Below are 56,419 nucleotides of genomic sequence, written 5' to 3'. Positions count from 1 at the left end.
CATCAGCCCTGGAAAGCGAAGAGGGTGGCCCGGCTGGGAACACGGCGGTTCCCGGTGCCGATGGTACCGGGGCTGTCGTGCTGCTCGTCTGCCCTGGGCCAAAGGGAGTTGATGACCCGTTACCTAGATCAGGGCAGAGGTGGGCAAGGTGACTGGCTCGGGTGAGAGCTGGCTGAGCGATGACCTCGACGACGTGATGGGCGTCGGCCACGGCCTGTGGGTGCCGGGGGTCGACTACGTGGCGGGCTGGCGGGAGGCCCGGAAGGTCGCCGACCGGTTGAACCGGGCGCTTCTGGGCGCGGGCTTCGAGCTGCCGGCTATGCGGGCGGTTGCCTCGACGGGGGAGGACGGACGAGGGCTCGTGCGGCTGGCGGGCTGGCCGGACGCAGTGGATCGGCTCGCCGGACTCCTGGAAGGGCTCGCCGACGGTGGTGGCGGTGCCGCGTGAGAAATGCTTTCGCTGGTGAGCGCGGTACGTGGGCACGTCGTCGGCCGGAGAGACTTTGGGCAGTAGCTGCCATGGGGCGAGTGAACAGGGGGCCTTACGCTGGCCTGGCGAATCGGGCAGGTAGTGGACCTGCCCGCGATTGTGCCCGATGGGCCCCCTGTTCTTCGAGGCTCGCCCCATGGGAGCTGCGTAAAGTCTCGGATGTCGGCGACCCCCAGCCCACCATGCCCTGGCCTGCGACGGCCGGTCGACGCCGCGGATTCTCTGGCTGGCTGCGGCGTGGGGCGTCCGGCGACCGGACGGGACCGGCGGCCACGCCGCACGCCCGGCCGGGGCGGCCGGGCGACCCGGCGCGCCGCAGGCGCGCCCTTGAGGAAGTGAAGGCGGTTTCGACCGATGCCGGTCACTGCTCAGGCGTGGGCGCGTCAGACGGGCTGTTTGTCGGCAGTGATCCGGTAGGCGAGTTCGGCACGGTCTGCGCCGATGCGCAGCTCCTCGAGGATCAAGGGGCGGTCGCCGGTGCCGTGTGTGAGACGGGCCAGGTGCAGGATCGGAGTCGCGTCGGGGAGCTGGAGCACGATGCGTTCGTCGGGCAGCGGCATACGGGCGCGTACCGTCTCGGTCCACGACAGTTTGTGTCCAGCCTGGGTGAGGACCCAGTAGATCGCTGCCGGAGGCTTGCACGGCTCCTTGCCGAGCAGCGGGACAGCCTCGGCGGTTTCGAAAGGGATCAGGATGCGGTGCATGGCGCGCGTCCCGGTGTCGGGGTCGACGAGCAACCGATCACAGCCGAACAATGCTTCTTCCTCATCGAGTTGAAGCAGTCGGCCGGTGTCCTTGGTGGTGTGGGTGCGGTAGGTGCTTGGTTCCTCGGCCTCCTGCCAGACATTGCCATTGGGCATCACGAACTTGCCTTCGACGGTACGGCCGATACGGCGTTCGACAGTGAGGACAGGCTGCCCGCTGGAGCGTACGAAGCTGCCCTTGCCGTGGCGTACATCGATCAGGCCCTCGGCGCGAAGTGCGGCGATCGCGTTGCGGACGGTGGGGCGGGAGACACCGTAGCGGGCCATGAGCTGTGCCTCGGACGGCAGCAGGGAGCCAGGAGCGAACTCGCCCGTGAGAATCGCTTCTCTGATCGCGGCGGCCACCTGCTGATAGAGGGCTCCGGGGCGCTGGATCTCCGACATCGACTTATCTCCGGGTCGTAGGCACGTCGCACGCGCGACATCACTCGTCAGCATAAGTAGTTGCACACTCGCCGCACAGGACTCCATAGTCATAACTCGTAAGGACAAGTGACGTCAGGATGTGTCTGGCGTTCTCGACTGGCCAGGGAGGCCAAAGAAATGCAGTCCATTCCCGTGGACACATCACGGCTGGGCGTACTGCGGTGCGCCATCGCGCCGGAAGTGAAGATCAGCAACCCCGAGACACAGGAGGTGAAGAAGGACCGGGACGGCAACCCGGTCTACACCGTCGCCGTCACCGTGCGGCAGGACCGACGGCGGATCTCCGTCATCGAGATCGCCGTGGCCGGTGAGCCCAAAGGCATCGAGGAAGGACAGATCGTCAAGGTCACCGGGCTGACGGCGTTCGTCTGGTCGATGGGCGAGCGGCACGGCGTCAGCTTCCGCGCCGATGCCATCACCCCCATGCCCGGCCCGACGGCGGCACTCGGCAAGGGCGGTGGCGCCTGATGGGATCGCTCCTGTTCGCCCTTGCACTCGCCGTGCTGGCCTGGGTGCTGGTGGTCGGTGACCTGGTGCGCCGGCACCGTCCGGTCTGGCACTGGTACCTCGTGGGTTACCCGGCCGCCGCGTGCCGGGTGGTGTTCACCTGGCGCAGGGTCGCCCTGCTCAATGACCTCACCGTCTCCCGACACTCGCCGCGCGGGTTGCTCGGGGACCTGGTGGTGAAGGGCGATTCGCTGCGGCCGGTGGCTCCGCGGATCTCCTTTCCGCGCGTCACCCGTATGGGGCTGACCGTGGTCGTGCGCCTGCACGCGGGTCAGACCCCGGCGACGTATCTGAAGGCGGCGGACGCGTTCGTGCACGCGTGGAAGGTGCACGCAGTGCGGGTCACCTCACCGGCACGCGGGCTCGTCCTGCTGACGGTAACGGCCACGGATCCTTTGGAGCGGCCCGGCTTGGCCACGGCCCCGGCCGAGCTCCTCTCCGCGCTGATCGGTGTGCTGGAGTCCGGCGGGGCGTGGGTGATGAACCTGCGGCTTGTGCCGCACTGGCTGATTGCCGGAGCCACCCGCTCGGGCAAGTCCACGTTGCTGGCCCGGCTGATCACCCAGCTTGCTGGGCAGCCGGTGGCCCTGGTCGGCATCGACTGCAAAGGCGGCATGGAGCTGGGCCTGTTCGCAGGACGGCTCAGCGCGCTGGCGACCTGTCGCAGGGAAGCGATCGCCGTGCTCTCCGCGCTGGTAGTCGACATGCAGGACCGGATGAACGCCTGCCGTTCGGCAGGGGTTCGCTCGATCTGGGAGCTTCCCAAGCAGCTACGGCCGGTGCCGGTCGTCGTGATCATCGATGAGATCGCCGAACTGTACCTGTCGGACGGCACCCGCGACAGCAAGGCGGAAGCAGAACAGTGCTCCACGCTGCTGCTGCGGCTGGCCCAGCTCGGGGCAGCGCTGGGGATGCATCTGGTTGTGGCCGGCCAACGCGTCGGCTCCGACCTGGGCCCCGGCGTCACCGCCCTGCGAGCCCAGCTCAGCGGCCGGATCTGCCACCGCGTCAACGACCCCAGCACGGCTGAGATGACCCTGGGCGACCTGAACAAGGACGCCGTGGTCGTCGCCCAGTCGATCACAGCAGAGGAACGCGGCGTGGCCGTGTGCACCGGGCCGGACGGCGGCTGGAGCCGCGCCCGTTCCCACCTCACCCCCACCGAAGAGGCCGTGGCGATCACGAAGAAGTACGCGGCGATCACTCCTGAACTGCCCAGCCTGAACCGTGCCCTTGCGGCGCTGGAAGGGGAGGCCAAGTGATCAAGGAAGGTACGGCATTCACGTTCGCGGTGATCTTCGGGATCATCACCGTCCTCCTCGTCCGCTCCCGCGACGTGCGTGCCTGGGGAAGCAGTCTGCGTCGGCCTTTTCGGCCTCTACCTCGGCCAGACCCCTGTGCTCTTCACCATCCACGGCCTCGTCACCTGGCTGATCAACGGCTTCTCCCACCCCTGACGGAAAGGACACAGCAGCATGCCCATGCCCCGCGTGAGGTGCCCCCACTGCAAGGGCGACGGAGCCCGCCGCACCTGGACCGGACGACAGCGGCGCTGCCGCGTCTGCCGGGGCACCGGAACCATCCGCTGATCCACCCCCACCCGACCACACAACGGAGGTGATTCCCATGACTCACGACGCACCGCCCACCACCCATCCGGCCGCTACGGCGGTCCATTCCGGAAGGTCACCACCATCACCCCGCAGATCACACCGACTGACCGGCGCGCCGCCCTGGACCATGCGGCGCGCCTACGTCAGCTTTCCGAAGCAGACCGCGACGCCATCCGCCTCGCCCGAGATCCCAAGTTCGGCCGTTGGCTGGAGCAGATCACCGCCACCGGCGGTTGCTCCCATCCCATCCATCTCTCCGGTTTCACCACCATCCTGGACGGCACAACCGGCGAAATCCTCCACCACTACGACACCCGCCACGAGCCTGGTGAACGCCTCCTGGTCCGCTGCCGCAACCGGCGCGCGACCGTGTGCCCGGCCTGCTCCCGCCTCCACGCGGGAGACACCTACCACCTCGTCCGCGCCGGCATCCTCGGCGGCAAGAACGTCCCCACCGCCGTCCGCACGCACCCCCGGCTCTTCGTCACCCTCACCGCCCCGTCCTTCGGCCCGGTCCATCGAGCCGGGGAGCTATGTCGTCCCCGCCGCGACGGCGGAACCTGCGAACACGGCCGTCCCCTCGGCTGCGGCGCCGTCCATGCGCCGGACGCTGCAATCGTCGGGCAACCACTCTGCCCCGACTGCTACGACTACGCCGCGCACGTGCTGTGGCACGCACACGCATCCAAGCTGTGGGACCGGTTCGTCATCGACGTGCGGCGGCGCCTCGCCTCCGCTGCTGGCCTCGTACAGTCCCACTTCGCCCGCCACGCCCGGCTGTCCTTCGCCCGCGTCGCCGAGTACCAGAAACGCGCGGCCGTCCACGTGCACGCCGTTGTCCGCCTCGACGGCCCGAACGGACCCGCCGACAAACCCCCGGCCTGGAGCACTCCAGACCAGCTCATCGGTGCCGTGTACGCCTCCGCCCGACGAGTCTTCGTCCGCACCCCTTACAGCCCAGCCGTGGGCGAGCTGACCTTGCGCTGGGGCGCACAGGTCGACGCCCGGCCCCTGCGTACCAACGGCGACGGACCCGACGATGACGCGGTGGCCGCCTACGTGGCCAAGTACATCACCAAGGGAGCGAGCGAGACAGGCGCCGGCCTCGACCACGCCCTATCGGCCTGGGCCGACATCGAGTCGGCACCCGTGAGCGAACACGTCCGCACCCTCATGCGCACCTGCTGGCGCCTTGGCGGACTTCCCGAGTACGCGCCCCTCCGGCTCCGGGACTGGACTCACACCCTCGGCTACCGGGGGCACATCCTCACCAAATCCCGCGCCTACTCGACGACGTACGCAGCACTCCGCGCCGAACGCGTCCATCACGTGGGTCATACCGACATACCCGGCGCAGTCACCGAACGGCACTGGCGCTACGTCGGCTCAGGCCACACCCCCGGCGCCGCACTCATCGCAGCTGGAGTAGCAGAGGACATGGCCCTCAACCGCACAGTGGCGGCCGAATCCCTCCGCGCTGGTGGTGATGCTGCCTGAGCGCGACACGGAGGAAACCGAGCCACACAGACCGAGAGCAGGCGGCAATGCAGGCATGGATTGATCGACAGCTACGTGACTCTCCCCCACTCTCCGACGAACAACTACGGAGTGTGGGGGAGATCCTGGGACTTCAGCTCATTCGGAGGTCCGCCACACGGGCTTGAGCAGGTTCGGATCGAACGTCTTGTTGCCCTTCCCGCCAGGTACGGCGATCACTGCACTCAGTACCTTCTTGATCGCCTCCCGCTTCTGCGTGAGTGTCTTCGACTCCCACGACTTCCTGATGTCCCCCGTGGCCTCCTCGGCTTCCGCCTTCAACGCCTCGTGCGCCCTCTGGTCGGCGCGCAGTTCCTTGATCCGGCGCTCGAGGATGGGGAGGTTGCGGAAGAACGTCTCGTCGTCGATGTCCGTGTCTTCGTCATCGTGCCAGCGGCGTTCAAGCTCCCTACGGCTCTTCAGAGCACGTTCCAGTGCATCAGCCTTGTCCCAGTCGGGTACTTCCTGGGCCTTGGTCGCCGCGTCCCGTTCCAGCTTGGCGATCACCAGTTCCTCGATAACGCTGTCTGTCTTGTCGCCACGCTTGTAGGTCTTGTTGCAGCCACCGTCCACTGTCTTCTTGCACATGTAGGCGTGCTCGTATGTGAGCCAGTCGTTCGCCTTGATCCCGATCATCTTGTTGTTGCAGACAGTGCCGTCCTCCAGGACGCTTCCGCAGCGCAGGATGCCGGTCAGTAGGTACTTGTGGACCAAGCCACCGCGTGGCACTCCAGTCCCGCCGCCCCGTTCCCTGATCTTGGCCGTGACGGCGAACCACTGCTTCGGAGTGATGATGGGCTCCCACTCGCCCACGATCGGCTGGTCGTCGCCATCACGGACAAGCTCCCCCTTGATCTCGCGATACCCGCAGAGCCGTGCGTTCATCAGGATCTGCTTGACGGTCTGGTACTGGAAGGGGTTCCCGCGGCTCGTGACGTATCCGGCCTCCTTCCATTGCCGCGTGATCTCTGAGATGGAAGCGCCGGCGATCACGTCGTGCACGGCCTTCCGGATTGCGTCGGCCTCGTTCTGACGCAGCGTTACCTTGTCGTCCTCCCAGCCGAAGGGGCGCCACGCTGCAACGGACTTCCCACGGATCGCCCGGCTGCGATGACTGTTACGGCTCCTCCGCTGCTTCTTCCTGGTCTCACTGAGGGACATGGCGACTCCCACAAGTCCCTTGATCTCGAACCCTTCGGCATAGAGGTCCTGAATGCCGTTCGAGTCGTGGTAGACGCGCCCCTCATGTGAGGTGAACGCCTTCAGGTATCGCTCCCAGTCGCTTGGGCGCCGGTACAGACGGTCGTCGTTCACGGCCATAACGCCGTGGATCGGGTACCCCTCCGGCGTCACACCTGCCGTCAGGTCGACAAGTAACTGCTCGAAGTCGTCGCGAACGACGTTTTCCTTGCTGGCGCTCTTGTCGTTATCCGTGTAGCGGTAGACGATCAGCCACCCGAACCTCCTAGCGGTCTCCGTCATGTCCCGGTGCTGGTCCTCGACGCCGTGGGCGTCCTTCACCCGGCCGTCAAACGAGATCCGCGCATAGCAGACAACGCACTTCAAGTTGGGATCGGCGGCCAGCATGGCGCGTACCTCCTCGACGGACGGCAGTCCCTCCGGTGCGCCTCGCAGCTTGCTGATCACGTCTTCGCGCTTGCCCACGGCGTTCCTCCTTGGTCCATGTCTGGGCTGCTGGGGCGACCGTAGCGCATATGGTGCTTTTGGTGATGCTCTACTCGATGAAGATCTCCCAGGACATCCGCCGTGAACACGGCCTCAGCACGGCGGAGATCGAGGAGGGCATGGCACAGAAGGCGAAGGAGTTCGCGGCCTCCGGCAACCAGGTGTACCTGCCCTTGGCTGACTGACCTGCGCAAACGAAGCTGACCGACGGCATTCAGGGGAAGCCGTCGGTCAGCTTCCGCTGTTCTCCGCGGTGAGCTTTCGACACCGCTGCGCCCACCGGCACATGGTGCGGCGGGCCGGACAGCTGCCGTGGGGTCAGCCGAGATAGGGCTGCTCGCGGCGCTCCAGGAAGTGGCGGAGCCTGAGTCGCTGCGTGTGGTGCACCGGAAGCCGATCCAGGTCCTCCGGGGAAACGAACCGCAGCTCCGTCGACTCGTCGGAGATCGTCAGTTTCCCGCCGACGATGCGCGCGGTGAAGCAGACGTTGAACTGTCGGCGCACCTCACCGTCCGGGTAGGCGATGATGTGCCTCGGGTCGGTGTACGTGCCGACCAGCCCCGTGATCTCCACGTCCAAGCCGGTCTCTTCCTTGACCTCGCGGACGGCCGCGCCGGGGAGAGAGTCGGTGAGGTCCATGCCCCCGCCGGGGAGGGCCCACAGACCGTTGTCGCGCCGGCGCTGGAGCAGGATGCGTCCCTGTTCGTCGGTGACGACCGCCGAAGCCGCGACAACCATGCTGTTCGGCTCGGGCGCGTTCGGGTCGTCGTAGTACTCGGTCCGTGTCATGGTCACCCCTCGTGCCATACGGGCGTCGCCGTGGACCACACCGCGTCGAAGCTCTCGGCGTAGGTGTCGAACAGGCCGCCGTCGCCGCTGCGCCGAAGATGCCACACGGGGGCCTTGTACGCGTTGACGCCCCCGTGGAAACCAGTCTCCCCGGCCACCTGCCGCGCTCCCATGGACGTCGGAGGGATCGGCTCCTCGGGACCGGCGCGCCGGTGTTCCGTAGAGGGACATCCGCCGTGAACACGGCCTCAGCACGGCGGAGATCGAGGAGGGCATGGCACAGAAGGCGAAGGAGTTCGCGGCCTCCGGCAACAAGGTGTATCTGCCGGTCGTGGACTGAGGTCCCGTCGTGTACGGGACGGGGTGCGCCGGGGCCCTCGGGGTGAGGGTCCTGGTCATTCCGGCTGGTGTTCCGGGCCTCCGAAGTCCGGGCTGGTGAAGTCGGGACGGGAGAAGTCGGGACTGGAGAAGCTCGGGCGGGGGCTGGGGACTCCGTCCTGGGGACTGCTGAAACCGGGGCGGTCATAGCCGAGTTGCGGGATGCGGCCGGACGGCGCCGCCGAGTCGGTACGGGCCGGCTCGGCGGCGCCGGCATCGGCGAGCGCGTCGCGCAGGAACGGCAGGATGCCCCGCTCGAGCAGGGTCTTGTGCCAGGCCTCTCTCGCCTGGGCGAGTTCCTCGGCCAGTTCGCCGTGGGAACCGGGCTCCGGTGAGGGACGGTTGCGCAGTGCGGTGAGCAGCAGTCCGGCGGTGGCCACGAGAATCGCCACCGCGGTGATGGCACCGAACACCCAGCCCGTGGTGATCATGGTCTGGGCGAAGGTCTGCTCCGGGTCGAGCATCTTCAGGATGTACCCGATGAGCAGGAAGAGAACGGCGGCCACTCCGGCCAGGACGGGAGTGAGCACGGTGATGACGGCGCCCACGCCCGCTCCGGTGGACTCGACGACCCCCTCCATGGTGGCGGTCAGTCCGGTTCCGTCCGGCTCGGCGGAGCCGGACCGGCCGGTGGGGGACAGAGACGCCGATGCCGAACGGCGCAGTTCCTCGCGGATTTTGACGTAGTGACGGTATTCGGCCGCCGCGGCGGCCGTGATCAGAGCGGTGGCACCCAGCGCCAGGGCGCGCAGCTGTTCCGGATCGAGCCGTTGTCCGACAGCGGTCAGTTCCGGACGGTACGGGGCGGAGCGCAGCGCCGCGTCGAGGACCCGCTCGTATTCCAGACGGTCCTCATCCAGCAGGTGCTGCGGAACGCTGTTCATGTGCATCCCCCGATGCTCCGTAGGGCTTGGGGCTCGCACAGCGGCGAGCCGTCGGGCAGAAACGGAGGGGAGCCTGCTACGGATAAGCCGATGGTAGAGCCGTGACAGCGCGCGATGACAGGGGGTTTGCACAAATTGGGCGCCGATTCGCGCGGGCGCCCCGGCGAAAGCTGCCGGTGAACAGTCAGTTTTCCAGGGGAAGTTGCTGGACCAGCAGCTTTCCGGCCATGGTCACGCCGCCGTCCATCGCGATGGCGAGTCCGTCGGCGTAGACATGCGGTCCTTCCACGACCGGCCCCGCGCCCTCGTCGTCCTCGGAGCCCACATGACCCAGCAGATAAGGGATGGGGCTGTGGCCGTGAACGATACGGGTGCCGCCGTACGTATGAAGCAGGGAGCGTACGGCGTCGGCGCCGCCCTCGTCGCGGAAGGAGAAGCGCTTGGTGAACTTGCGGAACAGGTCCCAGACCTCGTCCACGTTGTTGCGCGTGAGCGTTTCGCGGACGTTGTCGTTGACCTCCTCGATCGAGGTGCCGTAGTCGAGATAGGCGGTGGTGTCGGAGTGCACGAGCAGATAGCCGTCGACCTCCGTGACCGCGTCCAGGCGGGCCATCCACTGCAGGTGGTGGTCCTGGAGGCGCTCCATGTCGGTCTTCTGGCCGCCGTTGAGCAGCCAGGCCGCCTGGAAGGTGGCGGTGCCCGCACCGGAGTTGACGGGGGTGTCGCCGAACCGCTTGGCGCCGAGCAGCAGCAGCTCGTGGTTGCCCATGAGGGCCTTGCAGTAGCCGCCGGCGGCGGCGGCCTCGGCGGACAGCCGCATCACGAGGTCGATGACACCGACGCCGTCCGGTCCGCGGTCGGTGAAGTCGCCGAGGAACCACAGCCGCGTGGTGCCCGCGCACCAGTGACCGGCGGAGTCGATGAGCCCCTTCTCCTGGAGGGCGGCCACCAGCTGGTCGAGGTAGCCGTGCACGTCACCGACGACATACAGGGGACCCGGGCCGCTGCCGGGCTGTGCGGCGGCCGCGGGGGCGACGCCCACCTGAACCGTGTCTCCCCGGTTGATGACCGGCAGGTCGCGCTCGGTGGGTGTGTACGCGTCGGAGTAGCCTCTCCGGGCCGCCTCGCTGAGAGGCGTGCTGTGGGCGTACGGACCGGTCCCGTGGACGTACGCGGGTACCCGGAAGTCGCGCAGCGTCGCCGTGCGCTCCACCTCGGGTCCCTGACCGGCCCCCTGCGTCATCGACCCCTCCACCATCGCGCCGCACCTGCACCGCTCCGGACTGCCTGGTCGCAGCGGCCTGCGGTGTCGTGGGCCCATCATAGGAATGCGGATCGCGCCATGTGATGACCCAGGGGTGGTGAATCGGAGCAAGACTCCGGTTCACCGCGGCTTTCGCCCTGAATGACCGGCCTGCGATGGTCCCGCAGCCGCTCTGCTCCCGTGCTCCGGCAGGCGTTGCCTGCCGGAACGCTAGTGCCCGTCCGAGGCGCGGGGCGGGCTGATCGTGCGGCGCTGCGGGCGTCGCTGGGACGAGGTGCGCACGATCAGTTCGGTCGGTATGACCTGCTGGACCGGGCGCTCCGACTCGACGCCCTCGATCGCGTCGATGAGGAGCTGGACGACCGCCGTGCCGATCCGGCGCGGCTTCAGGGAGAGCGTGGTGATGGGCGGATCCGTGCTGGCGTACACGGTGGACTCGCTGCAGCACACCAGCAGCAGGTCCTCGGGGACGCGCAGGCCGTAGCGGCGGGCGGCGGCGAGCAGGTCGGTGCCGTTGGGGTCGAACAGCCCGTAGACGGCGTCGGGCCGGTCGGGGCGGGCCAGCAGCCGGTCGGCGGCGACGGCGCCCGCGCACGGGTCGTGGGCGGGGTAGGCCTCGTAGACCGGGTCCTGGCCGACGCGCTCGCACCAGTTCAGGTAGGCGGTCGTCGACAGGTGGGTGTAGGTGTCCGTGGTGGTGCCGGTGAGCAGGCCGATGCGGCGGGCGCCGGCCTCGGCGAGGTGGTCGAGGATGCCGAGGACGGCGGCTTCGTGATCGTTGTCGACCCAGGCGGTGACGGGGAGCGTGCCGGCCGGGCGGCCGTCGCTGACCACGGGTAAGCCCTGACGGACCAGTTCGCTGACGACCGGGTCCTGGTCGGAGGGGTCGATGACGACCGTGCCGTCCAGGGCGACGTTCGACCACACGTCGTGGCGCGAGGTCGCGGGCAGGATGACGAGGGCGTAGCCGCGGGCGAGCGCGGCCGAGGTGGCGGCCCGGGCCATCTCGGCGAAGTACGCGAACTCGGTGAAGGTGAAAGGTTCATCCCCGTAGGTCGTCACCGTCAGACCGATGAGGCCCGACTTGCCGGTACGGAGGGTGCGGGCCGCGGCCGAGGGGCGGTATCCCAGTCGGTCGGCGACCTCGCGGACATGGCGTCGGGTGGCGTCGGGGAGCCGGCCCTTGCCGTTGAGGGCGTCGGAGACGGTCGTGATGGAGACTCCGGCGGCGGCGGCCACGTCTCTGATGCCCGCCCGGCCCGACCGACCGCCTCGGCGTGAGGTTTCCGCGCGGCTCACCTGGTGCTTCCCTGCTGCTGTCATGGCGAGCCGATAGTAGGGCTCACGCGGCGGGGTAGTGCGGACGCATATGCAGTTGTTGACAGGCACGTTTCTGCATGGTCATCCGTGCTCGAATTTCTTTGAAAACATGTCAGTTGAGAGAAGTGATGCCAGGACCTGGCACGGCGGCCCGTATGAACCTGTTGAGCTCCCAAGGTCTCGAAGAGGTCTCAACTCACCTTCACGAGGGATGCGCGCCACGGCGCAAGCCACCGGCGCATGGATATATCTTGACGCGCCCCCTCGGGGGACAGGCCCGGGTGCGGTGATGCGCCTGAGGCCGGTGTGACTCATGAGGTCGGTATCGCCACACAACCGATGCACAGGTGATGCTGTCCGACCCATTCGCAGCGGCATCCAATCCTCATAAGGTGTGCAGTATTGAAAGCCGGTGGTGGTCACGAGGAGGACTGCGGTGAGCAAGACGAGCCCGAAGCTGCGCGCCGAGCTGGAGGGTATCCCCACCTACAAGCCGGGAAAGCCCGCCGCGGCCGGCGGCCCGGTGGCGTACAAGCTGTCCTCCAATGAGAACCCCTATCCGCCGCTGCCGGGGGTGATGGAGGCGGTGACGGCCGCCGCTTCCTCCTTCAACCGCTACCCGGACATGGCGTGCACGGCCCTGATCGACGAGCTGTCCCGGCGTTTCGACGTACCGGCCTCCCATCTGGCCACCGGCACCGGCTCCGTCGGTGTCGCCCAGCAGCTGCTCCAGTCCACCAGCGGCCCCGGCGACGAGGTCGTCTACGCCTGGCGGTCCTTCGAGGCGTACCCGATCATCACGCAGATCAGCGGGGCGGCCTCCGTACAGGTGCCGCTGACCTCGGACGAGGTGCACGACCTGGACGCGATGGCGGACGCGATCACCGACCGCACCCGCCTGGTCTTCGTCTGCAATCCGAACAACCCGACCGGCACGGTGGTGCGGCGGGCCGAGCTGGAGCGCTTCCTCGACCGGGTGCCCTCCGACGTGCTGGTGGTCCTGGACGAGGCCTACCGCGAGTTCATCCACGACCCCGAGGTGCCGGACGGTGTGGAGCTCTACCGCGACCGGCCGAACGTCTGTGTGCTGCGCACGTTCTCCAAGGCGTACGGCCTGGCCGGGCTGCGGGTCGGCTTCGCGATCGCCCATGAGCCGGTGGCGGCGGCGCTGCGCAAGACGGCGGTGCCGTTCGGTGTGAGCCAGCTGGCGCAGGAGGCGGCGGTCGCCTCGCTGCGGGCCGAGGACGCACTGCTGGAGCGGGTCGGTGCGCTGGTGCGCGAGCGCACGCGGGTGGTCGACGGGCTGCGCGCGCAGGGCTGGACGGTGCCCGAGACGCAGGCCAACTTCGTGTGGCTGCGGCTGGGGGAGCGTACGGTCGACTTCGCCGAGGCGTGTGAGCGGGCGGGCGTGGTGATCCGGCCGTTCCCGGGCGAGGGCGTGCGGGTGACCATCGGAGAGACCGAGGCGAACGACATCTTCCTGAAGGCGGCGGAGGAGTTCCGCAAGGAGCTCTGAGCGACGCGGCCGGCGCGGCCGGGGCGGGCACCGGGCGGGTCCCGGGCCCGCCCCGTCTGCTGTCGGCGGACATGTCTTGTTCAAGGGGTTGACATCAGGGGGGACCCCCCTCTCGAGCCTCGAAGGCACGTGCGTCATAATTGCTTGTGAATGTGAACGCTTTCACAAGTACGTCCATTATGGCCTTGTTGTGCAGGTCACATCGGGGCAAACCGTCACCACCGCCGCGGTGACGTAAGGAGAGTGACGACGTGGACCTGGCTCTGGCGCCGGAGACACTGGCGCGCTGGCAATTCGGCATCACGACCGTCTACCACTTCCTGTTCGTCCCCCTGACGATCTCTCTGGCTGCCCTGACGGCTGGACTGCAGACCGCCTGGGTGCGGACGGAGAAGGAGAAGTACCTCAGGGCCACCAAGTTCTGGGGCAAGCTTTTCCTGATCAACATCGCCATGGGTGTGGTCACCGGAATCGTGCAGGAGTTCCAGTTCGGCATGAACTGGTCGGACTACTCCCGCTTCGTCGGAGACGTCTTCGGTGCACCGCTCGCCTTCGAGGCGCTGATCGCTTTCTTCTTCGAGTCCACGTTCATCGGCCTGTGGATCTTCGGCTGGGACAAGCTGCCCAGGAAGATCCACCTGGCCTGCATCTGGATGGTCGCGTTCGGCACGCTGGTGTCGGCCTACTTCATCCTCGCGGCCAACTCCTGGATGCAGCACCCCGTCGGCTACCGGATCAACGAGGAGAAGGGCCGGGCCGAGCTCACCGACTTCTGGCTGGTGCTCACCCAGAACACCACGCTCAGCCAGGTCTTCCACACCTTCTCTGCGGCCTTCCTGACCGGTGGCGCCTTCATGGTGGGCATCGCCGCCTACCACCTCATGCGCAAGAAGCACATCTCCGTCATGCGGACCTCGCTCCGGCTCGGCCTGGTCACCATGGCGGTCGCGGGCCTGCTCACCGCGATCAGCGGAGACGTCCTCGGCAAGGTCATGTACCAGCAGCAGCCCATGAAGATGGCCGCCGCCGAAGCGCTGTGGGACACCGAGAGCCCGGCGCCCTTCTCGGTCTTCGCGTACGGGGACGTCGACAAGGGGCACAACAAGGTCGCACTGGAGGTCCCCGGGCTGCTGTCCTTCCTCGCCCACGGCGACTTCGACTCGCCCGTGCCCGGCATCAACGACACCAACGAGGCCCTGCAGAAGCAGTTCGGTCCCGGTGACTACCGGCCCGTCGTCCCCGTCGCCTACTGGAGCTTCCGGTGGATGATCGGCTTCGGCATGGCGTCCTTCTCGATCGCCCTGCTGGGGCTCTGGCTCACCCGGAAGAAGTTCCTTCTGCCGGCCGCCCTGCGCACCGGAGAGGACGAGGTGCCGCATCTGGTGCTGCTGAGGAAGCCGCTCGGAGCGAAGCCCACCCGGATGTACTGGCTCCTGGGGGTCTGGACGATGGCGTTCCCGCTGATCGCCAACTCCTGGGGATGGCTCTTCACCGAGATGGGCCGGCAGCCCTGGGTCGTCTACGGCCTGATGCAGACCCGGCACGCGGTCTCCCCGGGCGTGTCCCAGGCCGAGGTCATCGCCTCGATGAGCATCTTCACCCTGGTGTACGCCGCCCTGGCCGTCATCGAGGTCAAGCTGCTCGCCAAGTACGTCAAGGCGGGACCGCCCGAGCTCACCGAGGCCGACCTCACTCCGCCCAAGAAGATCGGCGGCGATCTCCGTGACGCCGACAAGCCGATGGCCTTCTCGTACTAGGCCGAGGGAGCCGTACCGCCATGGAACTGCACACTGTCTGGTTCGTTCTGATCGCCGTCCTGTGGATCGGCTACTTCTTCCTGGAGGGCTTCGACTTCGGCATCGGGATCCTCACCCGGCTGCTCGCCCGTGACCGTGCCGAGAAGCGAGTGCTGATCAACACCATCGGCCCCGTCTGGGACGGCAACGAGGTGTGGCTGCTCACGGCCGGTGGCGCCACCTTCGCCGCCTTCCCCGAGTGGTACGCCACGCTCTTCTCCGGCTTCTATGTGCCGCTGCTGGCCATCCTGATCTGTCTGATCATCCGGGGGGTCGCCTTCGAGTACCGGTCGAAGCGGCCGGAGGAGCGCTGGCAGCGCAACTGGGATGCGGCGATCTTCTGGACCTCGCTCGTCCCCGCCTTCCTCTGGGGCGTGGCGTTCGGGAACATCGTGCGCGGAGTGAAGATCGACTCCAACTTCGAGTACGTGGGAGGCCTGGGGGACCTGCTCAACCCGTACGCCCTGCTGGGCGGTCTGGTCACGCTGACGCTCTTCACCTTCCACGGCGCGGTGTTCGCGGCGCTCAAGACCGTCGGTGACATCCGGGAGCGTGCACGGCAGCTGGCGCAGCGCGTGGGACTGGTCACGGCCGTCCTGGCTCTGGTCTTCCTGCTGTGGACCCAGGCCGACAGCGGTGACGGCACGAGCCTGGTCGCGCTGGTCGCCGCGGTCGCCGCGCTGGTCGCCGCCCTGGTGGCGAACCGGGCGGGACGCGAGGGATGGTCGTTCACGCTGTCCGGTGTCACCATCGTGGCGGCTGTGGCGATGCTCTTCCTGACGCTCTTCCCGAACGTCATGCCGTCCACGCTCAATGCGGACTGGAGCCTGACGGTCACCAACGCCTCCTCCAGCCCCTACACCCTGAAGATCATGACCTGGCTCTCGGTGGTCGCCCTGCCGGTTGTCCTGCTCTACCAGGGGTGGACCTACTGGGTGTTCCGCAAGCGGATCGGCACGCAGCACCTCGCCGACTCCGCGCACTGAGTCCGACAAGGGGGTGTTTCACGTGAAACACCCCCTTGGGGCCGAAGGGCGTCTCTCGCATGAAACCGATCGATCCGCGACTTCTCCGTCACGCTCGTGCCACCCGGCTCTTCCTGGTGGCCGTCGTCGGGCTGGGCGCCGTCGGCGCGGGGCTGATGATCGCCCAGGCGATGCTCATCGCCGAGGTGGTGGTGGGCGCTTTCCAGCACCACAGGACGGTGGCCGCACTCCGCACTCCCCTGCTGTTGCTGGTGGCCGTGGCCTGCGGCCGTGCGCTGGTCTCCTGGCTGACCGAGCTCGCCGCGCACCGGGCGAGCGCGGCGGTGAAGTCGGAGCTGCGCGGACGGCTGCTGGAGCGTGCGACGGCACTCGGCCCCGGCTGGCTGAGCGGGCAGCGGACCGGCTCGCTGGTCGCCCTGGCCACACGCGGGATCGACGCCCTGGACGACTACTTCGCGCGCTATCTGCCGCAGTTGGGGCTGGCGGTGGTCGTCCCGGTGGCGGTGCTCGCGCGGATCGTCACCGAGGACTGGGTCTCCGCGGCCCTCATTGTGGGCACCCTTCCGCTGATCCCCGTCTTCATGGTGCTGATCGGCTGGGCCACGCAGTCCCGTATGGACCGTCAGTGGCGGCTGCTGTCCCGGCTGTCCGGGCACTTCCTGGACATTGTGGCGGGGCTGCCGACCCTGAAGGTGTTCGGCCGGGCCAAGGCGCAGGCGGAGTCGATCCGGCGCATCACCGGTGAGTACCGGCGGGCGACCATGCGCACGCTGCGGATCGCCTTCCTGTCCTCCTTCGCCCTGGAGCTGCTGTCCACCCTGTCGGTGGCCCTGGTCGCGGTCGCGATCGGCATGCGGCTCGTCCACGGCGGCATGGATCTGTACACCGGGCTGGTCATCCTCGTGCTCGCACCCGAGGCGTATCTCCCGCTGCGGCAGGTGGGTGCGCAGTACCACGCGGCGGCGGAGGGACTGGCGGCGGCCGAGGAGGTCTTCGCCGTCCTGGAGACACCGGTGCCGGTGTCCGGTACCGGCGCCGTCCCGACGGGCACCCTGGCCTTCGAGAAGGTGACCGTCCGCTATCCCGGGCGGTCCGCGGACGCCGTGACGGACGTGTCCTTCGCGGTGCGGCCGGGGGAGACGGTCGCGCTCGTCGGACCCAGCGGTGCGGGCAAGTCGACCCTGCTGAACGTGCTGCTGGGGTTCGTGCGGCCCACCGCGGGCCGGGTGCGGATCGCGGGAGCCGATCTGGCCGATCTCGACCTGGAGCAGTGGCGGTCGCGGATCGCCTGGGTGCCGCAGCGGCCGCACCTGTACGCCGGGACCGTCGCCGAGAACGTACGGCTGGCGCGGCCCGACGCGGACGACGCCGCCGTGCGCAGTGCGCTGGCCGACGCCGGTGCGCTGGAGTTCGTGGACACGCTGCCCGAGGGGATGGACACCAGGCTCGGTGAGGACGGGGCCGGGCTGTCCGCAGGACAGCGCCAGCGGCTCGCGCTCGCCCGGGCCTTCCTCGCCGACCGGCCCGTCCTGCTGCTCGACGAACCGACGGCCGCGCTGGACGGAGCCACCGAGGCGGAGATCGTGGCAGCGGTGCGACGCCTGTCCGCCGGGCGGACGGTGCTGATGGTGGTGCACCGGCCGGCCCTGCTGGAGGTGGCGGACCGGGTGGTGCGCCTCGGCGAGGCCGAGTCCCACGCCTCCGCGCGGGCCGCGGTCTCGAGCAGCACGGCGCGGCCGGCGGACAAGCCGCTGCCGGAACACACCGCTGCCTCCCCCGGGCCCGAAGCCGAGGGCGCGGCAGCCAAGGGGGACGTTCTCACCCGGGTCCGGGCGATGTCCGGCCCCCGGCGCGGCCGTCTCTTTCTCGCCCTGCTGCTCGGCAGTCTCGCGCTCGGCAGCGCGGTCGGGCTGATGGCCACGTCCGGATGGCTCATCTCGCGGGCGTCCCAGCAGCCGCCCGTGCTCCACCTGATGATGGCCGTCACGGCGACCAGGGCCTTCGGCATCGGGCGGGCGGTCTTCCGGTACACGGAACGGCTGGTGTCGCACGACGCCGTGCTGCGGGTGCTGGCCGATGTACGGGTGGCCGTCTACCGGCGGCTGGAACGGCTGGCGCCCGCCGGACTGCACCGGATGCGCCGCGGCGATCTGCTCACCCGGCTCGTCGCGGACGTGGACGCGCTGCAGGACTACTGGCTGCGCTGGCTGCTGCCCGCCGGTGCGGCACTGATCGTGTCCATGGCCTCCGTCGTCTTCACGGGCCGGCTGCTGCCCGAGGCCGGTGCGGTGCTCGCCGCCGGCCTGCTCGCGGCCGGGGCGGGTGTCCCCCTGGTCACCGGGGCCGTGTCACGGCGCGCCGAGCACCGGCTCGCCCCCGCACGGGGCGCCCTCGCCACCCGGGTGACCGATCTGCTCACCGGCACCGCCGAACTGACGGTCGCCGGTGCCCTGCCCGCCCGTACCGCCGAGACCCGGCGGGCCGACGACGCTCTGACCCGGATCTCCTCGCGCGCCGCCACCGCCACCGCGATCGGCGGCGGACTCACCGCCCTGATCTCCGGGCTGACCGTCGCGGCGGCGGCCCTCCTCGGCGCCCGGGCGGTCGCCGACGGACGGCTGGCCGGTGTGGCCATGGCCGTGGTCGTCCTCACCCCGCTGGCCGCCTTCGAAGCGGTTCTCGGCATGCCGCTCGCCGTGCAGTACCGGCAGCGGGTGCGTCGCAGCGCGGAGCGGGTGTACGAGGTCCTGGACGCTCCCGGACCCGTCCACGAGCCGGAGCGGCCCCGGCAGGCGCCCGCCTCCCCCTTCCCGCTCGTCATCGACCGTCTGACGGCCCGTCATGCGGGCCAGGACCGGCCGGCGCTCTCCGGCGTCAGCCTGACCCTCACACAGGGCCGCAGGGTCGCCGTGGTCGGGCCGTCCGGGTCCGGCAAGACCACGCTCGCCCAGGTGCTGCTGCGCTTCCTCGACGCGGAAGCGGGCACCTGCACCCTCGGCGGCGTCGATGCCCGTGACCTGTCCGGCGACGACGTACGGCGGCTGGTCGGACTGTGCGCCCAGGACGCGCACCTCTTCGACAGCTCGGTGCGGGAGAACCTGCTGCTCGCGAAGAAGGACGCGACCGAGGCCGAACTGCGGGACGCCCTCGCACGGGCCCGGCTGCTCGACTGGGTCGACACCCTGCCCGACGGGCTCGACACACTCGTCGGCGAGCACGGGGCCCGGCTGTCGGGCGGGCAGCGGCAGCGGCTGGCCCTGGCCCGTGCGCTGCTCGCCGACTTCCCGGTGCTCGTGCTCGACGAGCCCGCCGAGCACCTCGACCTGGCGACCGCCGACGCGCTCACCGCCGACCTGCTGGCCGCCACCGAGGGCCGTACGACGCTGCTCATCACACACCGTCTGGCCGGGCTGGAGGCCGTGGACGAGGTGATCGTCCTGGACCGGGGGCATGTGGTCCAGCGGGGGACGTATGCGGAGCTGGCCGCACTGCCGGGACCGCTGCGGCAGATGGTCGAGCGGGAGGCGGAGGCCCAGCTGCTGGTGGAGGCGGGGTAGCGGCTCACCCGTGGGCCGGGCCCCGCCGAATCGTTACAGCCGCTCCCCCAGCAGCCGTTCGATCACCACGGCGACCCCGTCCTCGTTGTTGGCGAAGGTCACGCCCGAGGCCGCCGCGATCGCGTCGGGGTGGGCGTTGCCCATGGCGTAGGACTGGCCGGCCCAGGTGAGCATCTCGATGTCGTTCGGCATGTCGCCGAAGGCGACGACCTCCTCGTGCGAGATGCCGCGCTCGGCACAGCACAGCGCCAGCGTGCTCGCCTTGGAGACACCCGGGCCGCTGATCTCCAGCAGAGCGCTGGGGCTGGACCGGGTGATGGTGGCACGGTCGCCGACGGCGAGCCGGGCGACGGTGAGGAACGTGTCCGGATCGAGCGTGGGGTGGTAGGCGAGGATCTTCAGGATCGGCTGCTGGGTGCCGAGCCCGCCCTCCGCCAGCAGTTCCTCGGCGGGCGCCAGGGCGTCGGGTATCTCCATGTGCAGCTTCGGATAGGCCGGCTCCTGATAGAAGCCGTACGTCTGTTCGACTGCGTACACCGTGCCCGGTGCCGCCTCGCGCACCAGCCGCACCGCGTCCAGCGCGTTCTCCCGCGCCAGTTCGCGCACCTGCACGAAGCGGTGGGCGCCGGGACCGCCGTGCAGGTCCACCACGGCCGCGCCGTTGCCGCAGATCGCCAGGCCGTGTCCGTGGACGTGGTCGGCGACTACGTCCATCCAGCGGGCCGGGCGGCCGGTGACGAAGAAGACCTCGATGCCCGCCTCCTCCGCGGCCGCCAGGGCGGCGATCGTGCGCGGGGAGACCGACTTGTCGTCACGCAGCAGGGTGCCGTCGAGATCGGTGGCGATCAGCCGCGGCGGAACGGTCGGCGCACCCCTTCGTCTAAGGGGGGCCGAGAGCTGGAGGGAGACCGGGTCCTTGGGCTGTCGGGTCGCTGAGGTCATCGGCTCATTGTGGCGCATATGCCAAACGATCGTGCGACAGTCCGCACATCTGAGGGGCCATATCGGTCACGTCAGCTGAGCGGTCGCTTCCAGGGCGATCGTCTCGAAGACCTTCTCGTCCGAGGCGAAGTCCGAATCGGGGATCGGCCAGTGGACCACGATCTCGGTGAAGCCCAGCTCCTGGTGTCGGCCGGCGAAGTCGACGAACGCGTCGAGGGATTCCAGCGGCCGCCCCCGGTCCGGGGTGAATCCGGTCAGCAGAATCTTGTCGAGTTCGGTGACAGCGCGGCCTTCTGCGGCGCAGGCCTCCGCGAGCTTCTCGATCTGAGCGCGGAGGGCCCGGACCGACTGTTCCGGTGTGCCGTTCTCGTACAGCTTGGGGTCGCCGGTGGTCACCCAGGCCTGCCCGTACCGTGCGGCAAGCCGCTGCCCGCGCGGGCCGGTCGCGGCCACCGCGAACGGCAGCCGGGGCCGCTGCACACAGCCGGGGATGTTGCGAGCCTCGTGAGCCGAGTAGAACTCGCCCTCGTACGACACTGTGTCCTCGGTCAGCAGCCGGTCGAGCAGGAAGACGAACTCGGCGAACCGGTCGGCCCGCTCCCGAGGCGTCCACACCTCCTGCCCGAGCGCGGTGGCGTCGAAGCCGGTGCCGCCCGCGCCGATGCCGAGCGTGACCCGCCCACCGGAGATGTCGTCCAGGGAGATCAGCTCCTTGGCGAAGGGGACCGGGTGCCGGAAGTTCGGCGAAGCCACCAAGGTGCCCAGCCGTATCCGGTCGGTCACGGCCGCCGCGGCGGTCAGCGTCGGGACGGCTCCGAACCACGGGCCGTTCCGGAAGCTGCGCCAGGACAGATGGTCGTAGGTGTACGCGGTGTGGAAGCCGAGCTGTTCGGCACGGATCCACGCCGAACGACCACCCTCCTGCCAGCGACGGTACGGAAGGATCACGGTGCTCAAACGCAGACTCATGGGCCCGAGCCTAGGCACTCACGGATGTTCCACGTGAAACCATCACCGCACGCGGTCGGCCGGACACGGGCTGAGGGCGAGCGCCGAGCGTGCTTCGTGTGTGCGGTCACCCGGCAGCGGCATGCTCAGCCGGCAGCCGGGTGGGAGACGCCGCGGTCTGACGTACGCCAAACCGCGGGGTCATGTCCTCGGCCGCGCCGGATCGGGCTCAGGGGAGGGAGGAAAACTCAGGTAGCGCGGCGGCACGGCCTTCGTCAGCCATACCCCGTTGGCGCTGACGCGGAAGACATGGCCGTCGCGGTGCATGGCGGCCGCGTTCACGGTGAGCACCACCGGACGGCCGCGGCGGGCGCCGACACGGATCGCGGTCTCGCGATCGGGCGAGAGATGCACATCGTGCCGGCGCATGGGCCGCAGGCCCTCGGCGCGGATGGCGTTCAGATGGCGGGTCACCGTTCCGTGGTAGAGGTACGGCGGCGGGGTCGCGGCCGGCAGGGCGAGGTCGACCTTGATGCTGTGACCCTGGGCGGCACGGATGCGGGTGCCCTCGATGGTGAAGCGCCGCTTGTCGTTGGTGGCGACCACATGGTCCAGCTCCGCGCGCGAGATGGGAAAGCCGTGGGCGGCCGCCGCCGCGAGCAGCGTGTCGATCTCGACCCAGCCGCCCTCGTCGAGGGAGAGTCCGATCCTTTCGGGCTGGTGGCGGAGGTGCCGGGCGAGGTACTTCGACACCTTCACGGTGCGTCGTGCGTCCATTCGACCAGCCTGCCGGAAGAGACGAACATCACGCAGGTCAATATCGCTCCGGAGGTTTGATCCACAGTCAAGTTGTGTTGTCCACAGGGAAATTGACAGAACCTGTGGACAACCGGCCGTTACCTCGGGGCGCTTTGCCGGGATCGGCGACTTCTGCGGCGGACGTATCCGCGCGGCCCGCCCGTGCGCACCCGGCCGCTCCCACGCGTCCGTCGGCGGCGGTCGCACGCGTCGTCCTCCTCCAGGACCACGCACGTCCTCCCCCTCCACGGCCGCCTGAGACCTGAGGGTGTCCCCCTTAGGGTCCCCCTACTACTCGAGTCTGATGTCAAGACGGCCCTCGGGGCTGACGACGGGCGGAGCACGGCTCACTACCGTCAACGGCGTGACTGTGATCGCGACCGAAAGCCTGAGCAAGCGGTACCCCCGGGTGACCGCGCTTGACCGGCTCTCTGTGGACATCGGACCCGGTGTGACCGGTCTCGTCGGTGCCAACGGAGCCGGCAAGTCCACACTGATCAAGATCCTGCTGGGTCTGTCCCCCGCCACCGAGGGCCGCGCCGAGGTGCTCGGCCTCGATGTCGCCACCAAGGGCTCCGCCATCCGCGAGCGCGTGGGCTACATGCCGGAGCACGACTGTCTGCCGCCCGACGTCTCGGCCACCGAGTTCGTCGTCCACATGGCGCGCATGTCCGGCCTGCCCCCGGCGGCCGCGCGCGAGCGCACCGCGGACACCCTGCGTCATGTCGGCCTGTACGAGGAGCGCTACCGTCCCATCGGCGGCTACTCCACCGGCATGAAGCAGCGCGTGAAACTCGCCCAGGCGCTGGTGCACGACCCGCAGCTGGTCTTCCTCGACGAGCCGACCAACGGCCTCGACCCGGTCGGCCGCGACGAGATGCTCGGACTGATCCGCCGCATCCACACCGACTTCGGCATCTCGGTCCTGGTCACCTCGCACCTGCTGGGCGAGCTCGAGCGCACCTGTGACCACGTCGTCGTCATCGACGGCGGCAAGCTTCTGCGCTCCAGCTCCACCACCGACTTCACCCAGACCACGACCACCCTCGCCATCGAGGTCACCGACAGCGACGAGCACCCGGACGGCACCCGCGCGGTGCGTGAGGCGCTCCGTGCGCGCGGGGTGGACACCCAGGACGGCGCGGGCCTGCCGGGCGCCGGCCACGTCCTGCTGCTCACCGCGCAGGGCGAGGAGACGTACGACCTGGTGCGGGACGTGGTCGCGGACCTCGGTCTCGGCCTGGTGCGCATGGAGCAGCGCCGGCACCACATCTCGGAGGTCTTCCGGGACAACGACGGACAGCGTGACCGTGACGAACAGCGCGACGGACAGCGGAAGGAGGCGGTCGGCCATGGCGGTTGAGCACTCCGCGGCACCGCCCTCGGGCGACCAGGCCCGTATCCACGACATCGGCTACCGCACCTACGACGGTCCCCGTCTCGGCCGCGCCTATGCCCGCCGCTCGCTGTACGTGCAGTCGCTGCGCGGCGCCTACGGCCTCGGCCGTTCGGTGAAGTCCAAAGTGCTGCCCATGCTGCTGTTCGCGGTGATGTGCGTCCCCGCGGCCATCATGGTCGCCGTCGCGGTCTTCACCAAGGCCAAGGACCTGCCCATCGCCTACACGGACTACGCCCTCATCATGCAGGCTGTCATCAGCCTCTACGTCGCCTCGCAGGCACCGCAGGCCGTCTCCCGCGACCTGCGTTTCAGGACCGTGCCGCTGTACTTCTCGCGGCCCATCGAGGTCTCCGACTACGTCCGTGCCAAGTACGCGGCGCTGGCCTCGGCGATGTTCATCCTGACCGCCGCCCCGCTGCTGGTGCTCTATGTGGGCGCCCTGCTGGCCAAGCTGGACTTCACCGACCAGACCAAGGGATTCGCCCAGGGACTCGTCTCCGTGGCCCTGCTCTCCCTGCTCTTCTCCGGCATCGGCCTGGTCGTCGCCGCCGTCACCCCGCGCCGCGGTTTCGGCATCGCCGCCGTGATCGCCGTACTGATGATCTCCTACGGCGCCGTCTCCACTCTCCAGGCCATCGCGTACGTCCAGGAGAACACCGGCGTCATCCCCTGGATCGGCCTGTTCTCGCCGGTCACCCTGATCGACGGAGTGCAGACCGCCTTCCTGGGCGCGACCTCCACGGTGCCCGGTGGTGTCGAGCCCAGCACGGCGCAGGGCGTCGTCTACCTCCTCGTCGTCCTCGGCCTCGCCGCCGCCGCATACGGTCTGCTGGTGCGCCGCTACAAGAAGGTGGGAATGTGACGACCCTCAGCATCGACCACGTCTCCCGCTGGTTCGGCAACGTGGTCGCCGTCAACGACATCACCATGACGATCGGCCCGGGCGTCACCGGTCTGCTCGGCCCCAACGGCGCCGGGAAGTCCACGCTGATCAACATGATGGCCGGCTTCCTCGCCCCCTCCACCGGCAGCGTCACCCTCGACGGACAGCCGGTGTGGCGCAACGAGCAGATCTACCGGCACATCGGCATCGTCCCCGAACGGGAGGCGATGTACGACTTCCTCACCGGCCGCGAGTTCGTCCTCGCCAGCGCCGAACTGCACGGTCTGGGCGCCAAGGCCGCCCAGAAGGCGCTCGCCACCGTCGAGATGGAGTACGCGCAGGACCGGAAGATCTCCACCTACTCCAAGGGCATGCGGCAGCGCGTGAAGATGGCGAGCGCCCTGGTCCACGAACCCTCGCTGCTCCTGCTCGACGAGCCGTTCAACGGCATGGACCCGCGCCAGCGCATGCAGCTGATGGACCTGCTGCGGCGCATGGGCGACGAGGGCCGCACGGTGCTGTTCTCCTCCCACATCCTGGAGGAGGTCGAGCAGCTCGCCTGGCACATCGAGGTCATCGTCGCCGGACGCCACGCGGCCAGCGGCGACTTCCGCAAGATCCGCCGTCTGATGACCGACCGTCCGCACCGCTACCTGGTGCGCTCCAGCGACGACCGCGCTCTTGCGGCCGCGCTGATCGCCGACCCCTCGACGTCCGGCATCGAGGTGGACCTCACCGAGGGCGCACTGCACATCCAGGCCGTCGACTTCGGCCGGTTCACGGCCCTGCTGCCGAAGGTGGCCCGGGACCTCGGCATCCGGCTGCACACGGTCTCGCCGTCCGACGAGTCCCTCGAGTCCGTCTTCTCGTACCTGGTCGCGGCGTAGGAGGCCACGATGTACGACCCCACAGTCGCCCGGCTCACCTACCGGGCCCTGCTCGGCCGCCGTCGGGCCTTGATCCTCGGCGCGCTGCCGCTGCTGCTGATCGTGATCGCCGTCGCCGTCCGCGCTCTCGCCGGAGCCGACGACCAGACCGCGGTGAACGTCCTCGGCGGGCTCGCGCTCGCCACCATGGTGCCGATCATCGGCGTCATCGCCGGTACCGGTGCCATCGGGCCGGAGATCGACGACGGCTCGGTGGTGTACCTGCTGTCCAAGCCGCTGAAGCGGTCGACGATCATCTTCACCAAGCTGATCGTGGCGATCGCGGTGACCATGGTGTTCTCCGCGGTGCCGACGCTGATCGCCGGACTGATCCTCAACGGCAACGGCCAGCAGATCGCCGTCGCCTACACCGTGGCCGCGCTGGTCGCCTCCATCGCCTACGCGGCCCTCTTCCTCCTGCTGGGCACGGCCTCCCGGCACGCGGTGGTCTTCGGACTCGTCTACGCGCTCGTGTGGGAGATGCTGTTCGGCTCCCTGGTCCCCGGGGCGCGCACGCTGAGCATCCAGCAGTGGGCGCTGGCCGTCGCCCACGAGGTCGCCGGCGGGGACCTGGTCACCTCCGACGTCGGACTGCCGGCCGCGACCGTGCTGCTGGTGCTGGTGACCGTGGTGGCCACCTGGTACGCCGGACAGAAGCTGCGGTCGCTGACGCTCGCCGGCGAGGAGTGAGAAGCGAGGAGCGCCGGCGGCGGTGACCGGCCCGGTCGTGGCGACCGGGCCGGTCGTGTGTCGTCCGGTCGCGTGGTCGGCCGGTCACCTCGTAATTCGGTGGCGCCGACGCCTCTTGTCACGGCACAGTGGTGGTGTCCACCACGCCGCACGGGGCGGTGTCACGATCCGGGAGAGGAGCTGGCGATGTCCATGCACGGCAGTACGCCGAGCTCCCGGCAGGGCAGCCCGCGGCAGGCTCCGGAGTAACTACCCGCTCCGTCGAGCCGCCCGCACGGGGAGCTGCCCGGGGCGGCCGCTTCGAGCACGCGAATCGCTTCGCGTGGGCCGCCCACCCGGAGGATTGGCCGAGTGGTAAGGCACCGGCTTGCTAAGCCGTGGTCGGGCCGAAAAGCCCGCGCACGTTCGATCCGTGCATCCTCCGCTCAGACCGACAGCACGACCGAGAACAGCCCGAGAGCCAAACGAGAGCAGACGAGAACGGGAAGCGAAGGCGGAAACCGCGGCCGAGGGCAAGGACCGCGGACAGAAGCCCCGGACGCCGGCCGGCCGGTACCTCGGCCGGCACCTCAGCCCAGCAGCTTCTCCAGCACCACCGCGATGCCGTCCTCGTCGTTCGAGGCCGTCACCTCGTCCGCGACCGCCTTCAGCTCCCTGTGGGCGTTGGCCATGGCCACGCCGTGGGCCGCCCAGGAGAACATCGGGACGTCATTGGGCATGTCGCCGAAGGCGATGGCGTCCTCCGCCTTCAGCCCCAGCCGCCGCGCGGCCAGCGACAGGCCCGTCGCCTTCGACAGACCGAGCGGCAGCAGCTCGACGACGCCCTCCCCGGCCACGGTGACCGAGACGAGACCGTCGGTGGTCCGGCGGGCCACGTCGGCCAGCTCGTCGTCCGTGAGCGTCGGATGCTGGATGTAGATCTTGTTGAGGGGCGCGTTCCACAGGTCCGAGACGTCCGTGAGCGGAGTCGTCGGCAGCGGACCCGAGACCGTGTAGCCGGGACCCACGAGCACCTCGCCGTCCAGGCCGTCGCGGCTGCCCGCCAGAAACAGCGGACCGGTCTCGGCCTCGATCTTGGCCAGCGCCGTACCGGCCGGCTCCCGGTCCAGGGTCACCGAGGTCAGCAGGCGGTGCTCCCCGGCGTCGTACACCTGGCCGCCCTGGCCGCAGACCGCGAGGCCCCGGTAGCCGAGGTCGTCGAGGATGGGCCGTGTCCAGGGCACCGCGCGGCCCGTGACCACGAGATGCGCGGCACCCGCCGCGGTGGCCGCGGCGAGTGCCTCACGCGTGCGGTCCGAGACCGACCCGTCGGAGCGCAGAAGGGTGCCGTCGAGGTCGGTGGCGATCAGCTTGTAGGGAAAGAGTCCGGGGGTATGGCTCACTTGGCCACCGGCTCCAGGACCTCCCGGCCGCCGAGATAGGGACGCAGCACCTCGGGCACGCGCACGGAGCCGTCGGCCTGCTGGTGGTTCTCCAGGAGCGCGATGATCGTGCGCGGGATGGCGCACAGCGTGCCGTTGAGCGTGGCCAGCGGGCGGACCTTCTTGCCCTCGCGCACCCGGATCTGCAGCCGGCGGGACTGGAACTCGGTGCAGTCCGAGGTCGAGGTCAGCTCGCGGTACCTGCCCTGGGACGGGATCCACGCCTCGCAGTCGAACTTGCGCGAGGCCGAGGCGCCCAGGTCACCCGAGGCCACGTCGATGACCCGGAACGGCAGCTCCAGCGAGGTCAGCCACTGCTTCTCCCACTCCAGCAGCCGCCGGTGCTCCTCCTGCGACTCCTCGGGGGTGACGTAGGAGAACATCTCGACCTTGTCGAACTGGTGGACGCGGAAGATGCCGCGGGTGTCCTTGCCGTGCGAGCCGGCCTCGCGGCGGAAGCACGGGGAGAAGCCGACGTACCGCAGCGGCAGACGCTCGGCGTCGATGATCTCGTCCATGTGGTAGGCCGCCAGCGGCACCTCGGACGTGCCGACCAGGTACAGGTCGTCCTTCTCCAGCTGGTACACGTCCTGGGCGGCCTGGCCGAGGAAGCCGGTGCCGGCCATCGCCTGCGGGCGGACCAGCGCCGGGGTCAGCACCGGGGTGAAGCCGGCCGCGGTGGCCTGGGCCATCGCCGCGTTCACCAGGGCCAGCTCCAGCAGGGCGCCGACACCGGTGAGGAAGTAGAAACGCGAACCGGATACCTTCGCGGCGCGCTCCACGTCGATCGCGCCGAGCAGCTGCCCGAGCTCCAGGTGGTCCTTGGGCGTGAAGCCCTCGGCCTCGAAGTCACGGATCGTGCCGTGCGTCTCCAGCGTGACGAAGTCGTCCTCGCCGCCGACGGGCACGTCGGGGTGCACGAGGTTGCCGAGCTGGAGCAGCAGCTCCTGCGTTTCGGCGTCCGCCGCGTCGCGCTCGGCGTCGGCGGCCTTGACCTCGGCGGCCAGCCGGCTCGCCTTCTCCAGCAGTTCGGCCTTTTCCTCGCCGGAGGCCTTGGGGATGAGCTTGCCCAGCGCCTTCTGTTCGGCGCGCAGTTCATCGAAACGGACGCCGGAGGACCTGCGCCGCTCGTCGGCGGCCAGGAGGGAGTCGACGAGCGCGACGTCCTCTCCACGGGCGCGCTGGGAGGCGCGCACACGGTCGGGGTCCTCACGGAGCAGGCGAAGGTCAATCACGTGGCCAAGGCTACCGGTGCGGCGTTCCGCCTCACGACTCAGTATTCCGAACCGCGCATTACGTACCGTTATGGGGGTATTTCTCCCTGTATCAAGCAAGGGGTGCCCCAAGCCCCTGAGCGGGGCGGCGGGGCTGCGGCTGACCGAAATTCCCCCTCGGACCAGGGGCTGGGAGCGCGTTGTCCACAGCGGTCCACATGTCCGGGAAAGTTATCCACAGGGTGTGCGGAAGATCTGTGGAAGCCGGAATTGATCACTCCGGAAAGCGTGACCGAAAGGAAGAATTCCTCGCTCGAGCCGGCCCGGTGCCCCACTTTCGGATGGAAAGGCGTCACCTCAAAAGATGAATGAAAGGAGACAAGTGGACGAAGGGCGACTTGTCTCTCTTGCCTCCCTCAAGGGAGTGCACGGGCATTTGTTGATCGAATCGCCCTTGGATGTCGACTTGTCCCCTGGTCGAGAAGAAGACCTGTGGACAACTTCTGTGGATAACGTCTCCGGCTAGAAACGACCGTCCTGGCAGCGCGCCACCCAGTCCGCCGCCGCCGCGAACTCCTCGTCCGAGGTCCCGGGCAGCGGAGGCCGGACGTCCGCCGCGCTGATGTCCGCGCGCGGGTACGAGCCCAGGAAGCGCACCTGCAGACAGACCCGCTTCAGCCCCATCAGGGCCTCGGCCATCCGGCGGTCGTTGATGTGCCCCTCGGCGTCGATGCAGAAGCAGTAGTTGCCGATGCCGGCACCCGTCGGGCGGGACTGCAGCAGCATCAGGTTGATGCCGCGGGTGCTGAACTCGCCCAGCAGATCGCGCAGCCCACCGGGGTGGTCGTCGCGCTGCCACAGCACCACGGAGGTCTTGTCCGCGCCGCTCGGGGCGGCGGGCCGGGCGGGGCGGCCGACCAGCACAAAGCGCGTCTGCGCGTTCTCGGCGTCGTGGATGCCCGTCTCCAGGGGGACGAGCCCATAGCGCTCGGCCGCGAACTCACCGGCGAAGGCGGCGTCGTAGCGGCCCTCCTGGACCAGACGGGCGCCGTCCGCGTTCGAGGCGGCCGACTCCCAGACCGCGTCCGGGAGGTTCTTCTTCAGCCAGTTGCGCACCTGCGGCTGGGCGGCCGGGTGGGCGGTGACCGTCTTGATGTCGGACAGCGTGGTGCCGGGCCTGACCAGCAGCGCGAAGGCGATCGACAGCAGCACCTCGCGGTAGATCATCAGCGGCTCGCCCGCGACCAGCTCGTCGAGGGTGGCGGTGATGCCGCCCTCGACGGAGTTCTCGATCGGCACAAACGCGGCCTCGGCTTCACCGGCACGCACCGCGTCCAGCGCGGACTGCACCGACACATACGGGACCAGTTCCCGGGTGGCTGCCTCGGGAAGGGTGCGCAGGGCGACTTCGGTGAAGGTGCCCTCGGGGCCGAGATATGCGTAGCTCGCTGGCATGACTTCACCCTAGTCGCCGTCCGGGAGGCGGGCGCGCGTGTCCCGGGGGAGCCCCTCCCGAGAGCGGACCCGCGCAACCCTGTCCGAAAGGTGCTCCCTCAAGAGGCTCCTTCTCGACGTACTCGACGCACTCGATGTACTCGACGTGTCTCGACGTATTCCCTCTTGTGCTCTTTTGCTCCCTTTCGTCCCCTCTCGTTTTCTCTCGCCGCGCTCACCCCTCCAGCAGCCGCTGCCCCACGTACTCGCCCTTGGCCGCCCCGCCCGGCACCGCGAACAGTCCGCTCGCCTCGTGCCGGATGTACGGCGACAGCGCGTCGCCGCGGTCCAGCTTGCGCTGCACCGGGATGAAGCCGCGCAGCGGATCCGCCTGCCAGCAGATGAACAGCAGGCCCGCGTCGGGAGTGCCGTCGGCGTCGAAGCCGTCGTGGTAGGAGAAGGGGCGCCGGAGCATGGCCGCGCCGCCGTTCTGGTCGGGCCGGGTGATGCGCGCGTGCGCGTTGACCGGGATGACATAGCTGCCGTCCTTCCCGGTCTTCTCCAGGTCCATCTCGGTCGTCTCGGTGCCCCCGCTGAGCGGCGCCCCGTCGGACTTGCGGCGCCCGATGACGTTCTCCTGCTGGGCGAGTGACAGCTTCTCCCACTCGTCCAGCAGCATGCGGATGCGGCGTACGACGGCATAGGAACCGTTCGCCATCCAGGCCGGTTCACCGTCCGCGGGGACGAAGACGCGCTGCTCGAAGTCGGGGTCGGACGGCTTGGGGTTGCGGGTGCCGTCGACCTGGCCCATGAGGTTGCGGGTCGTCATGGGGTGTGCCGTGGCGCCGGGGGAGCGGTTGAAGCCGTTCATCTGCCAGCGGACGCGGGCGGCGCCGCCCGCGTCCTTCTGCAGGGCGCGCAGGGCGTGGAAGGCGACCAGCGCGTCGTTCGCGCCGATCTGTACCCACAGATCACCGTCGCTGCGAGCCTTGTCGAGCCGGTCGGAGGAGAAGTCGGGCAGGGGCTCCAGGGCGCCGGGCCGCTGCTTCTGCAGGCCTGTCCGGTCGAAGAAGGAGCGGCCGAAGCCGAAGGTGATCGTCAGGGAGGAGGGGCCGGCGTCAAGGGCGATACCGGTGTCGTCATGGGGAGCCGGCTCGCCGGCCATCAGCCGCTCGGCCGTCGTCGACCAGCGGCGCAGCAGCGCGGCGGCCTCCTTGCGGCCCGCGCCGGGGGCGAGGTCGAAGGCGATGAGATGGCCGCGGGCCTGCGGAGGGTCGACGATGCCGGGCTGATGTTTCCCGTGAAACATCGCCCGCTTGGCGCCGAGCGAGGTGAGCGGGGTGGCGTCGGCAGGGGCCGTCGTGTATCCGACGGCGGCACCCGCCGCGCCGAAGACGAGCCCGGTCGCACCGGCCGTGCCGAGCAGCTGCCGGCGTGACAGGCCCGCTCTCGCGGGGGCGTCCGGTGTCGTGGGCGCGGAAACCGCGGACGGGGAGTTCGGGGAGGTGGCCTCCGGGGTGGACTGGTCGGTCATGGTGGTGTTCAGCCGATCTGCGCGTTCTTGGTGACGGTCACCTGGTCGATGTCGGAGGTCCGCACGGTCACCTCGATCTTCCAGTCGCCGGCCAGAGGAATCTGCACTCCGCTCGCGGCCCAGTGTCCGGTGCCGAGGCGGTCGGGGACCACCGGCAGCGGTCCGAGCTTCTTGGCGGCGAGCGAGAAGGCGACCTTGACCTCGGGGATGTCGTAGGGGCGCCCGTCGGTGCGCTGGACGTAGATGTGCATTTCGTTGCCGCCCACGCGCGCGGGGTCGATGTCGAGCCGTACGAGGCCCTTGCCGTTCTGTCCGCCGGTGTCGAAGGGCATGTCGAGGGTGATCGCGCCTTCCGGCGAGGACGACGACGAAGACGAGGACGAGGACGCTGTGGCGGCCGTGGTCTCCACCTCGGTGCGTCCCGGTTCGGTCTGTGTCAGCGCGGTGGTGACGGCGAGCAGGACGACGGCGACAGCGGCTTCCGCCAGCACGGACCGGCGCAGTCCCAGGCGGTGGGGGTCGGCGTCCCGCAGCCGCTTGCGCCGTGCGGCCTCCATGGCGGCCCGCTGCCGGGCGAGCTGAGCGGCCCGCTGGGGGGTCTCACCGTCCGTGGCCCCGCCTCCGGCCTGCGTGGTTGTGCCACCGGCGCCAGTCGTCCCGTTTCCGGCGCTAGCTGCCTTGTTCCCGGCTTCCGTGGTCCCGTTCCCGGTGTCCGCGGTCCTGTCGGACCCGGGCTTCTCCTTGTTTTCCGCGTTTTCCTTGTCTCCGTCTCCCTTTCCCGTGTCTCCCGTGTCTCCCGGCCCGGCGTCGGTTCCGGTACCGGTCCCGGCGCCTTCGTGCGCACCGGATTCCCCGCCCACGGCCGCCGGGACCTTGGTGCGTGCGGTCACCGCCGTCCTTGCGGTCACGGTTTCCGCCAGCCGTCCCGTCCAGCGACGGGAGATCCAGGCGAGACCGGCCAGCAGCGCCACCAGACCGATTTTGACCAGGAGCAGCTGCCCGTAGCGGGTGCCGGTGAGCGCCGGCCAGGAGCCGGTCTGGCGCCAGGACTGGTAGATCCCGGTGACCACCAGGACGAGGACGGAACCGAAGGCGAGACGGGAGAAGCGGCGTACGGCCGCGGTCTCGATCGGGGCCTGCTCGAACGTCCTGTACAGCGCGACGAGGAGGGCGGTGAGCCCGCCGAGCCAGGTGGCCATGGCGAGCAGATGGAGGACGTCGACGGGCATCGCGACACCCGCCTGCGGCCCGGTCGAGGCGTGTTCGGACATGGCCCAGCTGGCCGCGAGTCCGGCGGCGATCGCGGTTCCGCCGATGGCGAGCCCGAGGGCCGGGTCGCGTGTGTCCTCCTCGCCCTTCGAGCCGGGCGTGTCACCGGGCGTGTCACCGGACGCGTCAGAGGGAGCAGAGGAATCAGAAGGAGCAGAGGAGCCGGAGGAAGCAGAAGGGCCGGGTGAGGCGGAGGAAGGCGGGGACGAAGGCGAACCGTCCGGCCGGCGTGTGGTGCCGCCGTCCGGGGCGGTGGGCGACGGACGGGTGTACGCCCCGAAGAGCACCGCGATGAACAGGGCCGCCGCGGCGAGCAGCAGCAGCCGGGAGACGAGGGCGGCGCCCGTCTTGGTCTGGAGGACCTGTCCGAGGAGGGTCAGGTCGAAGATGTCCGCGGCCTTTCCGGAGGTGGTGTAGGCGCCGCGCAGGAGCAGCAGGACGAGCGTGGCCGCGGTGAGGGTGACCCAGCCGGAGACGACGAGTCGCTGGACGGCCCGCACCCCCGCGCCGCGCCGCCAGCAGGCCAGGACGAAGGCGGCGCCGCCGACCAGGACGACGAAACCGGCGTACGACACATACCGCCCGACCGCGTAGAGCGCGCCGACGACTCCGCCGCCCACCTCCTGGTCGCCGACCGCGACGGAGGTCTTGGAAGGGGCGCCGACGGAGAAGGTGTAGGCGCCCCCGACGGGATGGCTGTCGACCGAGACCACCTGGTAGACGACGGTGTAGGTGCCGTCCGGCAGACCGCCGCGCAGCCGCACGGCGTAGGTCGTCCCGCCGGCCTCGAAGGGTTTCCCGGTGTCGACACGGTTGCCCTGGGGATCGAGCACGCGCAGCGAGTCGTCGTTCAGGGCGACCTGTTCGGAGAAGGTCAGCGACACCTGGCCGGGCGCCTCGTCGACCACCACCCCCTGCTGGGGATCACTGCCGGTCAGCGCGGCGTGAGCGGAGGCCGGGGCGGCCCCGGCGAACAGCATCCCGGTGGCGGCCAGGAGCAGCAGCACCAGGTTCCGGACGCGGGAGGCGATGGTCTGCGGCAAGGGGTCCCTCCGTCAGTGTCCGTGCTCGGTCGTGGGGCGGTACGTGGCCGCCTTCACCGGCATCTCGACCTCGAGGTCGCCGGATTTCGCGAAGTGCAGTTCGACGGTGACCGTCTGGCCCTGGCGGAGTCTGCGCTTCAGCTTGTCGAACATCAGGTGGTGGCCGCCGCTTTCGAGGACGAGCCGTCCATGGGCGGGGACGGTGAGGGGTCCGGCCTCCCTCATCGCTCCGTCGACGGTCTCGTGCACGGTGACCTCGCCCGCGTCGGCGCTGCTGACCGAGGTGAGCCGGTCGGCGGCGTCGCCCTTGTTCTCGATGGTCAGAAAGCCGGCCGCCAGCGAGTCCGAGACGGGCTGGGGGATGTAGGCGGAGTGGACGGACAGCTCGGCCTTCCCGTCGCCGGAGCCGGAGGAGCCGCCGCAGCCGGTGAGCAGAACCGTTCCTGTCAGGGCGGCGGCCAGGAGCGCGGCCGCCGGTGCGGGCCGCCTCACGGCTTCTCACCCTTGACGAGTTTGGGGAGATCCTTGGTGTAGTCCTCGACGGTGGCGTCCTCGCCGTACAGGACGTAGCCGGCGTCGGTCTTCGGGGAGAAGGCGACCACCTGGGTGCCGTGGTTCGAGACGAGCTTGCCGTTCTTGTCCTTGGTGGTCGGCTCGATGGAGATGCCGAGGGTGCGCGCGCCGGCCTGGATGGTGGCGAAGTCACCGGTCAGACCGATGAAGTCGGCGTTGATCATTTTGAGCCACGTGCCGAGCTCGGCCGGGGTGTCGCGGTCCGGGTCGGTGGTGACGAACACCACGCGCAGCTTGTCCTGATCGGCCTTGGGCAGGCTCTTCATGGCGACCGCGATGTTGTTCATCGTCAGCGGGCAGACATCGGGGCAGTGCGTGTAGCCGAAGTAGATCAGCGTCGGACGGCCGGCGGTCTCCTTGCGGAGGTCGTACTGCTTGCCGCGGGTGTCGGTGAGGACCAGATCGGGCTTCTCGAACGGTGTGTCGAGAACGGTCGCGGCCTTCCGCGAGGTGTCCTCGGAGACGACGGCGACGGGCTTTTTGCCGTCGTCGCCGCTGCCGCAGGCGGAGAGGGGCATCGTGACGGCGGCGAGCAGCGCGGCCACTGCGAATGTCTTCTTGCGCATAGGAAAATGTCCCAGATGTGAGAACTCCGGCGCGCACCGGGGGGCGTACGCAAGAGCCGCACGGCCCCCCGGGCGCCGACGGATGAACCGGGTCAGGCGGCGGTCCGCTTGCGGCCGGCGAGTACGCCGAAGGCCACACCGGCGGCGCCGACGACGATGCCGGCGACGCCGAGGACACGGGCGACGGTGTCACTGCCGCTCTTCGAGGCGTCGGCGGCGGTGCTCCGGGCGGCGTTCTCGGCGCCCTTGGCGCCCTCGGCGGCCTTGGTGTCCTTGGCCGGCGTGCCGTGACCGTGGTCCGAGGCCGCGGTCAGCTCCAGCACCGGCGCCGGGTTGTCCGGCTCCTCCTGGCCCTCCTGCGGCACCTCGATCCAGCGCACGACCTCCTTGTTGGAGTACGTCTGGAGCGCCTTGAAGACCAGCCGGTCGGTGTCCTCGGGCAGAGCGCCCACGGAGACCGGGAACTTCTGGAAGTAGCCGGGCTCGATGCCCTTGCCGTCGGCGGTCCAGGTGACCTTGCTGACGGCCTCGGAGATCTTCCTGCCGTGCACCTCGAGCGGCTTGTCCAGCTTGGACTTGGTGACCTCGATCTTCCAGCCGTCCACCGGCTGCGGCATCACGGAGGCCAGCGGGTGGTCGGTCGGGAAGACGACCTCGAGCTTGGTGGTGGAGGCGTTGTCGCGCTCGTTGGGCACCTTGAAGCCGATGGTCGCGTAACCGCCCTTGGGCGCCGTGCCCTCCGGCTGCACGCTGACGTGCGCGAAGGCGGGGGCGGACAGGAGGAGGACGGCCGGGCCGGCGAGGGCGGCGGCGGCAGCGAGGCGGGAAGCCTTCATGAGGGATGCACTCCTTGTCGGGGGTGTCCGATGTCATCCGATGTCAGGGGGATGTGCGTGCACGGCGGGACCACGGGACCAGCGATGCGGCGGTGTTCCCGGCGGACGGGCACGCGTGCGTGCCGCACGACGGCGGCCGCTCCCTCGGGCGGAGTCCGCTCGATGGGCCGGTGGCCGCGTCGTGTCAGGCAGCGAGGACGAACGCGGCGGCCGTCGGCGGACCGCGGCGGATCACCGTGTGCTGGAGTGCGGTGGTGCGGGGGGCCGGAGGCGTGAGATCGGAGGCCCGCCGGAAACGGGGTACCGCGTCGGGCGCGGGCGGCAGCCCTGCGCACAGGGCACGCACCAGCGCGAGCGCCGCGCGCAGGGACCCCATGAGCGCTTTCTCGGCGACTCCGTGCGCCGACAGGTCGAGCAGCCGCAGCAGGGCCAGATCGCCGCGGCGCAGCAGCCAGCCGGCGGCGACCGCGGCGAGAGCGTGGACGAGCAGCATCGTCAGGGACGGCAGCAGCGCGGCCGGACCGTGGGCGGCCAGGGCGTCCGCCGAGTGGTGCGCGGTGCCCATGCCCGCGCCGCCGTCGTAGACGTGCGCCTCGACGAGTATCCGGTGGGCCTGGGCCGGGCTGATCGCCCCGACGCCGGCCCCGCACACGTACCGCGCGGCCTGCTGGACGAGCTCGGCGTCGGACAGGACGGACGCGGAGCCCGCCGGCCCCGTGGGCGTCCCGCCCGTTCCTTTCTGCCCCAGCCCGAACAGGACGTGCAGCGCGGTCTGGCCCGCCGCGAGCAGGGCCGCGATCCCCGGCAGGGAACGCGTCCGCCCGGCGAGCGGTGCCACCACGGCCAGCGTCCCCAGGAATCCCGCGCCCAGCGTCCACAGGGGCACCGCGGCGCAGGAGGCCACCGCGTGACCGGCCGCGGCCAGCGCGACACAGACCGCGGTGAACACCGCGGCCCGCAGCATCCTGAGATCGCGTCCGGCGCACGTCGTGCGCGGGTGGGGGGCAGCCATGGTGGCCTCATCATCGCACTGGCCCTCGGGGCGCCGTACGGCAGGTCCACAAGATGCGGTACGCCCGGAAGGTCACGGTCCGTCACCACCGGCCCCGTCCATACATCGGTTCCTCGGCCGTCACATCCGCCGATTGGACGGCGAGCTGTCAACTCTGTGCTTACGGCCGGACACGCGGGGCAATAGGTAACGGTATGTCGAGCCGCGGCCGGGAGGCTGGAGCATGAGCATCTGGTGGTCACTCCATCTGCGGCGCGACGCTGCGAGCGTGCCGCTCGCCCGACGGCTGCTGCTGGGCACGATGGAGACCGCGGGCGTCGACCCCGATGTCTCCTACGACCTGTCCGTCGCCCTGAGCGAGGCCTGCGCGAACGCGGTCGAGCACGGCGGGGGCGCCGACTCCTCCGAGGCGTACCGCGTCACCGCCTACCTCGACGGGGAGAAGTGCCGTATCGAGGTGGCCGACGCGGGACCCGGCTTTCCGCCCGGCGGTCACCGCCCCCCGTTCCGCGCCGTGCACCCCGAGGCCGAGCACGGCCGCGGTCTGTGCCTCATCCAGGAACTCGCCGATCACGTCCGCATCGGCAGCGCGCCGGGGCGGGGCGGCGCGGTGGTGAGCTTCGACAAGACCCTCAAGTGGCGGAAGGACGCGCCGCTGATGGCGGTGTAGGCGGTCCGGCGGGCTCTCCAAGCCCGGCCCGGGTCCTCCGCGCCGCTTCGTGCCGCAGGCCGCGGGCCGCAGGCCGCAGGCCCGCTTCGGCGCCGGACCGGGCGCCGTCCACGTGTCCGCGTCCCCGGGCACGGGAACGGCCGGGCACCTCGTCGGGTGCCCGGCCGTTCCCGTCGTACCGGCGTGTGAGCCGGCTCTTTGAGCGTCAGCTCCTGAGCGACGCCATCCACGCCTCGACCTCGTCGGAGCGGCGCGGCAGGGCCGCCGAGAGATTGCGGTTGCCGTCCTCCGTGACGAGGATGTCGTCCTCGATGCGGACGCCGATGCCCCGGTACTCCTCCGGGACGGTCAGGTCGTCGGGCTGGAAGTACAGGCCGGGCTCGACGGTGAGGACCATGCCCGGCTCCAGCGTGCCGTCGACGTACGTCTCGGTGCGCGCGGCGGCGCAGTCGTGGACGTCCATGCCGAGCATGTGGCCGGTGCCGTGCAGCGTCCAGCGGCGCTGCAGGCCGAGCTCCAGCACCCGCTCGACCGGGCCCTCCACCAGGCCCCACTCGACGAGCTTCTCGGCGAGCACCCGCTGGGCGGCGTCGTGGAAGTCGCGGTACTTGGCGCCCGGCTTGACCGCCGCGATACCGGCCTCCTGGGCCTCGTACACCGCGTCGTAGATCTTCTTCTGGATCTCGTTGTACTTGCCGTTGACGGGCAGCGTGCGCGTGACGTCGGCGGTGTAGAGGGTGTGCGTCTCCACGCCCGCGTCCAGCAGGAGCAGGTCACCGGAGCGGACGGGGCCGTCGTTGCGCACCCAGTGCAGCGTGCAGGCGTGCGGGCCGGCGGCGCAGATGGAGCCGTAGCCGACGTCGTTGCCCTCCACCCGGGCGCGGAGGAAGAAGGTCCCCTCGATGTAACGCTCGGAGGTGGCCTCGGCCTTGTCGAGGGCCCTCACCACGTCCTCGAAGCCGCGCACGGTGGAGTCGACGGCCTTCTGCAGTTCGCCGATCTCGAACTCGTCCTTGACCAGGCGCATCTCGGAGAGGAAGACACGCAGCTCCTCGTCGCGCTCGGCGGTGACCTTGTCGGTCAGGGCGGCCTCGATGCCGGCGTCGTGGCCGCGGACGACCCGGACCGGGCCGGTGGCCTCCCTCAGCTTCCGCGGCAGTTCGCGCACGTCGGAGGTCGGGATGCCGTACAGCTGCTCGGCCTCGGCCAGGGAGTGGCGGCGTCCGACCCACAGCTCGCCCTGCGCGGAGAGCCAGAACTCGCCGTTCTCCCGGTTGGAGCGGGGCAGGAGGTAGAGCGTCGCCTGGTGGCCGTCCGCGGTGGGCTCCAGGACCAGGACGCCGTCCTCGGTCTGGTTGCCGGTGAGGTAGGTGTACTCGACCGCGGACCGGAAGGGGTAGTCGGTGTCATTGGAACGGGTCTTCAGGTTGCCCGCGGGAATCACCAGACGCTCGCCCGGGAAGCGCGCGGACAGCGCGGCACGGCGGCGCGCGGTGTGCTCCACCTGCTCGATCGGCTTCAGGTCGCGCAGCTCGGTGTCGGCCCAGCCGGTCTTCATGTTCTCGGCGAGCTCGTCGGACACGCTCGGGTACAGGCCGTTCTTGCGCTGCTTGATCGGCTGTTCGTCCGCCGCAGCGGCTTCGTCGAGCGCGGTGTCCGGGGTCTCCGGGGTGAGCTCGTCGGCCACGGTCTTCCTCCTCGGTGCGTACGGGACTTTCCCCGAGCTCTCGGGCCTCGCTCGAGCAGGGGGACCCTCATCATCGTACGGTCGGGCGGAAAGGGGGCCGGGGCAAAAAAGGGCCTGGTACGGGGAGGGCTCGTGCCGGGGGTGCTCGTGCCGGGAGTGTCCGTGCCGGGAGTGTCCGTGCCGGGAGTGTCCGTGCCGGGACTGCGGGTGCTGTGGGTGCCCGTGCCGGGGGTGCCGGTGCCGGGCCGGTCTATTCGGACTATTCGAAGCGCGCCGCCACCAGGGCGACGTCCTCCCTGCCGCCGGTCATGTCCTGGTCGTTCGGCAGGACCGTGTGCAGGACATGGTCGGCGACGGCCTCCGGATCGTGGCGCCGCGCGCGCGGGACGCTCGCCGCGGCCGCGTGCAGCCGGGCGAAGGCGCGGTCCACCGGGTCGCCGGTGCGGTGCAGCAGCCCGTCGGTGTAGAGCAGCACCGTCTCGCCCGCCGCCACCTCGAACTCCACGCTGGGCGCCTCCCAGCAGGAGAGCATGCCGAGCGGCGCGGACACGGACGTCTCCACGAACTCGGTGCGCCGCTCGCCGACCACCAGCGGCGGGCTGTGCCCGGCGCCGGCCAGGGTGATCCTGCGCAGGGCGGGCTCGCAGTAGGCGAACAGGGCGGTGGCGCAGCGGGCGGGCTCGGTCAGCCGCAGCAGCAGTTCGAGGTCGGACAGGACGGCGACGGGGTCCTCGCCCTCCATCACCGCGTACGCCCGCAGGGACGCGCGCAGCCGGCCCATCGCGGCGACCGCTCCCGGCCCGGAGCCGGTGACCGAGCCGACCGCGAGACCGAGCGCGGAGTCCGGCAGCGGCAGCGCGTCGTACCAGTCGCCCCCGCCGCGCGGTCCCGTGCGGTGCCGGCAGGCGAGCTGGACACCGGGCACCCGGGGCAGCCGGGAGGGCAGCAGCTCCTCGTAGACCGTCGCCATGCACGCGCGCGTGCGCTCGGTGTCGAGCAGGCGCGCCAGGTGCTCGGTGGCGGAGCGGACGTAGAGGCCGGCCAGGTGGCGCCGGCGCTCGGCCGGTTCGGCGGGCTCGTCGTAGAGCCATACGGCGGCGCCGATGCGGCCGGCGGTCTCGGTGGACAGGGGCAGCGCGTAGCTGGCGGCGTAGCCGAGGCGGACGGCCACCTCGCGGTGGCGGGGGTCGAGGCCGTCCTCGGAGAGCAGATCGGGGTGCACGACCTCGCCCTCGCCGCCCGGCGCTCCGGCCGGGGTGTCGAGGAGGGTGCCGTAGGGCAGGGCGCTGCGCGGCACGGTCTCCAGATGGCCGAGATCGGACCGGGCGAGGCCGAGGCCGACGGTCGTGTCGGGGCCGAGCCCGTCGTCCGGTTCCAGGACGACCAGACCACGCCGGGCGCCGAGGAGGGCGGCGCCGGCGCGCAGCAGCTCCTGCAGGGCGGCGTCGAGCTCCTTCGTCCGGGCCAGCCGCTCGGTGAGCTCGTGCAGGGTGGTCAGGTCGGAGACCCAGCCGGCCAGCCGGTCCTGCAGAAAAGCGCCCGGTGCGCAGGGAGCGTGCGGGGCCGCCGGGCCGCTCGCGGAGGAGAGCGGGGAGGCACCCGTGGCGGCGGACGTGGGTGCGGCAGTGTGGGCGGGGGCCGGAACCGTCGCATCGATTCCAGCCACTTTCGAGGGGTGAGGGGCGTTCATGGCGTCCGGCTTTCCGACCGGTGCGCACTGCTCAAAAGCATTGCAAACCCCCATGTCATTCTGCGCCGCCAGCAGTGTCTCCACATGTACACGTACTCGTGTGGAGATGTCCAGCATTGTCCTGCTGGGATTCCTGGTGTCAGAGGGGCTTTCGGGACGTTCTCCCGAACCCCTTGCGAAAATATGAAGTTGGCTTGAAACTGCCTCCGGTGATGGGCCCTTGCGGTCGACTGGATGTGCTCCACGGAGCGTCACAGCGGTCGTGATGGGTACGTACCCGGAGAAGGCCAGGGGTGGTCGGGGAAACCCGGAACCCGGCGACGGAACCGGGCGTCCTATCCACCGACGACCGTGCCCCATCCTCGCGTGATGGAGGCGGAGAACAAACACGCGGTACCAAAGCGCCACACTCCGCCACCCCACGCCACGCCCATGCTTTTGACAGACGCGGTGTGGGCGGGGCTGCCGCGGAAGCAGCCACAAGCTCGGCCCATAGGGGTTTCCCGTGCCTGAAGGCAGGGATGTGATGCGCCCACAGGTACGCGCGGTGAAGTGATCGACACATGGTGTGAGTGGTCCAGCGGTGTTGCCGTCGGTGCAACGGAAAGGAACGAGCGCTCATGCGCGAGATCCCGGGAAGGCGACGCAGGTTCCTGTCCCAGCGCGGCGACGGGAGGTCCGAGTCGGTCGACGCGGCCCTGACCTTCGCGGCCCAGTGGCAGTGGCCGGTGCTCCCGGGCGTGGCGCCGGACCCGCGGCGGCCCGGCCGCTGCGGCTGCCCCGACCCGGACTGCACGGTTCCCGGCGCACACCCCTTCGACCCCGGTCTCCTCGCGGCCACCACGGACGCCCGCATGGTGCGCTGGTGGTGGACCAACCGGCCCACGGCGCCGATCATCCTGGCCACCGGGGGCAAGGCCCCCTGCGCGGTGAGCCTGCCGGCCCTTCCGGCCGCCCGGGCCCTGGCCGCGTTCGACCGCGTCGGCATACGGCTCGGCCCGGTCGTCGCCTCGTCCACGCGCTGGGCGATCCTCGTCAGGCCGTACTCGATGGAGCAGCTGGGCGAACTGCTCTACGCCAAGGACTTCGTCCCCGGCTCCCTGCGCTTCCACGGTGAGGGCGGCTACCTCGCGCTGCCTCCCTCCGAGACCGGGGCCGGCCCGGTCCGCTGGGAGCGGGCCCCGCTGCCCGGCTCCGCCTCGCCCTGGGTGCCCGATGTGGAGGCCGTGGTCGACATCGTGGTGGACACCCTCACCCGTACGGGTGTGAGCGCGCCCGAGTTGTAGGGGTATCGGGCGCGCGGTGGGCGAGGCGCCCGTTCTGCGCCGTTATCGTCCCCGCATGGTGCGGCATCGCGATCGTTCCCGCATGGTGCGTCGTCGCGGAGGACCCGGGAGCCGGCCGCTGCCGTGCGGCGGCCCCGGTCCCCGGCGCGTCCGTCTGCTCGCCCTGCTGGCCGCCGTGGCCGGTGTCGCGGCACTGCCGCTGGCCGCGGCGTCCGCGGGGCAGACGGGCGACCGGAGTCCCGTGGCCGATCGGAGCCCCGTGTCCGCCCCGTCCGCCGTACGTTCCTCGCCGCACGGCGACGGCCGGAACCCGTCCATGGCCCCCACCCGTTCCCCGCTGCTGCTCGGCCTGGGCCCGGCCACCGCCGTACGCTGCGGCCCGAAGGCCGCCTCGCCCGGCAAAGTCCAGGCGCAGACCTGTGTGCTGACCCAGGGACAGGACACCTGGGCGCGCACCTACTACCGCAACACCACCGGCCGTCCCCTGGACGCCGCCCTGACCCTCATGGGCCCTGGAGAGCGCACCGTGCGGACGCGCTGCGCGCCGGGCGAGGGCGACGAGCCGGGGATGTGCGAGACGCCCCGGGAACGCCTCCGGGGAGAACCCGGGGCATACACCGCCGTCGCGGAGTTCGCCGAACGCGGCGCGGACGGGCCGCTGTTGCTGCGCTCCGGAAGCAAATCCCCTGCGGATACGGATGGTTGGTGAACCGCTGCGCGCGGTGACCGGTGGCGCGCATGCGAAGGCCCGGTTGCTGGCGACGGGGGATGCACCAGCAACCGGGCTACGTGAACGGTAACAAGAGATCGGCGGTTCGCAAATTCGGTCTCGGCTTTTCCGGTCACCGGGCGAGCTGTCTTTCCGGTCACCCGACTCCCTTGTGCGGAAGGGGAGTTGTGGCCGGAGTCGCCCTGTGCGGCGAAGCCGTGCGGCCGGCCGGTCGCACAGCCGGCCGCGGCCGGTGGGTCAGCTGAGGGTGACCTGACGGTTGGTCAGGCCGCTGCGGGCCCTGCGCTCGTCCGCGGTCAGCGGCGCCTCGACGGCCAGGGCCTCGGCCAGCCGCTCGGCGAACTCGGCGGCCGGCTTCTCCACGTCCTGGGCACCGAGCTCGCTCGGCAGGTCCCACACCGGCACCGTGAGGCCGTGGGCGCGGAAGGAGCCCACGAGCCGGGTGTTCTCGCCCAGGTTCGAACGGCCCGCCGCGTGCAGCCGCGCCAGGGCGTCCAGCAGCCGCTCCTCCGGGTGCGGCATGACCCAGCGCAGGTGGTTCTTCTCCGGGGTCCGGCACCAGTACGCGGCCTCGACGCTCTGCAGGCGCACGGTCGGGATGGCCGCCGCGTTGGCCCGCTCCAGGGAGGCGGTGACCTCCGGCGTCGCGTTCTTCGCGTCCGGCACCCAGAACTCGAAGCCCTCGTGCACCACCGGCTCGAAGGGGACCTCGGTGTCGAGCAGGTCCTGCAGCCGCGGACCGCCGACCGGGGTGCGGCGGCCCTGCACCGGTGTGCCGGGCTCGGCCTCCAGCGCGCGCAGCAGGGTGTCGGCGAGGTCGCGGCTGAGATCCCCGGACGCCGTGTCGTTCTGCAGGCCGAGCAGCACCGAGCCGTCGTCACGGCGCAGCGCGGGCCAGGCCATCGGCAGGACCGTGGCGAGCGTGACGGACGGGACGCCCTCGGGCAGGCCGTCCTTGAGCGTCAGCCCGGCCGTGGCGGCGGGGACCAGCTCGCGCAGCGCCACCCAGTCGCACTCCCCGGGAAGTCCTTCGAACGGCCGCTGCACCAACTCGGTCGCCGCGTGCGCGGCGGCCCGGCCGTGGCAGGCCTTGTACCGGCGGCCGCTGCCGCAGGGGCAGGGTTCGCGCGCGCCGACCACCGGGATCTCTTCGTCCGTGAGCTGCGGTCGCTTGGCCTTGGTCTGGGGTCGCTTCTTGGCCATCTGGGTGTCTCCCGGTTACGGCTCGTCTCGTACGGGCGCGAGCCTAGCCGTTCACGCCGCGAGCGACGGGACCCTGTGGACAAGGTGGGCGATACGGACGACCGATCGGGTTTCGCACCCACGAGGTGCACCCCTGGCTCGCCCGGAACCTGCTCGTGATGCGCTCATGAATCGGTCGTGACCCGGTTGTGCCGGGGACGCCGGCCCTGCCGTGCGCCGCACCCGCGTTCCCGGTCCGGGGCTCAGTCCAGGTCGTCGAAGGCGTCCGCGAGACCCAGCCCGGGCAGGGACGACACCGGCGGCGCGGCGACCCGGGAGGCGAAGTCGTCACGGCGGTGTCCGGCGTCCGGGTCGTGCACGTCGCCGTGGACGACCACCCACACGGTGACCTCGCCGTCCACGTGGTCCCGTACGCCCCAGTCCTCGCAGAGCGCGGTGATGATGTTCAGCCCGCGGCCGCCGTGCGCGGTGACCGAGGGAGTGGCCGGGGCCGGGCGGGTCGGGCCGCCGCCGTCGGTCACCTCCACGATCAGCCGGCCGTCCGCGTCCACACGCCACGCGGCCCGGACGTCGCCGTCACCGGCCAGGGCACCGCCCAGCGGCCGGCCGTGCTTGCAGGCATTGCTCAAGAGTTCGGAAAGAACCAGTACGGCATCGTCGATGACCGACTCCGCCACGCCCCCTCTGCGCAACTGCTCGCGCATCCGGTGCCGTGCTTCCCCCACGCCCGCAGGACCATGGGGTACGGCCATGCTCGACGACGTGGGCACCTCCTGTGCCACCACCAACGCCACCCCCGAGACCTCCTTCGCCCCACGCCACGGTGTGGATGCCCCACTGGCCTGTACCGGAAACCGGCCGGTCACCGTCCGGTGACGCATTCACCACGATCGAACACGCACCGAACGCGCCGGAGCACTCCCTGTCACCGTTCTTGCCATGTGGCCGGATTTCTTCGGTGTGGCCGAAAAGGGAGGATGGTGCAGCGTGAGCGTCCCGGTCAAGATTCGCAATGAGCCCGCGACCGAACAGCAGCCGAGCCGCGACGGGCCTGCGACCGGGGCGCGATCCGCCCGCGGGGTTGGGGGCGGACCCTCGGCCGGGGTGCGACCGCACGCGGCGATGCGGGGCCTGCGCACGGTGATGCGGGGCCGCGGCCGGGAACGGCCCGCGAACGCTCGGCGGCCGGACCCCGGCGGACCCGCGGCCGCTCAGCGGCCGGTCAGCGGCCGAGTCGGCGCAGGACCGCGTCCGGGCGGTCGGTGATGATGGCGTCGACGCCCAGGCCGGCGCAGAGATCGATGTCCTCGGGTTCGTTCACCGTCCACACGTGCACCTCGTGCCCCGCCCGCTTGAGCCGCTGGACGTACGCCGGATGGTTGCGCACGATCCGGATCGAGGGCCCCGCGATCCGGACCCCCGTCGGGAGCCGTCCGTCGCGCAGCCGGGGCGAGACGAACTGCATCAGATAGACGGTCGGCAGGGTCGGCGAGGCCGCCCGCACCCGGTGCAGCGAACGCGCCGAGAAACTCATCACACGCACCGGTGACTCCTCGGCCGACGCCGGGGCGTCCAGGCCGAACCGCCTCAGGAGCGTCATCAGCCGCTCCTCGACCTGCCCCGCCCAGCGCGTGGGGTGCTTGGTCTCGATGGCCAGCTCCACCCGCCGCCCGGCGTCGGCGACGAGTTCGAGCAGCCGTTCCAGGGTGAGGACCGAGGTCTCCTCGGGGTCCTCCGGCCGTACCTCCCAGTCCGGCTCCTCGTCCCGGCCCCGCCAGAAGGCACGCGTGCGCGCGTAGCCGAAGTCCAGCGCGGCGAGGTCGGCGAGCTCCAGGGCCGACACCGCCCCACGGCCGTTGGACGTACGGTTGACGCGGCGGTCGTGCACGCAGACGAGATGGCCGTCCGCGGTCAGGCGCACATCGCACTCGAGGGCGTCCGCGCCGTCCTCGATCGCCCTCCGGTAGGCGGCCAGCGTGTGCTCCGGGGCGGCCTCGGAGGCGCCGCGGTGGGCGACGACTTGGATGTGATGCTGCCGTGCGTGGGTCACTGCGTCATGGTGCCACCGCGGCGGGACGGACGGGACGGCGGGAGGCCGTCGGCCACGTGTCCATTTCATGTGGGATGCCCTATATAAAGGATGAAGGCGGAGCCACAGCCACCGCTTATGGTGCTCTGACGGCCCTTGGGAAAAGCTGGATACACAGATGCACATGCACAGCTGGAGCAGGCCGGGTCGCCGGCAGGCATGACGAGCGTGACCAGTGCGACCGACAACGACAGCCGTGGATCGAGGAGAAGATCTGTGAGCACCGAGAACGAGGGCAACGCGGTACCTCCGGCCCCGTCCGCACCTCCCGTACCGGTGGAATCTCCCGCGGCTCCCCCGCGCCCGGCCGCTCAGGGAGGCACCATGCCCCCGCCTCCCAGCACGCCCCCGCACATTCCGGGAGTGAACGGCGAGGCCGGCGCCTTCGGGCAGCAGAACGGCACCGGCTCGCCCGTCGACAGCTCCTGGCCGCCCCCGTCCGCGCACGGCGGTGCGGGAGGAGGCTCCGGCTGGGGCTCCCCGTACCAGCAGCCCGCGCCCAAGACGGCCGGCCGGCGCGGCGGCCTGATCGCCGCGGTCCTGGCGGCCGCCCTGGTCGCCGGCGGCCTGGGCGGAGGCATCGGCTACACCCTGGCCAGGAACAGCGACACCGCCTCCACCACGATCTCCGCCTCCGACAGCGGCGCCTCGCGGATCAAGCGCGACCCGAACTCGGTCGCGGGCGTGGCCGCCAGGGCGCTGCCGAGCACGGTCACCATCGAGGCCGAGGGCGCCGGCGGCCGGGGCGGCACCGGCACCGGCTTCGTCTTCGACACCCAGGGCCACATCGTCACCAACAACCACGTGGTGGCCGACGCCGTGGACGGCGGCAGGCTCACCGCGACCTTCCCCGACGGCAAGAAGTACGAGGCCGAGATCGTCGGCAACGCCCAGGGCTACGACGTCGCCGTCATCAAGCTCAAGAACGCCCCCTCCGGCCTCAAGCCGCTTCCCCTCGGCGACTCCGACAAGGTGGCCGTCGGCGACGAGACGATCGCCATCGGCGCGCCCTTCGGCCTGTCGAACACGGTGACGACCGGCATCATCAGCGCCAAGAACCGCCCCGTGGCCTCCAGCGACGGCAACTCCGAGAGCAAGGCGTCCTACATGAGCGCCCTGCAGACGGACGCCTCCATCAACCCGGGCAACTCCGGCGGCCCGCTTCTCGACGCCCGCGGCGCGGTCATCGGCATCAACTCCGCGATCCAGTCCACGGGCGGCGGCCTCGGCGGCTCCGGCCAGTCCGGTTCGATCGGCCTGGGCTTCGCGATCCCGATCAACCAGGCCAAGTACGTCGCCCAGCAGCTGATCAAGACCGGCAAGCCGGTCTACGCCAAGATCGGCGCGTCGGTCTCCCTGGAGAACACCACGGACGGCGCCAAGATCACCGAGCAGGGCGTCGGCGGCTCCGACCCGATCGAACCGGGCGGCCCCGCCGACAAGGCCGGCCTCAGGCCCGGTGACGTCATCACCAGGCTCGACGACCGGATCATCGACTCCGGCCCCACCCTCATCGGCGAGATCTGGACCCACAAGCCCGGCGACAAGGTCACCCTCACCGTCAAGCGCGACGGCAAGGAGCACAAGGTCGACGTGGTGCTCGGTTCCCGCGTCGGCGACGACTGATCCCGCGCGCGTGCCACGGCTTCCCGGACAACTGATCCGCACATGCGCGTGACGACCGGTTAGTCTTGTCCCGCGCCGCCGGTCACGCGCGGCGCGGGGAGGTGTGCCCGAGCGGCCGAAGGGAACGGTCTTGAAAACCGTCGTGGCAGCGATGTCACCGTGGGTTCAAATCCCACCGCCTCCGCGGCACGAGCAGTGAGAGACGGCCCCTGACCTGGATGTCCGGTCGGGGGCCGCTCTTGTGTCCGGCCACTGTCGCGGGCCGGTGTTTTTCTTGGCTCCCTGCTCGATCGGGCACGGTCGGGGCATGGACTCCCCGGCCGGCATGTGCTGTACGAAGCGGCCCCCGGCCGTGCTGAGAGCATGGCCCTCGTGGAACCGGCGACCGAACTGTGCGAGCTGATCACGTCTCTGTCCCGCGAAGACGGGGTTTTCGGCCATGTGTTCCCCGCCTCCGAGGGATCCGTCCCCGAGCTGGTCCGCGCCGTGGCCCTGGAGGCGGAACGAGCCTGGAGGCAGTACGCCGTGCCGGGAGCAACCGGCCCGGGCACAGTGCCGGAGATCGCTCAAGCGATCTCGCCGACGGGCCGCGAGCAAGCCGTGCGGCTGATGGCTCGTCTGGCGGCCGAGGACCTCGCCCGCTCCGGCCTGCCGCGCCGCGATCGGGCTCACACTCGCCGAACGGCGGAACGTGTTGCTCACCTGCTGGGCCAACGGGCCGTATGGCACACGAACATCGGCGATCCGTCGTCCGGGATGCACACATGGAACCCGGTCACCTGCCACACCTTCGACAGAGTGGTGGCTGGCACTGGCAAGGGCTTCATCGTGGTCCTGTTGCAGGTGAGTGAGGACTGAGAGGGCTGAAGGGCCGGAGGAGCCGCGGCATCGGCCAGCCCCGGGCGTCCTTGCGCGGTCCGGGGAGGGCCCGGGAACGGGCCGAGCCAGGAAGGGCCAGGAAAGACGGGGGCCGAAAGCCGCTCCGCCAAGCCGGCACCCGTCACTCGAGCGGGACGGAGGCGACCGGGAGTTGTTCCTTGTGGAGCCATATGAAGGTGCGGTCCGGTTCGAGGTGGGCCTCTCCCCAGTGGATGACGTGGATGCCGCTCTCCGCGTCGGCCGTGAAGAACACGCAGACGAGCCTCGTCGAGTTCCCCAGCTCCTCGAACGTCTCGTGCAGCCCCAGGTACTCCTCGGTCGCCAGACCGGCGTCGACGTCGAACAGGCCGTCCTGAGCCTGCGGTCCGTGGGCGTGGAACAGCCGTCGGCGGGTGGGCGAGGCGTTGGCGGGCAACCGTGCGCGGTCCAGGGGCCGCGGCCTGTCCGCGTACCTGAAGGGGAACAGCGCGTGCTCGTTGATCACGGCGTACTCGTATCCACGCACGTCCCGTACCGGCTCCCCCAGCTCCCGCGCCGCGTCGGCCAGGCCCTCACGCACAGCCCCGGCAAGGGCGACGCCGTAGGGACTCCGTTTCTTAAGTCCCGCCGCTCTGTGCGCCGCGTGGGCCTTGGCGTGCGCCTTGGCAAGCTGCAAGGGGACCGCGGTGGCGAGTGCGCCGGCATGCCGCCCGAACCGTTCGATCGCCCAGGCCGACGGTGCCACCGGATCGCGATCCGACACGGACATGCAGTGCCCCCTCCGCCCGATCACCCGCCTTCATCTGTGTGGCATGGAGACGAACAGGACACAAGGGAGCATCCGGCCATGACCGGACCGCACATCATGGCCTCCGTGGGCCTGCGGGCCGGTGAGCTCTTCGCCCTTCGGTGTGCGGACGTCGACGTGTCCGGTGGCTCGCCCCGGCCTGGCGGGACTCCTTCTGCGGTGGGGGCCTCGGACTCGGCGGTTCGGGGCGGTTGTCCTCCTCCGGCGGGGTACTCGCTTCCGCGCAGGGAGCACGACGGACGATTCGGAGGAAGTGCCATGGCGACTCATCCCCGGCCGGACATGGAGACCCATCCCGACATCATCGAGATGCGCAAGCGGCACGAGATGGCCGAACGTGCCGCGGCCACTCCGAAGGCGCAGGCCCTCGAGGCCATGGCCCTGATCACGGGGCTCTACCTGGCCGCCTCGCCGTGGATCGCGGGATTCAACAACCTCTCCACTCTGGCGGTCAACAATCTGATCGTCGGCATCGCCTACGCCCTCTTCATGGGCGGTGGCCTCGGCCGGGCGTACGAGCGCTCGCACAGCATGGCGTGGGCCGCTTGTGCGCTGGGTGTGTGGACGATCATCGCGCCGTGGGTCGTGGCAGGCGACGTCAGCACCACCAGGACCATCGTCAACAACGTCGTCGTCGGTGTGATCGCCCTGCTGCTGGCGCTCATGGCCGCCGCGGCCGCCCGCCCGGTGGACCGGCCGTCCCGCGGGCGCTCCCCCCTGGGGAGGTGACCGGGGCCGAGCCGAAGGCCGAAGCCGGTTCCGAAGGGCGTACCGCATCGCACCGGGACGGTGCCGTGAGCCGTTCCGGGTGATCAGGGACGGGAGCCTTGCTGTGCCTCGCGGTGGTCGCCGCCGACGTGCCGGAGCGGGGTGGCGGCCACGGCAACGCGAGCCCGCTGTCCGTGCGGGCCTGCTGCCGGTGCCGTTCCTCGTGCGGAGCCTGCGCCGCGGAACCCTAGGGGCGGTGGCCCGTCAGGCGGGCCGCCGAGGCGACGGTGGCGCGGGCCTCGTGTTCGGGCAGGCCGGTGTGCAGGGCCGCGTCGACCAGGGAGTCGGCGAGGTCGGGGCCGATGCCGCTCTCGTAGGCGCGGCAGGCGGCCCAGAACAGGCGGCTGTTGCGCTGGCCCTTGTGGGCGCCGAGGACGAACTGCACCAGGCCCTGGCCGTGCCGGCCGGCCGAGGCCGGTGAGGGGCGGCGAGGGGAGCGGGGCGGGGGAAGCAGGAGGCGCAGGAGGGCGCGCGGGCAGGGTGCGGGCGCGAGGTGTGCGGTGCCGGGAGCGGTGGTGTACACGCCGCGCTCGGTGCGGGAGCCGGGGCCGACCAGGTAGCCGCCGGCGCCGCGGACGTCGATGCCGGGGGCCAGGCGTCCGGCCGAGTTGGGCACGACGACGTCCGGCGGCCCGCTCAGCCACAGGTGGCGGCCGCCGCTGGGGGTCAGGACGACCACGGTGGCGGGGAGGACGAACAGGTGACGCCGGGCGAGGGCGCGCAGGGCGGCGGGGGCGTCCGTGCCGGCCTTGGTGTCCAGGTCGATGCCGATCAGATGGTGCGGGGGCAGGCCGCAGGCGATGCCGTAGCCGGTGGCCCAGGGGGCGGCGGCGAACAGGGCGCGGATGCGGGCCGGGTCGGTGGAGGCGTCGTACACCCCGTGGCCGAAGCGGCCGCACTCGCCGTGGCAGCGCGGGCCGGACGGGTCCGGGTCGTCACGGTGCGGGGAGCGCAGGGCCGGGAGTTTCGTCCGGGACAGGGGGAAGACGGCCAGGCCGCGCTCGGCGGCCGACAGGGCGTGGGCGAGGGCCGGTGTCATGGCCTGCCGGTCGGTGGTGGCCATGACCCCATGGTCGTACAAGTGTTCGAGAAAGGGAAGAGGGTGGGTGCGACACGCCGGAGGGGGGGATGGCGTGGACGGATTTTCGGTGGGTGGCTTCAGCCCTTGCGGCGCTTGGGGAGAAAGGATCCCGTGCCGCCCCGCTGCGCGGCTTCCGGGCGGAAAAAGTGGCTCCAGGGGTTTATCGACTTGTCCTCACGCTTGCGTGGGAACTGGGCCTTCCGAGGTGGTCCGCCGGGTTTTGGTGGGCAACTCTGATCTTGCGACGTCGCGAGGAACCCACCCGGGCAGTCGGCCGACCGCCCTGGTGACAGCCGTACTTCACGGTTTCACGTACGTCCGGCGGGACCGCCGGCACGTACCTCGTACTGGAGGAGGAACATGGCAAGCAGCCGTACCGCCCGCGTTCTTGCCGCAGTCGCAGCCGTCCCTCTGGCGGCCGCGCTCTTCACCGGCACCGCGGCCGCGGACACGGGAGCCGTCGCGGGGGACGGATCCAATGCGGGTGTCGCCGGCATCGTCGGCAGCGGGGTCGGCCGGGACAACAGCGGCAACTCGTCCATCACCGGGCAGCAGGCGGTCGGCACCGGCGCCTCGAACCGGAGCGACAGCGCCCAGGTCAACGGTTCCGCCTACACGGCCGTCCAGCAGGGGGAGGAGAACGTCGCCGTCTACTTCACTCCTCTGTGGTGAGCCGGGACGGGCCGGTGCGCACTTCGGGGACCCGCCACCGGCCCTGAACCCCTTGTGGGTGTTTGTGGGGACGTGACACACATCTGCGCGGCGGTGCTTCGGCTCCGCCGCGCAGATGTGCTTCCCGGCAGGCTTCTCGGCGGACGTGCTTCTCGACGCATGTGCTTCTCAGACGTATGTGCTTCTCAGGGGCGAACCCGCAGGGCGTACGGTGCGCTCCTCCACCTTCAGGAGGTGGGGCCGGCCCCACCTCTACAACCTGAGGCGGACCCCGCTTCGGGACCTGCGGGCGATCCGCCGCGCCGGGTGCCGCTCCTAGCGTGGAGCCATGACCACACCCGTCTGCATCAGCGCGTCGACCCCCGCCGTACCGGCAGGCCGGCCTGCGGCGTATCCGTCGTTCACGGCGTATGTACGGGCCCGGCAGCCGGTGCTGCTGCGCGCCGCCCGGTCACTGACCGCGAACCAGAGCGACGCGGAGGATCTGCTGCAGACCGCGCTGGTCAAGACGTACGCCGCCTGGGAGCGGATCGAGGACCACCGGGCGCTCGACGGCTATGTGCGCCGTGCCCTGCTGAACACCCGTACCTCGCAGTGGCGCAAGCGGAAGGTCGACGAGTTCGTCTGCGAGGAACTGCCCGAGCCGGAGCCGGCGGACGGCGCGGCCGACCCGGCGGAACAGCAGGCACTGCGCGACGCCCTGTGGCGGGCGGTCATGAAGCTGCCCGTCCGGCAGCGGGCGATGGTCGTCCTCAGGTATTACGAGGATCTCTCCGAGGCACAGACGGCCGAGGTGCTCGGGGTGTCCGTGGGGACCGTGAAGTCGGCGGTGTCACGGGCGCTCGGCAAGCTGCGGGACGACCCGGAGCTGGGCCGCGTGCGCTGATCCGCCCGCGGAGCCGGTGGGGCCGCGGGACACGGACCGCACGGCGACGATGTGATCGATCATCCGGGACTAGTGACATACCGAGCGGTATGTGAGCAGAATCTGCGCAACCCTTACTAGCGCGTAGGCAATGCTGCCCGGGGAGGACGCCGTGCTGAGCACCATGCAGGACGTACCGCTGACCGTGAACCGCATCCTCGCCCACGGAAGGCTGGTGCACGGACGGTCCCAGGTCACCACGTGGACCGGTGAGGGCGAGCCGCAGCGGCGCAGCTTCGCCGACGTGGGCGCCCGCGCGGTGCAGTTGGCCCATGCCCTCCGCGACGACCTCGGCGTCCGCGCCGACGACCGGGTGGCGACCCTCATGTGGAACAACGCGGAGCATGTCGAGACATACTTCGCGATTCCTGTCATGGGCGCGGTGCTGCACACCCTCAACCTGCGCCTGCCCGCCGAGCAGCTGACCTGGATCGTCAACCACGCGGCCGACCGCGTGATCATCGTCAACGGCTCCCTGATCCCCCTTCTCGCCCCGCTGCTGCCGCACCTGAAGACGGTCGAGCACGTCGTCGTCTCCGGCCCCGGCGACCGCGCCCCGCTCGAGGGCTCCCACGTACAGGTGCACGAGTACGAGGACCTGATCGCGGACAAGCCGACCACGTACGACTGGCCCGAGCCGGACGAACGCCAGGCCGCCGCCATGTGCTACACCTCCGGCACCACCGGCGACCCCAAGGGCGTGGTCTACAGCCACCGTTCGATCTACCTGCACTCCATGCAGGTCAACATGGCCGAGTCCATGGGCCTGACCGACCGGGACACCTCGCTGATCGTCGTCCCCCAGTTCCACGTCAACGCCTGGGGTCTGCCGCACGCCACCTTCATGACCGGCGTCGGCATGCTGATGCCGGACCGTTTCCTGCAGCCCGGCCCGCTCGCCGAGATGATCGAGCGCGAGAAGCCGACGCACGCCGCCGCCGTCCCCACCATCTGGCAGGGCCTGCTCGCCGAGCTGAACGCCCGCCCCCGGGACATCTCCGCCCTCACCCAGGTCACCATCGGCGGCTCGGCCTGCCCGGCCTCCCTCATGGAGGCCTTCGACCGGCTCGGTGTGCGGGTCTGCCACGCCTGGGGCATGACGGAGACCTCCCCGCTCGGCACCGTGGCCCGCCCGCCGGCCCATGCGGTCGGCACCGAGGAGGAGTTCGGCTACCGCCTCACCCAGGGCCGCTTCCCGGCGGGCGTCGAGGCCCGTCTGACCGGTCCCAACGGCGAACGCCTCCCCTGGGACGGCACGTCCGCCGGCGAGCTGGAGGTCCGCGGCCCGTGGATCGCCGGTGCCTACTACAACGGCCCCGACGCCGAACCGCTGCGCCCCGCCGACAAGTTCAGCGAGGACGGCTGGCTGAAGACGGGTGACGTCGGAACCATCAGCCCCGACGGCTACCTCACCCTCACCGACCGCGCCAAGGACGTCATCAAGTCCGGCGGCGAGTGGATCTCCTCCGTCGAACTGGAGAACGCCCTGATGGCCCACCCGGACGTCGCCGAGGCCGCCGTCGTCGCCGTCCCCGACGACAAGTGGGGCGAGCGTCCGCTGGCCACCGTCGTCCTCAAGGAGGGCGCCACCGCCGACTTCGAGGCCCTGCGTGCCTTCCTCGCCGAGGAGGGCAAGATCGCCAAGTGGCAGCTCCCGGAGCGCTGGACGGTTGTCGCGGCGGTCCCGAAGACGAGTGTCGGCAAGTTCGACAAGAAGGTGCTGCGCCGGCAGTACGCGGACGGGGAGCTGGACGTCACCCGGATCTGACGTCACCCGGATCCGACGTCACGCGGATCCGACGAGCGCACGGGCCGGGCGGGGAGCCCTGGGTCTCCCCGCCCGGCCCGTGCGCGACGGGTTCATGCGCACAGAGGCCATGCACACAGAGTCCATGCGCACAGAGACGAGTCCGTGCGCGAGGAACGCGATGAAGCGACGTACGGCCGCTAGTTGGTTCCGATGCGGGCCAGCAGATCGACGATCCGCTCCTGCACCTCGGCACTGGTGGACCGCTCCGCCAGGAACAGCACCGTCTCGCCCGAGGCCAGCCCCGGCAGGTCCGCCTGGTCGATGGTGGCCGTGTAGACCACCAGCGGGGTGCGGTTGAGCTGCCCGTTCGCCCGCAGCCAGTCCAGGATGCCGGCCTGGCGGCGGTGCACCTGCATCAGGTCCATCACCACCAGGTTCGGCCGGAACTGTCCGGCCAGCGTCACCGCGTCGTTGTCGCTCGCGGCCCGCGCCACCTGCATTCCGCGCCGCTCCAGCGCCGTCGTCAGCGCCAGCGCGATCTCGGCGCGTTCCTCGACCAGCAGCACACGCGGCGGGTGCTGCTCGCTGTCGCGCGGAGCCAGGGCCTTGAGGAGAACGGCGGGGTCGGCACCGTAGGCCGCCTCGCGCGTCGCCTGCCCCAGCCCGGCCGTGACCAGCACCGGCACCTCCGCGGCGACCGCCGCCTGCCGCAGCGACTGCAGCGCCGTGCGGGTGATCGGCCCGGTCAGCGGGTCGACGAACAGCGCGGCGGGGAAGGCCGCGATCTGCGCGTCCACCTCCTCGCGCGAGTGCACGATCACGGGCCGGTAGCCGCGGTCGCTCAGCGCCTGCTGGGTGGCGGCGTCGGGGGCCGGCCAGACGAGCAGCCGGCGCGGGTTGTCCAGCGGCTCCGGCGGCAGCTCGTCGTCCATCGGCTGCGGCTGGGGGGAGTCCGCGACCTCCACCGCACCGCCCGGGCCGTCCAGCGGTTCGGGGCCCTCGGCGGCGTTTCTGTCCGGGGCGCCTATGGCGTACGACCGTCCGGCACCGTCGGTGGCCTGGCCCGGCCGGGGCTGCGCCGGGGCGGCCGGCGCGGGAGCGGCGCTTCGGGGAGGCGGCGCGGAGGCCGCGTTCCGCAGGGGCTGCGCGGGGAACTGCCCGTCCGGCGGGTGGGGGCGGGCCGTCTGTCCCGACCGCTGTGCCTGGGCCTGCGAGCGCGTGGCCGGGTCGGGCGGCGTGCCCAGCTTGCGACGGCGGCCGGAACCGCCGGTCGTGTGCGGGGGCGGAGTGGCCGACAGCGGCTGAGGCGCCTGCACCTGCGCGGCCTGCCGGGCGAACGGCACCCCCTGTCCCAGCGTCCGCACACTGATCGCCCGCCCCTGGGTGGAGTTCGGGTCGGCGGATGCGCCGGGCGCGGCGGGCGGGGCGAACGCGGCAGGCCTGGGCGGCGCGGCGGGAGCGGTGGGTGCTGCCGGGGCGGCAGGGGCGGACGGGGTGGACGGCGCGGCGGGCGCGACCGTCTCGGCGGGCAGCGGCTGGGCCGTGCGGGGCGCCGGGGGGACGGCCGTCTGCCCGG

The 56,419-nt window shown here is 70.6% G+C and carries 48 protein-coding genes, 2 tRNA genes and 4 pseudogenes; 27 read left to right on the top strand and 27 right to left on the bottom strand.

What is annotated here, in order from left to right; genetic code table 11:
- The first annotated feature begins 148 nt into the window (after window positions 1-148).
- Window positions 149-448, top strand: a complete 300-nt coding sequence (locus ABD224_RS01685; protein WP_344045883.1) for a hypothetical protein — start codon at window positions 149-151, stop codon at window positions 446-448.
- Between the two features lie 425 nt (window positions 449-873).
- Here ABD224_RS01685 and ABD224_RS01680 read toward each other — a convergent pair whose 3' ends face one another.
- Complete coding sequence (locus ABD224_RS01680) at window positions 874-1,638, bottom strand: GntR family transcriptional regulator (RefSeq protein ID WP_344045880.1); 765 nt, start codon at window positions 1,636-1,638, stop codon at window positions 874-876.
- Between the two features lie 159 nt (window positions 1,639-1,797).
- Between ABD224_RS01680 and ABD224_RS01675 the strand changes: the two genes are divergently transcribed.
- From ABD224_RS01675 to ABD224_RS01660, 4 genes and pseudogenes are all read left to right on the top strand, one after another.
- Complete coding sequence (locus ABD224_RS01675; protein WP_344045878.1) at window positions 1,798-2,148, top strand: SCO3933 family regulatory protein; 351 nt, start codon at window positions 1,798-1,800, stop codon at window positions 2,146-2,148.
- A complete protein-coding gene (locus ABD224_RS01670) occupies window positions 2,148-3,449 on the top strand; it encodes an FtsK/SpoIIIE domain-containing protein (protein WP_344045876.1) in 1,302 nt (433 codons plus the stop codon). The genes ABD224_RS01675 and ABD224_RS01670 overlap by 1 nt, the downstream gene beginning before the upstream one ends.
- Window positions 3,446-3,644, top strand: a pseudogene (locus tag ABD224_RS01665) (hypothetical protein). Before ABD224_RS01670 ends, ABD224_RS01665 begins: the two are co-directional and overlap by 4 nt.
- Window positions 3,645-3,920: 276 nt before the next feature.
- A complete protein-coding gene (locus ABD224_RS01660; RefSeq protein ID WP_344046269.1) occupies window positions 3,921-5,297 on the top strand; it encodes a replication initiator in 1,377 nt (458 codons plus the stop codon).
- A gap of 138 nt (window positions 5,298-5,435) precedes the next feature.
- On the opposite strand, the gene ABD224_RS01655 is transcribed toward ABD224_RS01660, so the two are convergent.
- On the bottom strand, window positions 5,436-7,001 hold the full coding sequence (locus ABD224_RS01655) for a recombinase family protein (RefSeq protein ID WP_344045874.1): 1,566 nt from the start codon (window positions 6,999-7,001) through the stop codon (window positions 5,436-5,438).
- 74 nt (window positions 7,002-7,075) lie between these two features.
- Here ABD224_RS01655 and ABD224_RS01650 point away from each other — a divergent pair.
- A pseudogene (locus ABD224_RS01650) lies at window positions 7,076-7,207 on the top strand (thiamine biosynthesis protein ThiC); the annotation flags it as partial.
- Between the two features lie 133 nt (window positions 7,208-7,340).
- On the opposite strand, the gene ABD224_RS01645 reads toward ABD224_RS01650, so the two are convergent.
- Window positions 7,341-7,811, bottom strand: coding sequence for an NUDIX domain-containing protein (locus tag ABD224_RS01645; protein WP_344045872.1), 471 nt, complete (start codon window positions 7,809-7,811; stop codon window positions 7,341-7,343).
- 2 nt (window positions 7,812-7,813) lie between these two features.
- Window positions 7,814-7,942, bottom strand: a pseudogene (locus ABD224_RS01640) (XRE family transcriptional regulator); the annotation flags it as partial.
- Between the two features lie 92 nt (window positions 7,943-8,034).
- On the opposite strand from ABD224_RS01640, the pseudogene ABD224_RS01635 reads away from it, so the two are divergent.
- Window positions 8,035-8,151, top strand: a pseudogene (locus tag ABD224_RS01635) (thiamine biosynthesis protein ThiC); the annotation flags it as partial.
- Window positions 8,152-8,206: 55 nt separating this feature from the next.
- On the opposite strand, the gene ABD224_RS01630 reads toward ABD224_RS01635, so the two are convergent.
- The 3 genes from ABD224_RS01630 to ABD224_RS01620 form a co-directional block, all read right to left on the bottom strand.
- Window positions 8,207-9,079, bottom strand: a complete 873-nt coding sequence (locus tag ABD224_RS01630; RefSeq protein WP_344045870.1) for a hypothetical protein — start codon at window positions 9,077-9,079, stop codon at window positions 8,207-8,209.
- A gap of 178 nt (window positions 9,080-9,257) precedes the next feature.
- The gene (locus ABD224_RS01625; protein ID WP_425580897.1) at window positions 9,258-10,331 is read right to left on the bottom strand and encodes a metallophosphoesterase; all 1,074 of its coding nucleotides are present in this window, start codon (window positions 10,329-10,331) and stop codon (window positions 9,258-9,260) included.
- A 216-nt stretch (window positions 10,332-10,547) separates the two neighbouring features.
- A complete protein-coding gene (locus tag ABD224_RS01620; protein ID WP_344045866.1) occupies window positions 10,548-11,660 on the bottom strand; it encodes a LacI family DNA-binding transcriptional regulator in 1,113 nt (370 codons plus the stop codon).
- A gap of 433 nt (window positions 11,661-12,093) precedes the next feature.
- Between ABD224_RS01620 and hisC the strand changes: the two genes are divergently transcribed.
- The 4 genes from hisC to cydD all read left to right on the top strand — a co-directional run bounded on the left by hisC (window position 12,094) and on the right by cydD (window position 19,512).
- Complete coding sequence (gene hisC, locus ABD224_RS01615; protein WP_344045864.1) at window positions 12,094-13,173, top strand: histidinol-phosphate transaminase; 1,080 nt, start codon at window positions 12,094-12,096, stop codon at window positions 13,171-13,173.
- A 251-nt stretch (window positions 13,174-13,424) separates the two neighbouring features.
- Complete coding sequence (locus ABD224_RS01610) at window positions 13,425-14,930, top strand: cytochrome ubiquinol oxidase subunit I (protein ID WP_344045862.1); 1,506 nt, start codon at window positions 13,425-13,427, stop codon at window positions 14,928-14,930.
- Between the two features lie 20 nt (window positions 14,931-14,950).
- Window positions 14,951-15,955, top strand: coding sequence for a cytochrome d ubiquinol oxidase subunit II (cydB, locus tag ABD224_RS01605; protein ID WP_344045860.1), 1,005 nt, complete (start codon window positions 14,951-14,953; stop codon window positions 15,953-15,955).
- Between the two features lie 59 nt (window positions 15,956-16,014).
- Entirely contained in the window at window positions 16,015-19,512 is a 3,498-nt protein-coding gene (gene cydD / locus ABD224_RS01600) for a thiol reductant ABC exporter subunit CydD (RefSeq protein WP_344045858.1), read from the top strand.
- A 33-nt stretch (window positions 19,513-19,545) separates the two neighbouring features.
- Here cydD and ABD224_RS01595 read toward each other — a convergent pair whose 3' ends face one another.
- The 3 genes from ABD224_RS01595 to ABD224_RS01585 all read right to left on the bottom strand — a co-directional run bounded on the left by ABD224_RS01595 (window position 19,546) and on the right by ABD224_RS01585 (window position 22,179).
- Window positions 19,546-20,454 carry a Cof-type HAD-IIB family hydrolase gene (locus tag ABD224_RS01595; RefSeq protein ID WP_344045856.1) on the bottom strand — a complete coding sequence of 303 codons (909 nt, stop codon included), beginning with the start codon at window positions 20,452-20,454 and terminating at the stop codon, window positions 19,546-19,548.
- Between the two features lie 66 nt (window positions 20,455-20,520).
- Window positions 20,521-21,423, bottom strand: a complete 903-nt coding sequence (locus tag ABD224_RS01590; RefSeq protein ID WP_344045854.1) for an LLM class flavin-dependent oxidoreductase — start codon at window positions 21,421-21,423, stop codon at window positions 20,521-20,523.
- A 180-nt stretch (window positions 21,424-21,603) separates the two neighbouring features.
- Complete coding sequence (locus ABD224_RS01585) at window positions 21,604-22,179, bottom strand: RNA 2'-phosphotransferase (protein ID WP_344045852.1); 576 nt, start codon at window positions 22,177-22,179, stop codon at window positions 21,604-21,606.
- Window positions 22,180-22,570: 391 nt separating this feature from the next.
- Between ABD224_RS01585 and ABD224_RS01580 the strand changes: the two genes are divergently transcribed.
- The 5 genes from ABD224_RS01580 (at window position 22,571) to ABD224_RS01560 (ending at window position 26,522) form a co-directional block, all read left to right on the top strand.
- Window positions 22,571-23,563 carry an ABC transporter ATP-binding protein gene (locus ABD224_RS01580; RefSeq protein WP_344046267.1) on the top strand — a complete coding sequence of 331 codons (993 nt, stop codon included), beginning with the start codon at window positions 22,571-22,573 and terminating at the stop codon, window positions 23,561-23,563.
- Window positions 23,553-24,461, top strand: coding sequence for an ABC transporter permease (locus ABD224_RS01575; protein ID WP_344045850.1), 909 nt, complete (start codon window positions 23,553-23,555; stop codon window positions 24,459-24,461). Before ABD224_RS01580 ends, ABD224_RS01575 begins: the two co-directional genes overlap by 11 nt.
- Window positions 24,458-25,369 carry an ABC transporter ATP-binding protein gene (locus tag ABD224_RS01570; protein ID WP_344045848.1) on the top strand — a complete coding sequence of 304 codons (912 nt, stop codon included), beginning with the start codon at window positions 24,458-24,460 and terminating at the stop codon, window positions 25,367-25,369. The genes ABD224_RS01575 and ABD224_RS01570 overlap by 4 nt, the downstream gene beginning before the upstream one ends.
- A gap of 9 nt (window positions 25,370-25,378) precedes the next feature.
- Complete coding sequence (locus ABD224_RS01565) at window positions 25,379-26,098, top strand: ABC transporter permease subunit (RefSeq protein ID WP_344045846.1); 720 nt, start codon at window positions 25,379-25,381, stop codon at window positions 26,096-26,098.
- A gap of 337 nt (window positions 26,099-26,435) precedes the next feature.
- Window positions 26,436-26,522, top strand: a tRNA-Ser gene (locus tag ABD224_RS01560).
- A 145-nt stretch (window positions 26,523-26,667) separates the two neighbouring features.
- Here the strand turns inward: ABD224_RS01560 and ABD224_RS01555 are convergent.
- The 9 genes from ABD224_RS01555 to ABD224_RS01515 all read right to left on the bottom strand — a co-directional run bounded on the left by ABD224_RS01555 (window position 26,668) and on the right by ABD224_RS01515 (window position 37,000).
- Complete coding sequence (locus tag ABD224_RS01555) at window positions 26,668-27,480, bottom strand: HAD family hydrolase (RefSeq protein WP_344045844.1); 813 nt, start codon at window positions 27,478-27,480, stop codon at window positions 26,668-26,670.
- Window positions 27,477-28,754 carry a serine--tRNA ligase gene (gene serS / locus ABD224_RS01550; protein ID WP_344045842.1) on the bottom strand — a complete coding sequence of 426 codons (1,278 nt, stop codon included), beginning with the start codon at window positions 28,752-28,754 and terminating at the stop codon, window positions 27,477-27,479. The genes ABD224_RS01555 and serS overlap by 4 nt, the downstream gene beginning before the upstream one ends.
- A gap of 501 nt (window positions 28,755-29,255) precedes the next feature.
- Window positions 29,256-30,188 (bottom strand): prephenate dehydratase, encoded by a 933-nt coding sequence (gene pheA / locus ABD224_RS01545; protein WP_344045840.1) that lies wholly within the window; start codon window positions 30,186-30,188, stop codon window positions 29,256-29,258.
- A gap of 214 nt (window positions 30,189-30,402) precedes the next feature.
- Window positions 30,403-31,701 (bottom strand): iron uptake transporter deferrochelatase/peroxidase subunit, encoded by a 1,299-nt coding sequence (efeB, locus tag ABD224_RS01540; RefSeq protein WP_344045838.1) that lies wholly within the window; start codon window positions 31,699-31,701, stop codon window positions 30,403-30,405.
- 8 nt (window positions 31,702-31,709) lie between these two features.
- Window positions 31,710-34,013, bottom strand: coding sequence for a copper resistance CopC/CopD family protein (locus tag ABD224_RS01535; protein WP_344045836.1), 2,304 nt, complete (start codon window positions 34,011-34,013; stop codon window positions 31,710-31,712).
- 12 nt (window positions 34,014-34,025) lie between these two features.
- Window positions 34,026-34,505: a copper chaperone PCu(A)C gene (locus tag ABD224_RS01530; protein WP_344045834.1), complete on the bottom strand. Its 480-nt coding sequence runs from the start codon at window positions 34,503-34,505 to the stop codon at window positions 34,026-34,028.
- Complete coding sequence (locus tag ABD224_RS01525; protein WP_344045831.1) at window positions 34,502-35,152, bottom strand: SCO family protein; 651 nt, start codon at window positions 35,150-35,152, stop codon at window positions 34,502-34,504. Before ABD224_RS01525 ends, ABD224_RS01530 begins: the two co-directional genes overlap by 4 nt.
- A gap of 92 nt (window positions 35,153-35,244) precedes the next feature.
- Entirely contained in the window at window positions 35,245-35,988 is a 744-nt protein-coding gene (locus ABD224_RS01520; protein ID WP_344045829.1) for a YcnI family copper-binding membrane protein, read from the bottom strand.
- Between the two features lie 184 nt (window positions 35,989-36,172).
- Window positions 36,173-37,000: a hypothetical protein gene (locus ABD224_RS01515; RefSeq protein ID WP_344045827.1), complete on the bottom strand. Its 828-nt coding sequence runs from the start codon at window positions 36,998-37,000 to the stop codon at window positions 36,173-36,175.
- Window positions 37,001-37,223: 223 nt separating this feature from the next.
- On the opposite strand from ABD224_RS01515, the gene ABD224_RS01510 reads away from it, so the two are divergent.
- Window positions 37,224-37,670, top strand: a complete 447-nt coding sequence (locus ABD224_RS01510; protein ID WP_344045826.1) for an ATP-binding protein — start codon at window positions 37,224-37,226, stop codon at window positions 37,668-37,670.
- Between the two features lie 205 nt (window positions 37,671-37,875).
- Here ABD224_RS01510 and ABD224_RS01505 read toward each other — a convergent pair whose 3' ends face one another.
- Together ABD224_RS01505 and ABD224_RS01500 are read right to left on the bottom strand one after the other, a co-directional pair.
- Entirely contained in the window at window positions 37,876-39,357 is a 1,482-nt protein-coding gene (locus ABD224_RS01505) for an aminopeptidase P family protein (RefSeq protein ID WP_344045824.1), read from the bottom strand.
- A 259-nt stretch (window positions 39,358-39,616) separates the two neighbouring features.
- Window positions 39,617-41,164: a PP2C family protein-serine/threonine phosphatase gene (locus tag ABD224_RS01500; RefSeq protein ID WP_344045822.1), complete on the bottom strand. Its 1,548-nt coding sequence runs from the start codon at window positions 41,162-41,164 to the stop codon at window positions 39,617-39,619.
- A 503-nt stretch (window positions 41,165-41,667) separates the two neighbouring features.
- Here ABD224_RS01500 and ABD224_RS01495 point away from each other — a divergent pair.
- Together ABD224_RS01495 and ABD224_RS01490 are read left to right on the top strand one after the other, a co-directional pair.
- Window positions 41,668-42,333: a bifunctional DNA primase/polymerase gene (locus ABD224_RS01495; RefSeq protein WP_344045820.1), complete on the top strand. Its 666-nt coding sequence runs from the start codon at window positions 41,668-41,670 to the stop codon at window positions 42,331-42,333.
- A gap of 82 nt (window positions 42,334-42,415) precedes the next feature.
- Window positions 42,416-43,042 (top strand): hypothetical protein, encoded by a 627-nt coding sequence (locus ABD224_RS01490; protein ID WP_344045818.1) that lies wholly within the window; start codon window positions 42,416-42,418, stop codon window positions 43,040-43,042.
- Between the two features lie 258 nt (window positions 43,043-43,300).
- Here the strand turns inward: ABD224_RS01490 and ABD224_RS01485 are convergent, their stop codons facing one another.
- Entirely contained in the window at window positions 43,301-44,266 is a 966-nt protein-coding gene (locus tag ABD224_RS01485; RefSeq protein WP_344045816.1) for a DUF5926 family protein, read from the bottom strand.
- Between the two features lie 242 nt (window positions 44,267-44,508).
- On the bottom strand, window positions 44,509-45,060 hold the full coding sequence (locus tag ABD224_RS01480; protein ID WP_344045814.1) for an ATP-binding protein: 552 nt from the start codon (window positions 45,058-45,060) through the stop codon (window positions 44,509-44,511).
- On the opposite strand from ABD224_RS01480, the gene ABD224_RS01475 reads away from it, so the two are divergent.
- On the top strand, window positions 45,017-45,142 hold the full coding sequence (locus ABD224_RS01475) for a hypothetical protein (protein WP_344046289.1): 126 nt from the start codon (window positions 45,017-45,019) through the stop codon (window positions 45,140-45,142). The two genes, ABD224_RS01480 and ABD224_RS01475, sit on opposite strands and share 44 nt — an antisense overlap.
- Window positions 45,143-45,488: 346 nt before the next feature.
- On the opposite strand, the gene ABD224_RS01470 is transcribed toward ABD224_RS01475, so the two are convergent.
- Window positions 45,489-46,316: a glycerophosphodiester phosphodiesterase gene (locus ABD224_RS01470; RefSeq protein WP_344045812.1), complete on the bottom strand. Its 828-nt coding sequence runs from the start codon at window positions 46,314-46,316 to the stop codon at window positions 45,489-45,491.
- Between the two features lie 255 nt (window positions 46,317-46,571).
- Between ABD224_RS01470 and ABD224_RS01465 the strand changes: the two genes are divergently transcribed.
- From ABD224_RS01465 to ABD224_RS01455, 3 genes are all read left to right on the top strand, one after another.
- Window positions 46,572-47,981: a S1C family serine protease gene (locus tag ABD224_RS01465; RefSeq protein ID WP_344045810.1), complete on the top strand. Its 1,410-nt coding sequence runs from the start codon at window positions 46,572-46,574 to the stop codon at window positions 47,979-47,981.
- 97 nt (window positions 47,982-48,078) lie between these two features.
- A tRNA-Ser gene (locus tag ABD224_RS01460) sits at window positions 48,079-48,165 on the top strand.
- 179 nt (window positions 48,166-48,344) lie between these two features.
- Window positions 48,345-48,839, top strand: coding sequence for a hypothetical protein (locus ABD224_RS01455; protein ID WP_344045808.1), 495 nt, complete (start codon window positions 48,345-48,347; stop codon window positions 48,837-48,839).
- Between the two features lie 142 nt (window positions 48,840-48,981).
- Here ABD224_RS01455 and ABD224_RS01450 read toward each other — a convergent pair whose 3' ends face one another.
- Window positions 48,982-49,608 (bottom strand): hypothetical protein, encoded by a 627-nt coding sequence (locus tag ABD224_RS01450; RefSeq protein ID WP_344045806.1) that lies wholly within the window; start codon window positions 49,606-49,608, stop codon window positions 48,982-48,984.
- A gap of 297 nt (window positions 49,609-49,905) precedes the next feature.
- Between ABD224_RS01450 and ABD224_RS01445 the strand changes: the two genes are divergently transcribed.
- On the top strand, window positions 49,906-50,376 hold the full coding sequence (locus ABD224_RS01445) for an SPW repeat protein (RefSeq protein WP_344045804.1): 471 nt from the start codon (window positions 49,906-49,908) through the stop codon (window positions 50,374-50,376).
- 226 nt (window positions 50,377-50,602) lie between these two features.
- On the opposite strand, the gene ABD224_RS01440 is transcribed toward ABD224_RS01445, so the two are convergent.
- The gene (locus ABD224_RS01440) at window positions 50,603-51,478 is read right to left on the bottom strand and encodes a bifunctional DNA primase/polymerase (protein WP_344045802.1); all 876 of its coding nucleotides are present in this window, start codon (window positions 51,476-51,478) and stop codon (window positions 50,603-50,605) included.
- 378 nt (window positions 51,479-51,856) lie between these two features.
- Between ABD224_RS01440 and ABD224_RS01435 the strand changes: the two genes are divergently transcribed.
- The 3 genes from ABD224_RS01435 (at window position 51,857) to ABD224_RS01425 (ending at window position 54,861) form a co-directional block, all read left to right on the top strand.
- Window positions 51,857-52,168, top strand: a complete 312-nt coding sequence (locus ABD224_RS01435; RefSeq protein ID WP_344045800.1) for a hypothetical protein — start codon at window positions 51,857-51,859, stop codon at window positions 52,166-52,168.
- Window positions 52,169-52,496: 328 nt separating this feature from the next.
- Window positions 52,497-53,054, top strand: coding sequence for a SigE family RNA polymerase sigma factor (locus ABD224_RS01430; protein ID WP_344045797.1), 558 nt, complete (start codon window positions 52,497-52,499; stop codon window positions 53,052-53,054).
- A 151-nt stretch (window positions 53,055-53,205) separates the two neighbouring features.
- Window positions 53,206-54,861 carry a long-chain fatty acid--CoA ligase gene (locus ABD224_RS01425; RefSeq protein WP_344045795.1) on the top strand — a complete coding sequence of 552 codons (1,656 nt, stop codon included), beginning with the start codon at window positions 53,206-53,208 and terminating at the stop codon, window positions 54,859-54,861.
- Between the two features lie 179 nt (window positions 54,862-55,040).
- Here the strand turns inward: ABD224_RS01425 and ABD224_RS01420 are convergent.
- Window positions 55,041-56,419 (bottom strand): response regulator (locus ABD224_RS01420; RefSeq protein WP_486388844.1); only part of this gene is annotated, 1,379 nt, incomplete at its 5' end.

The sequence above is a fragment of the Streptomyces thermoalcalitolerans genome (assembly GCF_039525155.1).
Lineage (GTDB): Bacteria > Actinomycetota > Actinomycetes > Streptomycetales > Streptomycetaceae > Streptomyces > Streptomyces thermovulgaris.
The sequence above is the reverse complement of the archived record's forward strand: the minus strand, read 5'-3'. Positions and strand labels throughout refer to the sequence as shown.

Excerpts from the sequence above, each read along its gene's own strand:
- ABD224_RS01680 (WP_344045880.1), bottom strand. The coding sequence starts at position 1,638 with ATGTCGGAGATCCAGCGCCCCGGAGCCCTCTATCAGCAGGTGGCCGCC.
- ABD224_RS01675 (WP_344045878.1), top strand. The coding sequence starts at position 1,798 with ATGCAGTCCATTCCCGTGGACACATCACGGCTGGGCGTACTGCGGTGC.
- ABD224_RS01670 (WP_344045876.1), top strand. The coding sequence starts at position 2,148 with ATGGGATCGCTCCTGTTCGCCCTTGCACTCGCCGTGCTGGCCTGGGTG.
- ABD224_RS01645 (WP_344045872.1), bottom strand. The coding sequence starts at position 7,811 with ATGACACGGACCGAGTACTACGACGACCCGAACGCGCCCGAGCCGAAC.
- ABD224_RS01630 (WP_344045870.1), bottom strand. The coding sequence starts at position 9,079 with ATGCACATGAACAGCGTTCCGCAGCACCTGCTGGATGAGGACCGTCTG.
- ABD224_RS01625 (WP_425580897.1), bottom strand. The coding sequence starts at position 10,331 with ATGGTGGAGGGGTCGATGACGCAGGGGGCCGGTCAGGGACCCGAGGTG.
- ABD224_RS01620 (WP_344045866.1), bottom strand. The coding sequence starts at position 11,660 with ATGACAGCAGCAGGGAAGCACCAGGTGAGCCGCGCGGAAACCTCACGC.
- cydB (WP_344045860.1), top strand. The coding sequence starts at position 14,951 with ATGGAACTGCACACTGTCTGGTTCGTTCTGATCGCCGTCCTGTGGATC.
- cydD (WP_344045858.1), top strand. The coding sequence starts at position 16,015 with ATGAAACCGATCGATCCGCGACTTCTCCGTCACGCTCGTGCCACCCGG.
- ABD224_RS01595 (WP_344045856.1), bottom strand. The coding sequence starts at position 20,454 with ATGACCTCAGCGACCCGACAGCCCAAGGACCCGGTCTCCCTCCAGCTC.
- ABD224_RS01590 (WP_344045854.1), bottom strand. The coding sequence starts at position 21,423 with ATGAGTCTGCGTTTGAGCACCGTGATCCTTCCGTACCGTCGCTGGCAG.
- ABD224_RS01585 (WP_344045852.1), bottom strand. The coding sequence starts at position 22,179 with ATGGACGCACGACGCACCGTGAAGGTGTCGAAGTACCTCGCCCGGCAC.
- ABD224_RS01575 (WP_344045850.1), top strand. The coding sequence starts at position 23,553 with ATGGCGGTTGAGCACTCCGCGGCACCGCCCTCGGGCGACCAGGCCCGT.
- ABD224_RS01565 (WP_344045846.1), top strand. The coding sequence starts at position 25,379 with ATGTACGACCCCACAGTCGCCCGGCTCACCTACCGGGCCCTGCTCGGC.
- pheA (WP_344045840.1), bottom strand. The coding sequence starts at position 30,188 with ATGCCAGCGAGCTACGCATATCTCGGCCCCGAGGGCACCTTCACCGAA.
- efeB (WP_344045838.1), bottom strand. The coding sequence starts at position 31,701 with ATGACCGACCAGTCCACCCCGGAGGCCACCTCCCCGAACTCCCCGTCC.
- ABD224_RS01525 (WP_344045831.1), bottom strand. The coding sequence starts at position 35,152 with ATGCGCAAGAAGACATTCGCAGTGGCCGCGCTGCTCGCCGCCGTCACG.
- ABD224_RS01520 (WP_344045829.1), bottom strand. The coding sequence starts at position 35,988 with ATGAAGGCTTCCCGCCTCGCTGCCGCCGCCGCCCTCGCCGGCCCGGCC.
- ABD224_RS01515 (WP_344045827.1), bottom strand. The coding sequence starts at position 37,000 with ATGGCTGCCCCCCACCCGCGCACGACGTGCGCCGGACGCGATCTCAGG.
- ABD224_RS01510 (WP_344045826.1), top strand. The coding sequence starts at position 37,224 with ATGAGCATCTGGTGGTCACTCCATCTGCGGCGCGACGCTGCGAGCGTG.
- ABD224_RS01500 (WP_344045822.1), bottom strand. The coding sequence starts at position 41,164 with ATGCTGGACATCTCCACACGAGTACGTGTACATGTGGAGACACTGCTG.
- ABD224_RS01495 (WP_344045820.1), top strand. The coding sequence starts at position 41,668 with ATGCGCGAGATCCCGGGAAGGCGACGCAGGTTCCTGTCCCAGCGCGGC.
- ABD224_RS01490 (WP_344045818.1), top strand. The coding sequence starts at position 42,416 with ATGGTGCGTCGTCGCGGAGGACCCGGGAGCCGGCCGCTGCCGTGCGGC.
- ABD224_RS01485 (WP_344045816.1), bottom strand. The coding sequence starts at position 44,266 with ATGGCCAAGAAGCGACCCCAGACCAAGGCCAAGCGACCGCAGCTCACG.
- ABD224_RS01475 (WP_344046289.1), top strand. The coding sequence starts at position 45,017 with ATGCTCGACGACGTGGGCACCTCCTGTGCCACCACCAACGCCACCCCC.
- ABD224_RS01455 (WP_344045808.1), top strand. The coding sequence starts at position 48,345 with ATGGCCCTCGTGGAACCGGCGACCGAACTGTGCGAGCTGATCACGTCT.
- ABD224_RS01450 (WP_344045806.1), bottom strand. The coding sequence starts at position 49,608 with ATGTCCGTGTCGGATCGCGATCCGGTGGCACCGTCGGCCTGGGCGATC.
- ABD224_RS01445 (WP_344045804.1), top strand. The coding sequence starts at position 49,906 with ATGGCGACTCATCCCCGGCCGGACATGGAGACCCATCCCGACATCATC.
- ABD224_RS01440 (WP_344045802.1), bottom strand. The coding sequence starts at position 51,478 with ATGGCCACCACCGACCGGCAGGCCATGACACCGGCCCTCGCCCACGCC.
- ABD224_RS01435 (WP_344045800.1), top strand. The coding sequence starts at position 51,857 with ATGGCAAGCAGCCGTACCGCCCGCGTTCTTGCCGCAGTCGCAGCCGTC.
- ABD224_RS01430 (WP_344045797.1), top strand. The coding sequence starts at position 52,497 with ATGACCACACCCGTCTGCATCAGCGCGTCGACCCCCGCCGTACCGGCA.